This is a genomic window from Enterococcus larvae (genome assembly GCF_017830045.1).
GTDB classification, from domain to species: Bacteria; Bacillota; Bacilli; order Lactobacillales; family Enterococcaceae; genus Enterococcus_L; species Enterococcus_L larvae.
The window spans coordinates 173015-230685 of sequence record NZ_JAEDXU010000007.1 but is presented as its reverse complement, the minus strand read 5'-3'; the positions used below and the strand labels follow the sequence as shown (position 1 = coordinate 230685).

The window sequence follows — 57671 nt, the reverse complement described above, 5'->3', positions numbered from 1 at the left end:
CTCGTCTCTATTTCAGGTTCACTGCTGGATTCTGTAATCGGGTCTTTAAATAATGCATCTTCAATGACAGTCTGTCTTTGACTATACGGAGTTAAATGCTGATTGTCTTCCGGCTGACCATCTGACACTCTGACACTAAACAATTTAGGTGCCTGAATGGACTCTAATAACGTGACTGTAAAAGAAAAAGCTGCTTGTTTGCCGTCGAATAAAAGAGTACCGTCATAATCAATCGATAATGCCGGATCAACATTCTCAAATGAAACAACTGATTGTGAAATCGGATCACTATCACCGGAATAATTGATTGTTGCATAAACCGTGACCGGTTTGCCCACCTGCAGCTTCGCAACTCCGGAATTAAACAATGAATACTCATCAACAAACGTTATTCGATCTGCATTTGCCCATTTCGCTTCCCGGCTTACTAAAGCCGCTTCCTCCGAAATTGAAACATCTCCATCCACCAAACCATCGCTGCTTATCGAAGCAGTAGATAACATAGCAAGCGATACCAGCATCATTCGCATCATACTCACAATTATTCCTTCTTTCATTTTTATTCCCAGTTGGCCAATACCTGATAACAATAAAATAATACAAATAACAGTTGTCCGTTTACTTTTTTTGCTGAAGAAAAAAATAAAATTACAATAATTTAGAGAGAGGCTCCTAAAAATACTCTTTTCTCGTTTCACATTCTTATCTCTTTTTCTTATGGCATGATAAGATGAAGAGGATGGACATCATTTACTTTGTTGAAGCAGGAGGATGATACTATGCAGACACAAGAAGCAATCAAAGACTATCTTTTAACCAAAAAAAGTGTGACGAAGCTGGAAATCACAAAATTCTTATTAAAAAACAATTTCTTTATCACCGTGTCGTATCTGGCAAAAGAATTCAATATGTCCGAGAACAATTTTTTGATTTATATCAATGAGCTGAAAAAGGATGTCGAACGTCTCGAGATCCAGTCTGTAGCAATCATCACACAGCAAAGATTTGTTAAAATAGAAACTACAGATGACAGCAGTATCGACTGTTACTATCGGCTTTTTGGTCTTTACTGCACAGAAGCAACCAATTATTCGATCATGACTGCTCTGTTGAATAACCAAATCACTTCTATCCTTGCCCTCAGTCGCCGGACAAACTACAGTACCTCATATCTGTATACCAGAATGAAAACAGTCAACAGTTTTCTATCGCTCTATGGTATTACTATTCGGTTTTCCCAAGCAGGAAAAAAGCTTGTTACGGGCAGCGAATTTCAAATCCAATACTGCATCCTGGATGTTTACTGGAATATATTCTCAAATACATCACGCCCCTTCCAAAAGGAAAGCGAAGAGTCTGTCGCCTACATGCTCAACCGCTATTTCAAAAAGGGGATGCTGATCAGCCTGAACGGCGGACTAATGGATAAACTCTATCTATTATTAAAAATCTGTACCACTAACTTTCCTTACACCTCTATAAAAGAGATCCAGCAGGTCATTCAAACATATCCGGAAAGCGTCGTCTTTCTCGATAAAAACATTGATTTGCTTCATGAGGACATCCACTTAAGTGATGAGCAGCGCATTATTCTCAATGTGCTGGTCCGCCTTTCTTTGCCTAAAATCGAAAGTGATCAGGGAAATCGGCGCCAATACGATATCCTTTTAGAAAAGAAAATGCCTTCTCTGATTTATTCCAAATTATTGGTTGAAAAATTTTGTGCGTTTTTTGGTCTGAGCATTCCGGAAAATCAAAAAGTCCTGCATATTCTAAATTCACTTAGAAACAAACTCTATAACGAATATTTTTGCGAAACACAGCCAAACACACCTTTGCCCTCTTTCAGCTTATACAAAGAACGTGAAAGTTTTCTGCTTGTCAAAGAAGAAATCAAAGACTTCTATTTAGGCTTCAGAGAAACGTATAGCTACCTTATCCCTGAAGTAGCAAAAAAAGAAAATGTCGATTGGGTGGTCGAGGATCTGTTCCATCTCCTTGATCGGTATAAAGCAGCTCGGCCGATCATCATTGGCATCAACTACACTAGAGATTACTACGTCAGTGAAGATATTATAGGGAAGATCGAGCAGATATACGCCTCTGATCACATTGCACTAAAAAAGAGATTCATGGAAACCTGTGACATCGTCATCAGTGATTGCCCACTCCCTAACCTTCCGGAGCCTATCAAAAGAATCTATCTATTGAATGAAACAGTTGAACTAGATGACTGGGAAATGATCATCAGTAAAATCGGAACATATATTTTCGAGATTCGGGCGCAATCGTTAGGGTAAAATGAAAAAAGAGGCTGAGACAGAAGTGTTTAGCTACAAGCAATAAGCCGGAATTCACGAAAATTGTTTCACAAATTTTTGTTGAATTCCGGCTTATTGTCGTAGGAGCTACTTCTGACTCGCCGTTTATTCGGATTTAGGGTATGGAAAAGAGTGGCAACAGATTATTGTCCCACTCTCTTAAAAATTCTGATAAACAATATAGTCTTCTCTATTTTTCAGTAAAAATTATATATAATAAACAAAAACAAAAGCACGATTGTCAAAAATACCAGCCCGCTGATTCTCATATATTTCAATTCCTTGTTCAGCTTTTCTTCCATGCCTTTGAGACCGTATATCTTTCCTTTAAAATAGATGATCGAAAGCAGATTTGTGATTGCCGCTATGACTATCACACCTAGCATCCAACGATTTTCCATGTTGCCTGAAGGAAGATACAGCAAAATCAACAGCAGTATTTCTGTAATCACCGGTCCCAACCAATAAACCTGAGTCAGCTCTGCAAGCTTTTCACGCTTTTTGATATCTTCAACAATATTCGATCCTTCCAACAATAAGCTATCTAAAGATAACTCAAATAAATGAGCGATTCGAATCAAGCTTTCTATATCTGGTGTCGTTCTGCCATTTTCCCAATTGGAGATGGTTTTTTTAGATACAAATATTTTTTCTGCCAGCTGATCCTGTGTCAGCTTTTGTTCTTTGCGCTTGTCTTTCACTACTTGACTGATTTCCATTTTTCTCACCTACAACTGATTATTTCGTATACTATTTTCCATTTAGTCTACGTATATTCTCGTATGTTGGCAATAGAAAGTTGTTTCCACCCTTGATTTATAGCGGTTTCTCCCATATTTAGCATTCATATAAACTTCACTGCACAAGTAAAAAAATTCCGAAGAATATTCGTATTTTTTTATTCCTCAGTCAATCAGCCAAATTTTCTATCCGCTTTTTTTCAAAGAAAATATAAGCAACTACACCTAAAAGCATAATAATAATTGCGACAATGATTGCTGCCATCCCTGCATAGATCCCGTAATTTGTTGACAAGATACCTGTGACGATCGGCATTGTGATGCCGCCTATACCGCCAATGATCAACAACCAACCCATTGCCATCGGGTATTTCCTAATTGATGGTCCGGCAATTGTCATCGCTGTCGGATAGATTCCGCCCATCGAGGCACCTAAACCAAAGATAGCCAAAACGATTACTGAAAAGCTTTGTGTTGACAACAATAGGAAGTAGAACAAGCTTGCTCCTACACTGATAAACAGTAATAAGTGACTGCGCTTCAAACGATCGCCAAAAAAGGTACAGAGCAATCGTCCTGACAAGATTGCCAGCCAAAGCAATGAAGCCAGTAATTGTGCTTGTTGAACATTCATGATATGCGCATCCACAAAATATTTGACTAGCCATCCTGTAATTGCAGCCTCAGCACAGAGATAAAAGAAGAGAATAACAACCGTGTTCCAGAAAAGTTTATCCTTAAAAAATGTATAGCCGCTCTCTTTTGATGAATGATTGGAATGAGGCTGTTCCTCCTCTATAGACATTTTTGAAAACATCCATTGAGAAATCAAAATCAGCACAATAACCACCATACAGCTGACCTGCCAACCTCGTGAGCCAAATAGTGCAGTAGACACAATTACAAGAAATGGCGCCAGCAGCGCACCAACTGCAAATAAGCTGTGGAGAAAATTCAAGGCCGCAGGACTACTGTTTGAAACATCATTTACTGTTTTGTTATTAAAATTAGAAATACTGCCCCGACTGATTCCTGTAAAAAAGAAAGCTACAAGTAACAGCCACGGCTGCCCTGTAACAATGATCAGTAGAAATCCAATCACAACAAAGCTGCTTAAAAATAAAATAGAATTCTTACGTCCAATATAGGTAGGCAAAATACCAGCAAGCAATCCTGCCAACAGATTACCAGCTTGATGACTGGAAATCAGCATACCACTGACTGTATCATTCAGCTCATACGCATCACTCAGTAAGGGCAACAGTGAGCCGAAAATCATTGCATACAGCCCGTTAACAAAAAAAATAAAGAAACAGCAACGAATGATATATTTGTTCGTCTCACTTAACTCCTCATAAAACGAATTCTTCAACATTTTAATTAAACCCTTTCCATTTTCACTCATTTTTTATAGCTTAACCCAGCCATTGTTTCCTATTAAGAAATTCAGATTTCCAAAAAATAAATACAATACCACTATCATAGGCTGAAACGAAAAGAAATTCAAGCTCTTTTAGGAAAAATATGTAGAAAAGAATCCTTGCTTCCACTAAAAATATGGACGTATTACTACGTTAATAGACAAAAGAAAGTCTTCTCATCTATTGAACAACCCACTTTTGATTTCTCTCATTCAAAAAGACAAAAAAAGCAGGTTCGATACTCTGCCGAATACCCTCCCGCTCTCTTTAGTCTTTGCCCGTTCATTTTACAAATTTACTTTCGCAAATCTTTTTACTGATTTCTTATAGGCTATCAGAATTGCAAGACCATATAGAATTCCACCTAATATTACTATTGGCAATTGTTTGATTTGATCATTCATTTTAACAGAATCCAGCCAAGCAAGCTGCGGAATATGAACGATCCCTTCCGCCAATACAGCGATAACTGCGGCTGCTGCGGCACCGATAAAAAATGGCAGCCCAATTTTATAAGCTGTTTTAAAATAGCCTGTCAGAAACAGATAATTGAATACAGCAAATATCATCAAGCCAAATCCATAATACGCAACATTTGCCTCGATTCCCACCGGATTTCCGTCAGAAAGAAACAGCAGGCGTAAAAAAGCAAATGGGATAGAAATCAAAATCAATGCGAGCTGAGAAATCACTACCACAAGCATTTTTGACTTCACAACATCCTTTTTTTTGATTGGTAAAAGTGCAGTATAGTAAATATCATTTGTTTCTCTAACATACATGAAATTAACAAAGTTCCCGATACAACTGAAAAGAAAGACCATTGTATATGGGTAGGCAGGAACTAATAACAGCGGCCCCATCATCGTAAAAATATATAGATTAGGATGTGCAGCCAAACGAAGCTCCTTATAAAGCAGATTAGAAATCATAATGCTTTCCCTCCATTCGAATCATGATCTCTTCTAAAGACAAATCCTGTATATCCTCCGGTGTCTTCAGGTATTGAAAAGAATCAATAAATGCAATCTTTTCCGCAGATTTTATCAACGCGCCATCTTTGATATAAATGATCCCATCTGCACATTTTTCCAAATCAGAGGTAATATGTGTTGAAAAAAGGATACTTCGCTCCCCACTTTTTACGATTTGAAGAAAAATCGTGATCAGGTCATCACGAGATACTGGATCGAGCCCGCTTGTTGGCTCATCAAAAATCAAGAGCTTTGCATGATGCGACAACGCCAGCGCAATAGAATATTTCACCTGCATCCCTGCAGATAATTCCTTGATCTTCTTCTCCGGATCTAAAGAAAATTCAGACAAATAATTCTGATACGCTGCGTCATCCCAATTTGTATAAAATCGTTTCGTTACTTTCGTGATATCTTTGATTTTTTTCTCTTTATAAAAATCTACACCACCCAAAACAACGCCTAAATTCTGTTTACAGTATATTTCTTCCGTGAAAAAATCTTTGCCGAACATCTCGATTTCCCCATGATCGATCGGGATCAAGTTTAAAATAGATTTCAATGTTGTTGATTTTCCCGCACCATTTTTTCCAATCAAGCCAATGATTTTCCCCTTTGGAATAATAAAACTGATATCCCGAATAGCGAAGGAAGGATATTCTTTCGTTATGTTTTTCACATCCAGCAATGTCATCTCAATGCTCCTCACTTTTTGGAATAAGCTTATCAACTGCTTCGCCTGTTACCCGAGTAAAGGTCGAATTTTTGATCATCGCCAGCCCTTCTGTCGCCGGACTTGTGTCTCCCAGCACTACTAGCGAATCTCCTGCTTTGATCCCAAGGGTATCTCTTGCCTTCTTCGGCAACACAACTTGACCACGCTCACCAACAGTTACAACGCCAAAAATATACTTATTCACAGGTCCGATCGGCATGCCCGCTTCTTCCGGATCATGACGAACGAGATCGTTCAAAGATACCTCATATAAATCTGCCAGAGAAGCACAGTTGATCAAATCGGGCATCGTCTCCCCGTTTTCCCATTTGGCTACAGCCTGACGGGATACACCGATTTTCTCAGCAATATGCTCCTGAGACCATTTCGTTTTATTTCGTAAATAGCGTAAATTCGCTGCGACAAGATTATTTTGATTATTCATACTTTTCACACCTCTCTGCATTAACTATATCCTACTTCTCACATCATGCACACCAACCATCGATAACAATATTTGTTAACGAAAGTTGCCTGTATCGATAGACACCCCTTTCTCCTTAACTGCTTACAGTAGAGTACAAAGAAAAACAGCTGCACAGGAGAGGAGTTCTCTGCATAGCTGTCTTTAAAAATATGATCATTCACGAACCAACGCTTGCGTTGTACAGCGGAAAGAACCGCCGAAGATTCTGGAAATCTGATAATCGATGCTCCGCACCTCGATCCCTTTGGCTTCGATCTTTGCGATAAGCTCTGAAAATGCACAATCTGTGATATAAACATTCTCATTTATAGGAAGACCATTTGTCATCAGTATGGAGGCTTCTTTCAGAGAAACGTAGATTTTCTTCCAGCTCTGCAGTTGCTCTGGGATACCATCTAAAAATGCTTCTTCACACACGATCATCAATCCATCTCGCAATAAGCTCAACGCACAATCTAAATGTAAAATGTGCGGATGCAGTCTTACTGGAATCACTTCAAAATCAAAATACCCCATGATCTGCTGCAGCCAATGGATCCCTTGCAAATTACTCGCTAATCCGGAATAACCAACAAAAACAGTTTTACCTAAAACAAGAACATCGCCACCTTCGATGAATGGTCCTGTCTCACTGGCTGTACCATCTGAAATATCTGGTTGAGGAGCCGCAAAGTAATAGCAATCCACTGCAGAAGTCCACTCAGTAATGATTGGGCGAAGGGGCAGAATTTCATGACGTCGATGCATGAACTTCAAATTTCCCTCTATCAAAACATTGCCAATCGTAAAAAAAGGATCTCGTGAGAAGAAGTTGCTATAGCCTGCTCCGGATGCTCTACCAGACTCCTTTTCATAGGCTGTCAACAGTCTTGGCCTCAATACCTCGACACCATAAGACTCTAGCAATGCTTTCATCGCTTCTTTTTCGCTCTCCCACTGTTCTTGTTTTTCACTATCAGCTTCCGACAAATCCATTCCGGCACTGTCTCTTGCAAGACGTGCATTTTCTTCTGTCAAAAAGGAATCATCAAATTCCGCTTCCCCGGCCTCTGACGGAAAACAGAATTGAGACTGTGCTAATACTACGGAACGCAACGGCGCAAATTCACTGACAACATTTATTTTCTTCATCTCTGTTTCCTCCCTAAGGATTTCTCACGACTCAGGATAACGGTAAAAGAATAGAATGTCGACGATAACGCTTTGATTATTCTAATTAGCTTCACGATAAACCGATCTTTCCCTGTCATAGATTTTATATTTAGATGTCTTTTTTCTATAAAATAACTGGAGTTAACAGAAGATTTCCCAATACTGTTTTTCACCTTAAGAAAATCTTAAGTCATTTCTTTCCTGTTGACTGTTTTCATTATTTCGATATAATCAACAGTATCGTACAGATAGCACATATCTTAAATGTGCCGAAATAGAGGCGAGATTCTTTGGAATCTTGTCTCTATTTTTTTGTCTAGTTTTACAGACCAGCTTCTTCGACAATAAGATAATTTATCCTTAATGGCAAAGGGGCACCATTAGGTCAAGTTATCCTATTGCTTGAAGCTCCCAGTCTGTTCAGCTTTTCTTATTGTCTAGCTTTACAGACCAGCTTCTTCGACAATAAGATAATTTGTCCTTAATGGCAAAGGGGCACCATTAGGTCAAGTTATCCTATTGCTTGAAGCTCCCAGTCTGTTCAGCTTTTCCTACAAAACAAAGAGGTGAAGAAAATGAAACATATGAGAACTTTTAACGTATACCTGGCAATTCTTGCTACTGGTGTACTAACATTCAGCGGTGTCTTGATCGAAACGGCCATGAATGTGACATTCCCAACGTTGATCGCACAATTCAATATCAGCACTGTTCAGGTACAGTGGGTCACAACAATCTATTTATTAATGATTTCCATTATTGTTCCGCTCTCTTCGTACCTAACAAAGAACTACAGCATGAAAAATCTATTTACGAGTGCCATTATCCTGTTTATTCTCGGCGTCTCCATCAACTGTATTCCAATCAATTTTTCCCTTTTGCTGATGGGAAGAGTGTTTCAAGGAATTGCTACAGGGATTGCCCTCCCCTTGATGTTTTCGATCATTCTAACAAAGGTACCGCTCAAAAATAGAGGAATGATGATCGGTGTCGGAACATTGACAACCTCCATCGCTCCCGCCTTAGGGCCAACCTACGGCGGATTGCTGACTTCTACACTTGGCTGGTCGTATATCTACATCTTTTTATTGCCAGTCTTGGCGATAGCTGCCATTATCGGCCTATACGCAATTCCAGAGGAACCCGTTGAGAAAACTGAAAAACTTAACCTGCCAGCAACTCTTGCCTTAGCTGTTATGTTCAGCTCGCTACTTCTGTCCTTCAATTATTTCGAACAACCAATTTTTTGGCTTATCCTAGTCATCGGTATTGGCAGTGTATTGATCTTTTATGAATGTAATAAAAAAAATCCATTATTGGATTTATCCGTTTTCCAAAATCAACCTTTCAGGAGCTGTTTATTCGGCTTCCTAGTATTTCAAGCGATGCTTCTAGGCGTTTCCTTCATCATTCCTAATTTCATGCAGATCGTCTTTAAAACCTCCGCTTCTCAAGCAGGAGGGATGATGTTCCCCGGCGCCTTAGTAGGTGCTGTATTTGCGCCAATTTCCGGAAAAATCCTTGATCGCTTAGGTGCTAAAAAACCAATTTTACTTGGACTGATCCTCTCACTCACTGGTTGGAGTCTCCTTTCTCTTCTATTGGCCAGCGGTACAATCTATTTGATTATCGGCTGCCATGTTCTTTTCATGATTGGTCTTGGGTTAGCATACAGTAATTTAATGACAGTTGGACTTTCCGCTATCTCAGTTGAAAAGCAAAGTGACGGCAATGCTGTTTTCAGCACACTGCAGCAATTCATCGGCGCTGTTTCAACTGCTTTTGCAGCCCTCATCTTAAACCTTTCACAAAAATCAGCAAGTAATCCGGCAGCAGGTACAGTTATCGGTGGAAAGCTGACTTTGCTTTGTCTACTAGCTCTACTGATCCTCAGCTTTGTGATAATTTTTATCAGACTTGTTGTGTTACCAGCAAAAGCTGTTGATTGAGTAGCATTGTGGTACAGGTACAAAACAGACCGATTCTTGATACCAGAATCAGTCTACGCTAAAAAGGAAGAGGCCGAGGCAGAAGTATTTAGCTACAAGCACCAGGTAGGTACTTTTCAGCATCTGCTCTGCTTACTTTGTAAGCAATCACAGTGATTCACAGCAATAAGCCGCTTCTGACTCGCCGTTTATTCCGATTTAAGGCATGGAAAAGAGTGGGAACAGATTATTGTCCCACTCATCTCCTGTTTACTATTTTTATAGGGCTGTTGCATTTGTATCCAAGCCATCAGAATCTTCCGTTTCATCTGTTGATGGAACGAATCCTTCCGGTAATGAATCCAAGATGTCCTCGACCGTTGGGATTTCAAAGCCCTCCGGTTTTTCTTCAGACCAGGTTTTTCCACCATCTGTTGAATACTTCATCTTCCTGTCTTCGCCTTTAGCGATCACACTATTTTCCGGCACCTCAAGTCCTTCTGGTACTTCCTCCGACCAGGTTTTTCCTTCATCTGTTGAATAAACTACTTTTCCATCCTGCAGCTTCATCAAAATCCCTTCGGCTACTGACATTGTAAAGCCATTCTCTATCCAATCCTCGATTTCCTGCAACGGATCGGACCAGGTTTTCCCACCATCATCCGAGTACTTCCATTGCCCATTTGACGGATCATACTCTGATACCTGTTTTCCATCTTCGCTTTTCCAAGTGACCGTACCATCATCGCCAACCTCTACTCCCTCTGGTGCTTCGTCTGTCCAAGTTTCTCCACCATCAGAAGAAAATTGCCATGAATCATTTTCCCGCTTCATGATCACACTATTTCCGGACTCATCTTCAAAAGGGAAATCAGCGATTTCTCCTTTCGACTCATTATTCATCCCTTTTATTTTTTCCGATTCATAGTATAAACGGCCGTCATTTCCTTCGTAAATTCCTTCCGGAGGTGTTTCTGTCCAAGTTTTTCCATCATCAGAAGAGAACTGCCATTTATTATTGCTTCTTCTAATTTTTGTTCCTTCAAGATTAGCCTTCTTTTCAGCAGAAGATGAGACATTGATTGCCGGTGCTGCGGCCTCTTCTGCCAGCGCAGTGCTTTTTCCAGTATAGTAAGCACCAATTGCCAATCCTGCAACTAAAAGAATTGCTCCTGTTCGCACACGGACAGGCAGCTGTTTTAACGAATGATACCATTGTTTATTACTCATCCGTCCATTCGTTTGCTTTTCATCATCATTAAACTTTTTATCATTCATATCGAATTCCTCTTTTCTGTTGGTTTATTTTACACACTCACTATACTGAGCGAACCTTTAGTGAACCTCTAATCGTAAAAATGCTTGCGCAAATCAAAACCAATAAAATATGGTAGGATAAAAACAACTTGGAAATGAAGAAATGATTTAAAAGGGGAATATACTAAATGAAGCTTCTTTTAGTTGAAGACGAACAAATGCTCGCAGAAGCCGTAGCCCAAATGTTGAAGAAAGATGGTTATTCGGTCGATATAGCTGAAGATGGAGAAACGGGCTTGGATTGTCTGCTTTCCGGTATCTATGATATTGCTGTACTGGATATCATGCTGCCAAAAAAAGATGGAATTACCTTATTAAAACAAGCACGTACTGAAGGAATCGATACGCCGATATTGATGCTTACAGCAAAAGGAGAATTGATGGATCGTGTCGAGGGCTTGAATAACGGTGCGGATGATTATCTGTGCAAGCCATTTCAATACGAAGAGCTGCTGGCCCGCTTACGTGCCTTAGGCAGACGAAAAAAGGAATACCAGAACGAAGGACTCCTTACAGCCGGAGATTTTACACTAAATCCTTATACCTGCATGCTTACTACCGAGGAATATTCAATCAAGTTAACAAACAAAGAGGCTGGTATCTTGGAGATGCTGGTTATCAATCATCCGCAGCTTTCTACAAAGGAAAGCTTCATTGAAAAGCTATGGGGCTTTGATTCAGATGCCGAAGATAAACATGTGGAGATACAGATATCTCTTTTACGAAAAAAATTAAAACAGGTACACAGTCACACACAAATAAAAGTCATTCGACGACTGGGCTATCTATTAGAATTCTCAACGAGGTGATTTATGTTAAAAAAGTTTCGAAATCGACTGATCCTCATGATCATGGGATTGATTACAGTCATATTGGCCACAGCTTTGATTGCAGTATATGTGATGACCTCATTAAGGCTTCAATCAGAAAACGAAGAACGGTTGAATCGAACAGAAGAGCTATACATCACTAATGGTGAGCTGCAGTTCGATGATACAGTCAGTGAAGAGACACAAAAAGATGGACAATTGACCTTCAACCGAATCTCACCGGGTTTAGGTGTTTATTTCAATATGCTGGTGGATAAAGATGGACAGCTAGTCATGATCGATTCTACTGTCGAGCTGTCGCAAAAGCAATATGAAAAAGCTGCAGGTCTTGCTTGGAAAGCGCAAGATGGCGGAACGGTTGAACTAGCCGGCAGAGAATGGCAATATTCCGTGGCTCCCGCTGTTGCCTCATTGATCACAGACCAAAAACAGCAAATCAACCAGCAAAATCCAACGTATCAAATTCGCTTTCTGGATATCACTGATTCTAAAAATGTACTGACTTCTCTAAGTCGAACACTATTGATTGTCGGTGTTATCCTCTTGCTGTTCTTTTTCTTTTTGACCGTCTTTTTCTCCAACTATGCGGTGAAGCCGATTGCCAATGCATGGAAAAAGCAGCAGCAATTCATTACCGACGCTTCCCATGAATTGAAGACACCCTTAAGCATCATTCGTACAAATACCGAAGTTCTCTATGCCAATAAAACAGATAAAATAGAGGATCAAATCAAGTGGGTAAACTATATTTCTAAGGGGACGAAACGAATGGAGCAATTAGTGAATAGCCTACTATACCAAGCACGCGTAGATACTGTCGATCCAGAGCTGACATTCATAGACGTTGAAATCGATACGCTGCTGCATGATGTCTTGGCGTCTTATGAATATCGGCTTTCTGTGAAGAATATTTCTCTGGAAACGGCGTTCGTTCCAGCGATCATAAAATCAGAGCCAGTATTACTGAAAAAACTGATTGAGATCCTGCTGGACAATGCAGTTAAATATACTGATAAAAATGGTGAAGTCAGCCTCACGCTCTCATATGAAAAAACGGGAGCCACGATCACCATCAAAAACTCCGGTGAAGGAATCACAGCGGAGCATCTGCCAAAACTGTTTGACCGCTTTTATCGAGTAGATGAATCCAGACATAGCGAAAACAGCTACGGCCTGGGCTTGTCAATTGCCAAAGGGATCATTGAACAGCTGAGAGGGGATATTTTAGTAGAAAGTCAGCCTGGAGCATATACTCTTTTTACAATCAAGCTGCCTAAAAAAATATAATGCTTATTTTGAAGCAAATGGATTTCAAGCAATAAAACAGAGTGAGCATCAAAATCTGTTCCCACTCTTTTCCATACCTTAAATCGGAATAAACGGCGAGTCAGAAGCAGCTCCTACGGCAGTAAGTCGGAATTCAACAAAAATTTGTGGAACAATTTTCGTGAATTCCGGCTTACTGCTTGTAGCTAAACACTTCTGTCTCGACCTCTTTGTTTCATGAATCATCATAACCATACATGTATCAAAAATGCATTTTTTCTGCGTAGTCCTTCAAGCGTTCTTCTCGAATTTTATGGACCATGTCAACAATCGGCGACTCACCTGAATGATAGGCTTTATGGATTTCAGCAGAGACTGTCAATAAGTTCTGCTCATGATCTGTTCCATTCTGCGAGACAAAAACCAGATGATGGATCGCCAGTTCCCCGTTACTTGCAGGTATTCGTATACCATGCCGATTATACTGGGCCAAATCTTCCCCGCTGACCTGACAATAAAAGCGATCCCGACAGGCGATTCGATATGGTAAGCTTGCCATATGTCGCTTTGTAAAGGTTGCCTGCGAATAGTTTCGCGAACAGCTATCCTTGCAAAAGGAACGACGCCCTTTCGGAAGCTCCTTGCCACACCACTTACAGACTGTCGACTCTCGGCGCAGATCACATTGATTGTAACCCAGCGTCTCTCCAAACTGGCGCTCATATTCGGCCAAACTCAACCAGCTTCGTTGAAAGCCCCAGTCGTTTTGGCGAAGCTGACTGCCTTTGCCTTTATACTGATTTTTTTCCGGAAGAGCTGCAACAAGATCTTCCAGCCCTACGGTTTCCGGTTTTATTGCTTGTCTACTTATCGATAATTTATTCAGTTTTTGCCCATCGAATGTATAGACAGAACGGCAGCGAAAGCAAAGACATAATGTATCTTGTCCTACATCATCTAGTAAAATATCTAATTTTCGACGGCAGTCCGGACAATTAGCCCCGACCAGCTTAACTCGTTTATAAGACATAGCTGTTTTGTACTCCTATTTATGTAATTTATCTTGATAGATACCCAGTGATTTCTTGCTTGTTAAATCGTAGGGATCACTCCAGTTATTTTCAAACGATCATATAGCTTCTTTACAATTGAAATTTTTCGCGCTATCCTACAAAGAAAGAGGAGGTATCTTATGGCAATCGATTTGACTCGTGAACAGCGTCTGGAATTGTGGCAGAAGCTGACACCTTTACAGCAGGAAACTCTGCAGCAATTCAAAAAATATCGAATGCAGTCCATTTTTCTAACTGAAAATTTCTTGAAGGATGAGGAATGGCTGTTTGTTGACTTTAAAGAAAATCCTCTTTACCCCCATGGTGAAGAAGGGAAGCTTTTTTGCCGTTGTGGTCGAGAACTTAAATATCAGTTTACTTTGGTTTCTGAAAAAACCGGTGAAACACTACAGCTTGGTTCCACACATTTTGCTCAGCACTTGGGTGTAACGCCTCAGATTGCCCAGCAAGTTCAATCCGGTATTCATCAGCTGGATCGTGGTGTCGATCTGATTTTACTTCGTGTCGAAAAAGAGCTTCGTTTTCCTAAACGGTATTACAATCTATTTATCAATCGCGGGCTGAAAAAGCAATGCAGCACCGCATTTCTGACACGTCTAGCAGCCTTTGCGAAGGCCGACTTACCCTTGTACGAAGAAGATAGTCAAGAGTTGATCGAACGATTGAAAAAGTCAGGCTTCAAAATCGATACAATCGGGCCACCGGCACCATCTACTTCAACAGATAATGCACTCAAAAACTTGATTAGCCTGATCCAACGATATGAAGTAGGCGAAATTGTTCCTAACGACGAGCTGCTGACCTCATTAAACGTATCTCCTAAGGATTTGACTCGCTGGCTGGGACTTCTTGAGTCACCCAAATTCCCCGTCCAGCTAAAAGAGGTCAACACGAATCATTATCGTATTCGTTGATGGAAAAAAACTGTAAACTCTTTCCTATTGTATCAAACAAAATGAAAAACTGCCTGCTTATTATATGATAGTCGTTCCATACGATAAGCAGGCTGTTTTTTTCTATTCAAAATAATCCTTTAAACGATTCTATCCTTAATAAAAAGACGGCTTTCCCCAATTCGTATCTGGTTCGCTTACTCCCAAGCTCGTATTTTTGTACTTTTCTTTATCGGCTAAGATACCCATGATCAAGCGTACAACTGCTTGGCGAGAAATCTGTGCACCGATAAATGGTTCTCCCTTTTGAGAAACTTGATAGCTTTCATTGCCTTCTTGATCATAAAGCCATGTCAATCGCAAATTAACATAGTCAAGTCCGGAGCCTTCCAAAATATCCGCAGCTTTTCGATGACGTTCTGTGCTGGTATTTCCAACCATTCGTTTATTCCATTCACCAAATGCCCCTGCCACTTCATCATAGATGCCCAAAATATTTGCACCAATGATCCAAGAAACACCTGCTTCCTTCATGGTCAATATGATTTCTTCTGTCACTTCAGGTGAGTTCATATCATTTAAATAAACAACATCGACACCTGTCATGGCTAAGATCAGTTTATTTTTTTCACTAAAATCACCATCAAAAATTGTTTCTCTTTGCGGTTCACTGATTTTGATTCTTCGACTGATATTCCGACCATAAAGAACCAGTGAATGGCTCGTTTCTGCTAAAAGTCTATCAATCAGCATTTGGCTGATTTGACCGGCAGCTCCTAAAATAAGAATGTTCATTCGTTTCCCTTCTTCCCTATTATTTCCAAACTAAATAGCACCAACTACTCGATGGGGAATATACGGTTCCTCCAAATAAATAATCTCATCAGCACTCAGTCTTAACTCAATGGCAGGAAGTGCATCCAATAAATGACTTTCCTTTGTTGCACCAATGATTGGTGCAGCGACCGTTTCTTTTTGCAGCAGCCATGCCAGTGCGACTTGCGCCCGTAAAACGCCATGATTTGCAGCAACTTCAGCGACTCTCTGAACAATCGCTTTATCTTGCTTCTCCGTGGTATCATACTTCGATTTCGCAGTAGTATCTGTTAAGAACCGCTTGGTTGCCGCCTCCCAATCACGCGTCAGACGACCAGCAGCTAATGGGCTGTAAGGCGTTACCGCAATCCTCTGATCCTCACACAATGGCAGCATCTCCCGCTCTTCTTCTCTATACAATAGGTTCAAGTGATTTTGCATGGAAACAAATTTGGTCCAACCATTTTTTTCTGCAACAGCCTGAGCCTTCGCAAACTGCCAAGCATACATAGCAGAGGCCCCAATGTATCGAACTTTACCGGATTTCACGATATCATGAAGAGCTTCCATGGTCTCTTCGATTGGCGTGTGATAATCCCAACGATGAATGATATACAGATCAATATAATCCATATTCAAACGTTTCAAACTCTGATCGATTTGATGAAAAAGGGCTTTACGAGAAAGTCCGCCACTGTTTGGCGCTTTCTTCATTTTCATGTAGGCTTTGGTTGCTACAACGATTTCATCACGATTCGCATAGTCATTCAATGCTTTCCCAAGAATTTTTTCGCTGGCTCCATATGAATAGATATTGGCTGTATCAAAGAAATTAATGCCCAGCTCCAAAGCTTTTTTGATGACTGGCAAACTTTCTTTTTCCCCCAATGCCCACTCATTGAAGCCGCTATTAGGATCGCCAAAGCCCATTGTCCCCAGACAAATCTTTGATACGTCCATTCCAGTATGACCCAATTTTACATACTCCATTACTTATTCCCCCTATTTCTTTTTCAGTTACTCAACAAAATCTGTTGATGCAGCTGATTCTCTTTGTTTGTCAAAATCAGCAATTCGCGTTTGCAGCACACTGATTGTACTTTCCAACGCTTGCGAGCCTAATACAAGCCGCAAAGGCGCTGGTTCAATTTCCGCACTTTCAATGATTTGAGCAGCCATTTTCTTTGGATCGCCCGGTGCTGCTCCATTTGCCTCGTCCAGCATCGGTAAAAATGCATGGGCAGGATTGCCGTTATATTCAGGCATCAGCTTCGCTACCTTGGCACTTCCGTAACGAAATTCTGTTCTTGCTCCACCTGGCTCTATGATCGTCATCCCTATATTAAAAGGAGCCAGCTCCTGTGCTGCAGATTCACAAAAGCCTTCGATCCCCCATTTCGTCGCATGATACATCGAATTTCCCGGAAATGCCACTTGCCCTCCATAAGAGGAAATCTGAATGAAGCGTCCATGCTTTTGTTTTCGAAAATATGGAATCACTGCCCTGATCAGTTGGATCGATCCAACTAAATTAGTCTCAATGATCTGTATGACTTCTTGATCACTCACTTCTTCGGCTGCACCAAACAATCCATAGCCGGCATTACTAATGACCACATCAATTGTGCCAAGAGAAGCAAAAACGTTTTCTACTAAAGCCTTGATTGCTGCTGTATCTGTCATATCCAGAAAATATCGGAAAAAGGTTTCCGGGTATTGCTGCATCAACGCCAGTACATGTTCATCATTACGAACGGTTCCAATAACTCTATCGCCCTTTGCCAACAACTGCTTTGTCAGTTCTAAGCCAAAACCACTACTTACACCAGTAATCAACCATGTCTTTTGCATCATTCATTTCTCCCCTCTGTTGTTCATTGACTCTGCGGCTTCATTCAGGCAACGTAGTGCATTCAAGCTTCTCGGATAGCCAATAAAAGGAAGACACTGGGAGATAATCTTTATTAGAAATCTCTTGTCATTGCCGATCTTCATATTTGCTGCTGCATGTGCGGTCAACTGAGGTTCACATCCCCCTTGCGCCGCCAGATAGCAAAATGTAAGCATCTCTCTTTGCTGAATCCCTAAACCGGTTCTTGTATAAAAATCGCCGAAGCAATTATCTGTCAGCCAATAATTGATATGACGGCTCTCTTTCGGACCGGAATGAGCAAACCCTCTCATACTTTCTCCAAAAATTTCTATCTGAACTGCTTCCCCTTTTTCCAGTCGATTCTCTCGTATGGTTGTTCCTTGATTTGTCAGCGGCAGAGAAACACCTTGCTCCTGCAACACCTCATTTGTCACTTTCAGAAACGGAAATACACGACCAATCCCTAAATACGGAACTGCCTGATAAACGATTTCCTTTACCTCTACAGGTGTCACATCAAAGTTCAATGCTGCTCCCAGCATCGCTCGGTATTCATCGATCCCCTGGCAACCGATCAAAACAGCTAAAATTGCCTGCATTCGTGTCTTGTCTTCTAAATCATCACTATTTACCACTTCATCAAAAGTAAAATTATCAAATAACTCAATAAACTCAGGATCTGTAGCAAGAAAAGTTGATTGGTAATCAGGAAACATTCGGTCGTGATACTCTTTCGCTTTATCTGTCATACTCATTGATTTGTCCTCGCTTCTCACTTGTTTTATGATTACCTTCATTTTACTCCTTTGACAACTGACAGCAATTTCCATTAATAATGGTTTGCATAAGTTTTACTTATGTGAAGAAACGAATGATGTTACAGCTGAACACTAGGAACACACCCGTTCAGTTTCTCTTTATCAGCGACTATTTCCTTCACAAAAAGAGCTGTGACAGCCATCATGAGACTACTTGCTCTCATTCATGCTTATCACAGCCCGTTACGCTATTCTTTTATCAGCAATTCCTTTAGAAGCTCCGCAAATTCTTCGATATAGTAATTACTGCGCTTCTTCTGCCAAAAGGCACAGTATTTTCTTGTGATCGCTGCCTGATCCTTTACCAGAGGGATTCGTCGGATCGTTCCCACAGGCTGAGGCAAGGTCCCTACACTCTCGATTGGTAAGAATCCTCTATTCCCAGCTACTAACAGCCTGCCTTCATCCAGACTTTCAGCAAACAAGAAGTTCCCTCTGAAGCCCAAGGTATGTTTATAGTAATCTTCCTCAATTGCCTGTTGTTCCTTTGTCGCAATCAAAATACAGGGTATATCTTTCAGCTCTGTCAATGTAAGCTCTGTTTGACGACTCAAAGGATTTCTTATTGATAACTCTGCGTACATCTCAGATCGCACCAGCTCCACGTTCATGTAGTCCTCTGAAAACGCTCGACGTTGGTCACTTAATACGATATCTACACTCTTCTGACGCAGTTCATGATACAGTTCCTCATGAGTGCCGTTGATGATACTCAAGGAGATCTCCGGATAGCGCTCGGAAAACACTGCAACCGCTTCATGCAGCTCCAATCCGCCATACACACGTAAATAACCAATTTTCAACTGTGACTCTTTACTTTCACCGATTTGGATCGTCTCTCTTTTTAACTTTGTGATATCAGCTAAAAGAAGCTTACTTTGCCGATAGAAATGCTCCCCCGCCGGTGTCATCTGAAAACTTCGATGCTTGCGGTGAAGCAGCTCGACCCCCAGTTCCTCTTCCAATGATTGGATTTGCTGAGAAATGGCCGATTGAGAAATAAACGAAGCTGCCGCCGCTTCTGTAAAACTATTATGCTCAACAACAGCTACAAAATACTTCATTTGATTCAACAGCACGCCGTTCACCTCATCTTTTTATTTCATTCTTCTCCTCATAGTTTATCATTTAATCACCCATAAGTGTTCATTTCTTCTACTCATTGATGGTATCGAGAATCGTTTAAACTTCTTTTTAGATTTGCGGTATACAGCAAAAAGGCACACCCGAATTTTCCGAGGTACCTTTCTTGCTATTTTAGCTATTGTTTCAGTTTATTGAATCTCTAATTTATTTCAACTGCTCAGTCATTCACTGCTCATTTTGTAATTGTCCTTTAAGAAACGCTCCAGTATAGCTATGGTCGCAAGCCATGACTGTTTGTGGAGTTCCCTGAACAACGAGATTACCGCCAGCATTGCCGCCTTCCGGTCCCAGATCGATGATCCAGTCTACATTACGAATGACATGCTTATTGTGTTCAATGATAAGTACAGTATGACCGGCATCTGCCAATGCAGAAAACAGCTCCAATAAATTTTGAATATCAGAAAAATGTAGTCCGGAGGTCGGTTCATCCAGCACATAAAGCATCTTTTCTGACGGCTTTTTACAAAGAACCCTCGCTAGCTTCATCCGTTGCGACTCTCCGCCTGACAGAGTACGAATCCCTTGACCGAGCTTGAGGTACCCAAGCCCAACCCTACAAAGTGTTTGTAGGATTGCCGTTATTTTTTTATTTCCCTCAAAAAAGAGCAGGGCTTCTTCTACTTGCAATTCTAATACCTCAAAAATATTCTTGCCCTCATAATGAACAGCCAATACATGGTTTTTGTAACGTTTGCCATGACAAAGCGGGCACACCGCCGCTATATCCGCCGAAAATGGGACAACAATCGTCTGAATCCCCTCACCTTTACACGCATCACATTGCCCTTCTTTACTGTTGAAGCTGAATGCCGAAGCACTCAATTGCGCTTCTTTTGCCTGTTGAAGTGCTGCAAATAATGGACGAAGCTCGTCAAGCAAACCGATAAATGTTGCAAGAATCGAGCGCTTGTTCCCAACAATAGATGCTTGAGAAGCATAAACGATTTGCTGAATATTTTCTGCTCCGATGATTTGCTGACAATAACGTTGTGTAGGCTCCTTATTCAGCTGTGCTTCTATAGCCGGAATAAGTACCTTTTCAGCCAATGTGCTCTTCCCTGAGCCGCTGACGCCAGTAATGCAGGTCATGTACCCTTTAGGAAACTGAACATTGATTTCCTTCAAATTATTTCCCTGTGCCTTCTCCACCTGTATCCATTTGGTTCCGTCACTCAGCTTCGGTCGATCAATCAGGATGCTCTTTCTCCCAGTCAAGTACTGTGCTGTTTGAGTTTCCCCAGCCTGAAGCAGTTTCGGATCGCCTTGCCAGATAAGCTCTCCACCATGTTGTCCTGCACCTGGACCAAATTCAAGCAGCCAGTCTGCCGTCTGTAGAACGGTCTCCTCATGCTCTACAACCAGTATCGTATTGCCTTCCTCTTTCAGTCTGTGCAATGAATGCAGGATGTTTGAATAATTCCTTGGATGCAGTCCTGCCGTCGGTTCGTCCATCACATACAGCAAACCGGATAGCCCTATCCCCATTTGAGCAACTAACTTCAGCCGTTGCAGCTCTCCCCCTGAAAGTGTCGGGATCGTCCGGTCTAATGTAAGATAGGCAAGCCCCACCTCTTTCAAGTAGACTGTCTTTTGATGGATATCTTTTAGCAAGGCACTACTAAGCTCTTGCTCATGAAACGTCAAAGCCTCAGGCAATGACTCCACCCAATGAAGTACGTCTGTTACGGTCATTGCGGTAATTTTCGGGTAGCGAAGCCCTGCCACAGTGACCATTCGTCCCTCTCGTGCAAGCCGTTCCCCCTGACAAACAGGACATGCCACCGCCTGCATATAGGAAGCTGTGATTTGCTCCGCTGTACTGCCGCCTTTTTTCAGCAGTCTGTTCAGCACAGGAATTGCTCCTTCAACCACTCGAGTGATTGTACCGCTGCGCCCATTTTTCGGATGCACATAACTCCAGGAAACCTCCATTTCACCACTTCCATATAGAGCAATTTGGCGAAATTCTTCTGGAAGCTGAGTCCAAGGCTGTTCAAGGTCTATCTCCATTTTATCCGCGAGAGCGAGAAGCTCGCCGCGCATCCAGTTCGCCGTTGGTTTTTTCCTGAAAGAGCGAACATCTCCCCAGTAATCAGACGCACCATCCAATAGGGATACTTCCGGATGTGCCACAACTAATGCCGGATCGATATCGACCGTTTTCCCTAAACCATTACATGCGCCGCACATGCTCTCCGGATTGTTGAAGCTGAAAACGGCTGGTGACATCTCAAATAGAATCGTTTCACAATGGTAGCACATCTCCCGCGTTTGCAACAAGATCGGTTCGTTGTCATCTATCACTAGATAGAATGCACCTTTTCCAGCATCCAAAGCCTGATCCACATATGTTTCCCACACTATTTTCTGTGCTTGCTCCGCCAGCGAAATGATCTTCATATCTTTATAAGAAAGGAACTTCAACTTGTGCTCTAAAGCTAAATGATTCACGATTTCAACCAGCTCATCTCGGCTTTTAGGACGCACCGCTTTGCCGCATTTCGGACAATGCCGATGTCCAATTGCAGCATACAACAACCGTAAGCGATCCTGAATACCAGTAAATGTCCCCACTGTCGATCGTGGATTGCGTCCAATAGATCGTTGAGCAATCGCTACAGCTGGCGGCAATCCTGTAATCGTATCAACCTCCGGCTTTTCCAGACTGTCCATCGTTTCAGAAAGACGCAGACGACTTTCTGCATATAATGTATCAAAAGCGAAGCTGGATTTCCCACTACCGCTGACCCCGGCTACAGCAACTATCTTTTCTTTCGGTAGCACAGCATGCACATTCTTCAGATTATTTTGTCTTGCACCATAAACCGCAATCGCCTTCTTATCTCTTTTTTTGATTTCCTGCTCATCAAAGTCCAGCAAAGGTGTTTCCAGGCTCTCCAACTGTAAATAAGCATCCAGCAACTCGGTCTCACGATCATCTAAAATGATTTCACCGTCCGTTATCGGCAATGCCATATCCTTGTGATTCGGCCAATGAGCCAACCAAGAGGGAACAGAAGAATCGTTTACCTTATCGATTGACGGTATGTAGGGTCTGATACCAACCAACGGTGTTTTATCAAAACAATCCAGTCCCGCCACTTCAATCGATTGCTCCTCCTGATTGATAGAAATGATTTGTACAACTGTTAAGGCAATTGGATTGGGACGCACAGGGGAACGCGTAGCAAATATACCACTGCGTGGCGCCTGTTCATAAGGAGGCTCACCTTGTACAATTCGTCGATACTCCTTCTTGTCAAAACGGGAAAACCACCATAAAACCTTGAGATACTTACTCTCTTTACTCACAGATACAAAGCCTTCAAAATCTTCAGGATAAAGAAAATAGCGATTTTGTTTTTTTCTGATCGTTCCTGCACTGGAAAGATCAAGCTGATCAAAGCCGCCAGCTTCCTTAGCCTTATCTGAATATTCATCTTCCCTGTCATCACTATCAGCTACAGCAATCCGGTCTTCACAGGGCATATAAGGTTTGATGTCATAGAGCACGTTGCCTTCCAACAAACCGCAGTCAACAGCTAGACTGATCTGACCTTTTTTTTCGTCAACTTCTTCCAGTTTGGCCACACGTACCAGTAAATTTCCAGTTCCATCACTAAAAATCAGCGTGCCATGACTGAATAAGGAGAGATGCTTCAGCGCAGCAATCAATCGTTCCTCCTTTAGTTCAATAACCAGACGATTTCCTCGCCTGTGCACAGTACCAATAGCAATCAATTTATGTGTACTCATTGAAAACCTCCTTGAATTTACTGATTCTCCATGAGAAATCCAGCGGTGTTCCTCCATGATAAAGCCTCACATCATGTGAGGGTCAACCCTGATTTTCATTTCCAAACACTAAAGCAAGTCAATTTTGATAAACAAAAAAAGTGCGGGACAATAATCAAAACGAAAATCATCCTACACTCTAAATACGAATAGACGGCGAAACAAAAGCTACTCTGCACTTCGCTCCGATTTCATCGAACGCTCCCATCTAAAGAGTCCAGTCTTTGAAATCCTACTTAATTCTCAGAACCTCCTGCTTTTGGTCCAACCTCTTCTCTTTATATATTTTTGATATATGTCAGATGAATTTCCTTTAACCACAACACTCTATTTCAATTGCTTGGTCAAGGTCTGACACTCAACGCCGTCCTCCAGATAAATTTCTGAAGACAGCACATAACCACACTTCTTATAAAATTCAACAGCCGTTAACTCCGAGTGAATATCCAGCGTCGTCACGCCCATAGAATCAGCATGCTCCTCCATTAGTTGAATCAGCTTCGAGCCAAGATGAAACCCTCTGTATTCTTTCATCGTTGCAACCCGAGTGATTTTCGCAGCAGTCTCATTGACCTGTGTAAATCTAGCAGTTGCCACAGGAAGATTGTCTTTATAGGCGACAGCATATGTCGTACCATCTGTATCATTCTCATCAAACTCATCTTCGATTGCTATATTTCTTTCCAGCACAAACACATTCATACGAACAAAAAGAGCGGCCGCACGCTGCCACGATGTATTATTTATAACGAAAGTAAATGATTTCATTAGATTCAGATACCACCTTTCCGGCTTAGCAACAACAATCATATGCTTTAACTTGGTAGGCATTCAAAACAGCATAGCTCTAAAACTACGTGTGATATAATAGAAATATAAAGCAGGTTTTGGAAGCATTCAAAACAGCATAGCTCTAAAACAACAACAGCAAGGAGCGCACTCAGGTCAGCGTTTTGGAAGCATTCAAAACAGCATAGCTCTAAAACTGCATAAATCCAGCAACACACAATACTTCAGTTTTGGAAGCATTCAAAACAGCATAGCTCTAAAACGTATCAAAAACCATAGACCCGTTTGCATTGGTTTTGGAAGCATTCAAAACAGCATAGCTCTAAAACAGCAGGTGATAAAAAAACTATTAATTTTGCGTTTTGGAAGCATTCAAAACAGCATAGCTCTAAAACTTAAGCGGTCGATTAATTGCGCTACCTAATGTTTTGGAAGCATTCAAAACAGCATAGCTCTAAAACAATTGAAGATGTCTTTCTCGCAAACGGAGTGTTTTGGAAGCATTCAAAACAGCATAGCTCTAAAACACTTATCTAGAAGACTATCAAGACTACAAGGTTTTGGAAGCATTCAAAACAGCATAGCTCTAAAACCTCGCAGAAAATTTTACTTCCCCAAGATTTCGTAATCGCGCTACTCGTCCATAGCAAGACTTCAGTCTTGAACGCCTCTTTATTAAGAGTTTTTATTTATTCAATTGTCAATTTACTACCTCTATTATACCATTTAATTTACATGTAAAAAATAGTCCTCGTCCAAAACATACTGCGGCAATGTATCGACTCTCCTTGGTTCTACAAACAACACGTCTACAGTAGACAACGAGATATAATCACTCAATTCTGCAAGCTCCTCATTCGTAAGATATGCACAGACATTAACAAATACAAGCAATCTCTTCTTCGACAGATACTTATACACCTGAATAATTTCAATGAGCTTTTCAAAAATCGTATCACTTCGTGTTTCTATCTTGATTCCCAAAGCCTTGAACAATTCCAGAACAGTAATCTCATCCTCTTCCAAATCAAGTTCATGCTCCAATAACTCATAGCCAATCAATTCACTAATTGTGGCAGTCAACTTATCAATCATCGATTTCACTTCTGGTTTTTCATTCAACTGCTCTTCTAAATCCGCATAAATCAACTTCAAGACAGCAGATGAATTGACATCATATCCCAATATATCTGTGACAATCATTAATTCAGAGGCTTTGGCTGTTTTATATTTCTCATCGAATACTTTTAATTCACTTTGTTCATCATATTGATACAACCATTTAATCACATTTGCAAAAACCTGAACATCTTCAATAGCAAGCATTGTAGTTGTCATTATTTCTATTGGTTCATCCAGTAATCCAAAATTAAGCTTCATCATAGTTTTCTCCTAAAAAAACAACTCTAGCATCTGAATTCCCTGCGCTTTGATCCCGCTCTCCATTCAAATAGAGCATACGTGCAAACTGTTTTTCTGTTACTGTTAACAGCGTAATCAATCCTTTTTTCGGATTGTTCTGCTTCAACCGCGCAATCATTGCTTGATTTGCTGTTCCATTTAGTAGTAATTTACTGTATACAGAAAACTGGTGCATAATGAAACCCTCACTTAACAAAAACTTGCGAAAACGCCGATATGCTTTTCTGTCATCAGCAGTTTCTGTCGGCATATCAAACATCAACATCATTCTCATATAACGATAACTCATATCCTAAACTCAGGAACTCCTTCCATCTCTTCATTCAATACCTTCACAATTTTTTTCGTATAATCGCCAGCAATATTCGTTAAAAACATTTTCTTTTTGTTATACATGTAGTTATTGGTAAACAACTCGAACAGTGCACGTTTCATCAAAGGAAATGGTTCTTGACGCTTTGCATAAATAATCTGGTCAACGAGTGGTCGAAACGGCTCCATCAGATCACTTGCCAGATTGAAATCATTAAATTGATTGGCATGCTTCAGACCAAATTGGGTCATACATCCGGTTTTAACTAATTCTCTAGAAAATATACTTAGTAACAAAGTATACCCGTAGTTCAGCCCTGCATTAATATCGTTATCCTCTTCCCTAGTGAAGCCATTTCCAAAAAGTCTATTGAAATAAATCCTTGCTGCATGCCCTTCCCGATTGGTTGGATCAAATGACTCTAATCCATCATGTAAATGGAGCAACGCCTCAGCCTTCTCATTGTGTCCTTGCGTCTTCAACTGTTCACTTTGATTCAAAATTTTCTGTGAAATAATCTCTGTCCACACAACAGCTTTTCTGTCAGAGGACCAGGAAAGCTGTTTAGATAATTGCAGGCTGCTGTCATGACGTCCATAAAAAGGCAATAATTTCCCAATCGGCAGCCGCTTATCATCACAAAAAAGAACTAAAATGTTTTCATCGACCAAGCGCTTGATTAACATTGTCGTAAGTGTGATATCCGTCGTCTCTAGTAAAAGAACATCTATTTCTGATAAATGAATCATCTCATGCTGATTGATCGATTTGAAAATCAAATGATTATTTTTATAGGATAGTTTTGAATGTGTGTTAACAATAACTGTACGCCACCCCATTTACTCACCCATCTTTCTATGAGTTTCGTAAAGTCCGGTAATGGACTGATCAATCACAGTACTATCCAATATTTCTGAAATGCTTGTGTATCGTTTTCTTGGAATTGTTTTACCAAAAAACTTGAAGTCTGCCGGTGCTCCCATTGCATTAAATACCATAAGATTTATAAAAGATTCTGCCAGCTCTTTACTGTCAGCCTCGCTGTTTTTTTCATATAAGGCAATGATTGTCTGCAAGTTCTTATCCGCTAAAGTATACTTTTCTGCAAAGGTTTTTACATGTTCTAACAGTTCAGAGAATTCCGTTCGATGTGCTGCTATATAATCTGAACTGACACCCTCTATTTCATCATATCGTTTTGCATGGTATAACAATGTTCCCAAATGATCAGGTAAGACCATCTGATTGCCTTTTTGTGCCTCTCTTGCACTGGCAAGTAGTCGACGACGTCCATCTTCAAGCTCATAGAGCGTATATTTAGGTAACTTTAGATAGACTTGCGGATTTAGATATCCTTTATTTTTTAGATATTCTATTGGATCTTTCTCAAAGGTTCTCTGTTCCATGATAGTGATACCTACAATGCTCTCCGTTCGTTTCTTTTTCTTACCTTTTTCATGAAAAATGACAACTGAATAGGCAATGATCGGACTGTCAAAGCCACCATATTTCGCTGTATCCCATCCATTTTTTCGAGCAATGAGCTTCGCTGATTCTCCTTTAGGTAAGATGGATTCCTTTGAAAAACTGCCTTTCTGTATCTCAGTTTTCTTCACTATATTCATTTGCTGATAGCCCATTACTTTTTTAATCATAGCAATCGCTTTTTTATCCCAAAGAATTTCTCCATTTTCATCAATGATTGGTTCGTCTCTCGTAAAAAATTTCATGAGATTGGTATAGAATTGCTTTTTAGCTGTCGCTTTGTTTTCTTTATACGAATTAAACTTACGATAATCACCATAAACAAATTCTGGTGCAAGCTTTGGATATACTTTCAGTAAAGCATTGGCAACAACACCATTTAGATACGCATCATGGGCGTGATGATAATCATTGATTTCACGCACCTTATAAATGCCGAAATCTTTACGAAATTGGCTAGTCAAGGCAGATTTCAAAGTAACGATCTGCACATGTCTTATTGTCTTCCCTGTTTCATCTTTTTCAGGATTATAACGCTGGTCCAAAATTCTTGCGACATTTTTTGTTATTTGGCGAGTTTCTACGAGTTGACGTTGAATGAAGCCTGCCTTATCTTCTTCAGTCAGACCGCCCTTCTCTGCTTTGATTAAACGATTTAATTTACGCTCGCTGATCAAGTTCGAACGATGAAGTCTCTCCCAAAAACCTTTCATACTTTTTACAACTTCAAGACTTGGAACATCATCAGATTTTCCACGATTTTTAGACGAGCTTACCAGTACACGATTATCAAGTGAATTATCTGTTGTAAAACTTTGTGGAATAATGTGATCGATATCATAGCTTGATAGATTATGGATATTCAATTCTTCTCCTGTATACATATCTTTACCGTTTTGAAGATAGTATAAATACAATCGATCATTTTGCAATTCTTTATTATCTGTCGGGTGATCCTTTAAAGCATTCCCTCCAAAATCCTTAATAGCTTCTTCCAATGCCTTGTATCGTGGTTTAGAGTTCCCTTTCCCTTTGGCAGTCGTTTGATTTTCTCGTGCCATTTCCACCACAATGGTTTGAGGAGCGTAGCCCATAATTTCTACCAATTCATCAACGATTTTCAAACTTTGTAAAATTCCCTTTTTGATTGCAGGACTTCCAGCAAGTGTATCAACGATTTCATGTAGACCTTTTGTATCATTGACTGATTGTGCTTTTCGAATTTCTTCTTTAAAGGATAAATTATTATCATTGATCAACTGCATAAAATTCCTATTGATATTTTTAGAAGCACCATCATCATCCATTAAATAATCTAGAATTGTTTTTTGAGATTGTTTCTCACGAATACCATGAAGTAATTTTCCCGATAATCGTCCCCAGCCAGTGTAATGACGACGTTCAAGCTTTTTCAAAGCCTCTTTACTCAATCTATCGGCATAATTGTTTAGTTGCTCACGAATCATTTGGCGATCTTCAAAAACAGTTAATATCTTAATGATTTCTTCAAACATCTCTTCGTTTTCCGTTGCATCAAGCAGCCCATGCTCCACCCCCAATTTGACAAAGTCATGATAGGTCCCATAGCTGGCATTAAACGCTTTCTCAATACCTTGAATGGTCGGATTTTCAACATTGTATTCATTTCTTAGAAATAGTTCAAGCAACTTTCGATTGACCTTTCGATTTTTCTTGAACAATTCCTTAACAATTTTTTCTTTTTCATGACTTGAAAAGTTCTGTACTATCCCTCTATCATCCGTATAGCTGACTTTGGTCAGCTCATTATAAACCGCATATTTCTCATAAAGCATGCTATGTTTCGGCAATACCTTCTCTGTCGGTAAATACTGGTCAGTATTCGTCATTTTTTCAATAAAATCAGTTGCTGACTGACTTAAATCCACAACCTCCTCCAAATTCCACGGTGTAATCGACTCTTCTTTTTTTCGAGTCAACCAGGCAAAATTGCTATTTCCTTTTGCCAAAGGTCCTACATAGTAAGGAATTCTAAAGGTCAATATCCTTTTGATTTTCAAAAAGCTTTCTTTCAAAAAGGGATAGTAGACTGATTGACGATGAAGAATCGCCTCCAACTCATCTAAATGAATTTGATGCGGTATCACACCATTATCAAATGTTCGTTGCTTTCGCAAAAAGTTTTCTTGATCAATTTTAGTAATGAAATACTCTGCACCTTCAACCTTTTCAATATGCTTTTTAATATATTTATAGAAATCTTCTTGCTTCAAACCTCTACCTGCTAAATAGCCGGCATATCCGTCTACCTTTTCATTATTAAACATGTCCTGATATAGTTCCGGAAGTTCATTACGAATAAATTTTTTAAACTGTTTCAAATCCTTCTTATGATCTTCAAAACGCTCAATCATGCTGGCAGAAAGCTTAGCTTTCGTTTTTTTATCATTAACAGTCAATATGCCCGATAACTCTACTGCTTCATAGACATTTTTTGCTGCTCCAAATACATCTGCATACTCATCTCCTACTTGTGCCAACAAACTTTCTACCAGTTCATCATAGTCCTCTTTGGGAAATTGTAATTTTGCTTCCTCGTCTAAACTAAATACTTTTTTGAAATTCCCTTGATTTCCAGCAATCATTTTTAGAAATTGCATAAAGGTTCCAGTTGATTTTTCGCCAGGGAACATTTTTAAAACTGATTCAGCTTTTCTGGCTCGTGACATTTTTTCAGTAAAAGTCGTACCAATATTGGTCTTCTCATCAATAGGATTTACTAGTTCACCACTTGCCTGTAAAGAAAACGTTTGATTATACTGTTGTAAAAATTGTTTGAATGTTTCTTCAACTGAAGAATTTTCGGTACTTAAATTCCCTTCAATCAAAAAATGTCCACGATATTTGATGATATGAGCGATTGCCAAATAGACCAGTCGCAAATCTGCTTTTTGATTAGAGTCTGCTAATTCCTTTCGCAAATGATAGATTGTCGGAAATTGTTGATGATAAGCTACTTCCTCTTCCAACGTAGCAAAAATTGGATGCCGGTCATTGCATTTATCATTTGCTACTAAAAAACTATCTGCCAACCGATGAAAAAAGTTTGAATCAACCTGCTCCATTTCCTCAGTAAATATTTCTTGGAGATAAGCAAGACGGTTACGTCGTCTAGTAAGTCTCCGTCTGGTCGTTCGTTTTCCTCGTCTATCCGCTGCCGTTTGTCCCTCATCAAAAAGGCGAACACCCCAGAAGTTTTTCTTCACATTCTTCTTTTCAGTATTTCCGTTGATTTTCATTCTTCGGCGAACCAAATTGTAATCCTCTGTCAACACAGCATAGCCAACAGAATTTGTTCCTATGTCTAATCCAATCGTATAATTTTTCATGTTCTCCTCCTTTTGTCAACGCTTTCTTTTTAAGAAACATAAATGAACTGATCAACCAATTTTTCAATCAGTAATTGTATATTTTTTATAGTTTGATATAATAATATTGTTGGTAGCATTCACAACAACATAGCAAGTTAAAATAGGGCTTTGTCCGTAATCAACTTTTTAAGTAGCGCTGTCTCGGCGCTTTTTTTGTTGCTTCTTTCAACTACTTTATGCAAAATACTACCTAATTATTGTATCATATTCCACTCTCAATACGAATGCTATTTCTTCATCATGTAAACAGTACAGAACATTAAATAACATAACTTTACTTCCGTCACCAATAAAGATAAATCATTATTTACTTCCAACATGCAATTATTCATTTCCTATCCTCTTACCATTTAAAAACAAAAAAAATCATCAGACTTGTACGTCTAACAATTGTAAGGTATAACATATTCTGTTATTGAACTCCACAACTCTTCTTTTGTAGGAAAATCAATACGATTCCAAATTATCGCTTAGTAAATTGATATAAAAATATCTCAATTTTTTTCGTTTCTTTCCCTCAATATACAATCTTGTATTCCTTGAAAATAAGAGTATATTCACAACAATAAAACTCTAAAACCCCTGTTAGATAACGGGGGCATTGTAACATTTCGGAAGCATTCAAAACAGCATAGCTCTAAAACTGTTGCTGTTGTGGTCTGGTTCCCTGCCATGTTTTGGAAGCATTCAAAACAGCATAGCTCTAAAACAACGGATTAGGTGGGGAAACTATGTATATTGTTTTGGAAGCATTCAAAACAGCATAGCTCTAAAACTGTCAAACTCGTCATATACTCGGTTGATACGTTTTGGAAGCATTCAAAACAGCATAGCTCTAAAACGTGCGATCGCTTGGCGATTTGCGTTGTACGGTTTTGGAAGCATTCAAAACAGCATAGCTCTAAAACCTCGCAGAAAATTTTACTTCCCCAAAATTTCGTAATCGCGCTACTCGTCCATAGCAAGACTTCAGTCTTGAATACTTGTTTACTATTCACTTTTTTAAAGCTCTCTTACTTATTATACCATGTCCCTTGTTAGAAAAGGGAGGCCTCAGTTTTTTTCTCTTCCCTCTTCTGTCTCACAGTTTGATAGCCTCTTCCCTTTTGTTTAGACAGGTACCGAATCTTTTTTAATAAGGTACTTGACTTTTTCAGAAGGTACCTGTATATTATCGTGAGTAAGGTACCTTATCAAATGAAAAAGAAACGGATGTAGAAGATTCACTACTGCATCAGAAGATGGAGGAAAGACAATGGGAAAAATCATCAAACGAATGTCTATCAGTAAAGCACTTATAGCAATCGTCTTCTTATTAATCCAAGCAGGCTGTGATCTGTATATCCCGACACTTACAGCGAAAATGATCAATCAAGGGGTGGTAGCTGCCGATATGGGCGCAATTTTACAGATTGGCGGAATCATGTTAAGCTTCTCCCTCGCAAGCTTTGCTGCTGCACTTTTAAACACTTATATTTCAGCAAAAGTGTCTTATCGGCTAGGGAATGACTTGCGTGAGGCAATCTATAAAAAGATCACCGCATTTTCCAATGTGGAGTTTGATCGCTTTAGTGCTTCTTCACTGATCACCAGAAATACAAATGATGTGACGCAGGTACAGTCACTTGTTGAAATGGGACTGAAATTCCTGATATTGACACCAATCTATCTGATTGGCGGCATGTACTTATCCTTCCGCCTAAGTCCGGCACTAACGAGCTCTTACCTGATTGTCGTCCCTCTGCTTCTGGGAATCGCCTTTGTGATTTTTCATTTTACAAATCCGCTTTTCGAAAAAATGCAGACAAGTATTGATAACCTGAATAGGATTTTCAAAGAGGGGCTTACCGGTATCAAGGTCATCCATGCCTTCAACAAAGAAGAAACAGAATACCAACGATATAAAACAGAAAACGATGCGTATACGAAAGTCTCAATTCGTTCAAACACTATGTTGAATTTTCTTATGCCCTTCATGTCCTTGGCAATGAGTTTGGTAACCATTGCAATCACATGGTTCGGTGCAGGCTTCATTGATAGCGGATCGATGGAAATCGGTACACTGATTGGTGTGATTGCCTATACTTCCCAAATCCTGATGGGTGTTGCCCTTTTGACCAATATTGTCTCCTCGATCCCAAGAGGACAGGTTTCAGCAAGACGAATCAACGAAATTCTTGATTTACCATTGGCATTGACTGACGGCTCACAAGAAATACCACAAAATCCAGATACTCCTCTGCTGGCTTTTGATCATGTTTCCTTCCGCTACGAAGGGGCAGAAAAAAATGTGTTCGAAGATATTTCATTCACAGTCAATCAAGGAGAATCATTGGCAATCATTGGTAGTACAGGTTCTGGAAAAACGACATTAGTCAATTTATTGTCCCGATTTTATGATGTAACAGCTGGAAAAATCAAGCTGTTCGGGCAAAGTACCAATGACCTAAAGGAAGAAGCGCTTCGAAACGCAATCAGTTTAGTACCGCAGAAAAACACCTTATTCTTTGGTACGGTGCGTGATAATCTTTTGATTGCACAACCAGAAGCAACGGATGAACAAGTCTGGCAAGCGTTAGAGCTGGCGAAAGCAACTGACTTTGTTCAGGCTGCCAACGGGCTGGAGACAGCTGTTGAAAAAAACGGCGACAACTTTTCCGGCGGACAAAAACAACGCCTCTGCTTAGCACGTGCCTTTTTAAAGGAAGCGGCCATTTATGTATTCGATGATTCTTTTTCAGCATTGGACTTCAAGACAGATGCATTGATCCAGCAGAATTTAAAATTGAATTTTCATCAAGCAGCAAAAATCATTGTCGCACAGCGAATTGCTACAGTTAGACACGCCAGTCGGATTCTGGTATTGAACGAAGGAAAAATTGTCGGCTATGGAATACATGAGGAGCTGGCAGCAGAAAATGCTGTTTATCAGGAAATCATGCAGTCCCAGACAGAAGAGAAAGGAGCGGCTGCATAATGGCTAAAGCAATGAACAGTAAAGGAATGAATAGAGGCGGTATGCGTCATGGCGGATTGGTTGAAAAACCCAAGAAGCCTTGGAAAACGATCGTACGTCTCATGGGGTATGTCAAAGGCAGCACATGGCTTTTGATCTCTGCACTGCTTTTAGCGGTCGGCGGTACAATCATGCAGGTGCTGAGTCCACAAATGCTAGGGCAAGCAACAACCCTGATATTTCAAAATGTCAGCAGCGGTACTCAAATCCAATTTGCACGATTATCTCAAACCCTGTTAACGGTGGGTCTCCTTTACTTTGGAAAATTTATTACCGATGCCCTGCAATCCACTGCAATGACTGTCGCCTCTCAAAAAACAACACAGCGACTTCGAAATGACTTGAAAAAGAAGATCAATCAGTTGTCCAGCTCTTATTTTGATAAGCATTCCAACGGAAATTTGATGTCGATTGCCATCAATGATATGGACAACATTGCGACTACGCTGCAGCAAAGTATCGTTCAATTGATTTCAAGTGTGATTCTACTTGTCGGAACAATTTGGATGATGCTGACAATCAGCTGGCAGTTGACATTACTTGCCTGTCTGATTTTACCAGCCAGTGTACTGGTCACTAAGCTATTGACTCCTAGGACTCAACAGAACTTTCGTGCCTACCTAAAAACACAGGGCGCCCTTAATGGACAAATCGAAGAATCCTTCAACGGTCATGAGATAATCAAAAGCTTCAGTAATCAAAAAGAAGCTATCACTGATTTTCAAAAGCTGAATGAAGAGATGTATGAAACAGGCTGGAAATCCAAATTTTTTGGCGGTTCAATGATGCCTGCAATGATTTTCTTGAAGAATTTTCTCTATGTGATCATCGCTTCCGCCGGCGCTTGGCAAGTCGCTGCCAGTCGAATTTTGATTGGGAATCTACAGGCATTTTTACAGTATTCTTCACAGTTCTCACAACCAATCAGCCAGTTTTCCATGATCTGGAACGGCCTTTTGTCTACTGTTGCTTCTGCAGAGCGGGTATTTGATGTCATCGATGCTGAAGAACGAGCAATCTACGACCAAGAAGCCTTTCCTGATCGCCCAACAGATACTGCCGAAGTTCGCTTTGATCATGTGCAGTTTGGCTATGCTGCCGACCAGTTAGTGATGAAGGATTTTTCTTTAGCAGTCAATAAAGGAGATATGACGGCTATTGTCGGACATACCGGTGCCGGGAAAACAACACTGGTTCATTTACTTCAGCGGTTCTATGAAATATCCGGCGGCAGTATTCGAATCAAAGGTACAGATATCCGTAACCTAAGCCATGAAGAGCTCCATAATAAAATCGGTATGGTTTTACAGGAAACTTGGCTATTCTCTGGAACAATCTATGATAATATCCGCTACGGTAATCCTAACGCAACAGATGAGCAAATATTCACGGCAGCGAAGGCTGCTTTTGTAGATGACTTTGTGCGAAAACTACCTGATGGCTATCAAACGATGCTGAATGAAGAAATCAGCAATATCTCCCAAGGACAAAAACAACTGATCACCATTGCCCGTGCCTTTCTCTCTGATCCGGAAATCTTGATTCTTGATGAAGCTACTTCTAATGTCGATACTCGTACAGAATTGTTGATCCAAAAAGCAATGCGAAAATTATTAAAAGGCAGAACCAGCTTTGTGATTGCCCATCGCCTGTCAACGATTTATGATGCAGACGAAATCATTGTGATGGACCAAGGTGATGTAGTAGAAACAGGAACACATCGTGAGCTATTGGAAATGTCCGGCGTTTATGAAGACATCTATAACAGTCAATATCAAGGTGCAGCCTAAGAAAAATAATTTTAGTAAGGTACTTGACTTATTAGACAGGTGCCTGTATAATATAAAATTGTAAGGTACCTGAACGGTATCTCAACACAATCAATAGGAGGAATTCTCGATGACTGAATACGAATCTACTTTTTTAGAAAAATATTTGTACTTAGAAGGATTATTGCACCGTTACTTTGCATGGAAGAGAAGAGAACAAGGTCCTCACGCTAACCCGCATAAAGGGCAAGGAAGAATTTTGAGTATTTTGAAGCTGCAGCCGGAAATCACACAAAAGGAAATGACCTTTTTATTAGATATGCGTCCTCAATCTCTTGGAGAGCTTTTGACAAAGCTGGAGAAAGCCGGTTTTATCACTCGTGAACCATCAGCAGAAGATCGACGTGTGATGGTCATAAAACTTACAGATACCGGAGCTGAGGAAGCGGACAAGATGAATGCGACAGAAGAAGAAACTATTTTCGATGTACTGACCGAGGAAGAACAAGATCAGTTCAGCGCAATTATCGACAAGCTGACAAAAGCAGTTGAAGCAGAAATGCCGGAAGATATCGGACGCTCTGGTCGTCCTGATGGTCGAGGCTTCGGATTTGGCGGCTATCGTGGTGGTGGGCGAGGCGGATTTGGCCCGAACGGAATGGCCGATTTTGACCCACGAACTAGTGGAAAAGGCTTCCCCGGCTTTGGTCCGGGACGTAGACCCTTCCATCCGCATGAAGGTCATCACCATCCGTTTGAAGGCTTTTCAGATGAGCCTGTCGAAGACAACGAATAAAGCACATTGAATTTTTTACTGAAAGGGATGAAGGCGATGTTAAGTATTATAATCTGGGCACTGTTCGGTGAACGCATTAACAGCTACATCGACTCTTTATAGCCTAAAAAAACGGCTGAGCCAAAAGCGGGACACTTCAAAAATCAAGAAGGAGCTGCTTTTGGCTCGCCGTTTATTCGGTTTTAAATGGGCTAGGCATACTAATGTCACAGCCCTTTTTTTATTTCGATCCCGGCAATTGCTTCACTTGATACACAGCCCCGATCATGCCCGCATCATTTCTTAATTTCGCCGGTTGGATTTTACCAATCGTTTTGTCTTTTAGAAAGCGAATGCTTTCGTGACGATCCTCCAGCAAATCGATTTTACTAATCAGCTGCTGCATGAATTCTTCATTCGCACTGATTCCTCCACCTATCAGGATTGCTTCCGGATCAAAGGAACCAATCAGGTTGATCAAGCCTACTGCAAGATCCTGATAATAGCGATCAAGGACAGCTATCGCTGTTGCCTCGCCAATCTTTGCTCGTTCCATGATGACTTTTGCGTCTTTTATGACTAACGCATTTGGATCTTCTTTCCGCAAAGCCTTATTATACTGAGGATACAGCCCTCCAACTACAGCTCCCCGCCAGTTTAGAGACACCGCTTCGATATTTCCGGAAGGCGGTAAATCATCGATCATCATATAGCCGAATTCTCCCGCCATACCATGAGCGCCGCGGTAGACCTGACCGTTGATTACGATCCCTCCGCCAACACCTGTCCCAAGGACGATACAAAGATAATTATCCAGCTCTTGTGCATTACCGATCCATTTTTCTGCGATCGCTGCTGCATTGGCATCATTTTCAACTGCAGTCGGCAAGCCTGTTCGACTTTCTATCTCTTCTTTTAAATTGATCTCATACAAGGAATGGATCGCTCCTGCCGTAGTCATGAAGCCATTTTTCTGAATAACTCCCGGCGCACTGATGCCGATTCCTTCAATGGCATACTCCTTTTTATAATGCTGAACGATTTCTGTCAGCTCACTGAGTATTTCTTCCTTCTTTTGCTTCGTTTCGATCATTGCCTTTTCAATGATCTCTCCTGCTTCATCCAACACACCATATTTAATATTGGTTCCGCCAATATCAAAGCCTACATACATAACATCAGCCACTTTCACTTTTATTCGATTGTATCATACACTTGAAAAACTTTCGAAAAAATCAGGGAACTGCCGTAAATCACTGTTCCGCCGCCAAGAAATAGCCAAAGAATAAACAGCTTAGGCAGGTAAAAAGGAAAAACAAAGCCCCCTCCGACACACAGCAGGAAGATAAGAATACTGTAGGGAATATGTCGGATAGACAGCAGCAGTGCATTAACCGCCGCGATTGAAAGCTTGTTGTCAAAACGAGCCAGCAAAGGGAACAGGTACAACAGTATCAATAAACCAATCGTGAGCAGCAGCATCCCTGCATAAAAACTGATTTGACTGCTGAAAAGCAGCGTACGAATGACCGGATAGCCCAGCCATGTAAAAATAAGCAAACCTAGCAAGCTCAGCCAAACAATCGTGCTTTTTTTCCACTCTTCTTTAAACTTTTGGATAAAGGTATGCAGAATATTTCCTTCAGAATGCTGCTGCATTCTGAAGGCTGTTCCATAGGCTGCTGTGATAGCCGCTCCAATCGTAACAATGGGCAAACAGCTGATAATAAACATCAGATTCAACAGCATGATCTGATAGAGCCGCATCATATAGCGATACACGAGTCCTTCTGTGCTGAATAATTGAGGCATGATCGTCATCCTTTCTACTTTAAAGAAGTAAAGCTGCCTTGTCTGTTCGATTCTTAGTCCATTCCCAGTTTTTCTTTGTTTTCGACTATTTTTTCATTTCTTACTTTATTGATATCATCAATATTGTTTTGCTTCTGGAAATCTTTGTATGATTCAAGAAGAGTATCAATCTCAGCATCATTTTTCGCACGCAGCATCCCTACTAAAGTGGTACTCCAATTCGTCTGGATCGCACTCAATGCACGTGCCTCCTGAGAACCGGCATCAGGACCAATATTTTCAGTAGCAAATTGCGGCTGTAATTTCCCATCGCCCCATTCCTGCAGCTGTCTTACTGCTTCTACATAGGAATCATCACTCAATGCTTTGAAACGGTCATGCCCAAACTGGATGAATTCGCCTACACGATACTCTTTTTGCCATTTCTCCGGATCATTCTTTTGAATATCACGGGCTTCTTCGGTGTAGGCAACTTTACCATCAGCCAGCTTTTCATACGTTTCACCTTCAACACCATAGTTCGTCAACATTTCTCCATGGTCACTCAAAAGATACGTAAATACTTGCATTGCTTTTGCAGGATCTTTTGCCTGATTCGTGATGTAATTGACCATCCAGCCGGAAATCCCTGCCTGAGACAATGTTGCTTCATTTCCATTCGTACTTTGGATACCGTCAACTGCGATATATTGTGCATTCGGTTCTTTTGCTGCAAATTCCTGTAGAGAAATCCCCTGATTGACAAAGCTGCCGATCATCACCGTCGCATATTTACCGGTTTTCAATTTTTCTTTGAAGCGGTCGCCATCATCTGTAAAGGAATCATCACTGACATTCCCGTCTTCATGTGCTTGTCTGAATGCTTTGATCCACTGGATATACTCTTCATCGAGATTACGATCATAGTAATTTCCATCTTTATCTGTATACGGCACACCAAGCATGTCTTGAACGACTTGATCCATCGAACCATTAGAAGAGCCGTCTTTTGCAAAGTCATTGAAGCCAAATGGAATCAACTCAGGATATTTCTCCTTGATCAGATTCATTGCCTTAACAAAGTTCTCAGGAGTAGTCATGTCTGGTTTGCCGATCCCCTCGTAAACATCTTTTCGGATAATGAAGGCATCACGAGCAAATACTTCGCCGCTCTCAAAGTCTTCCTTCGTATTGGAGTAGTCCGGATAGCCGTATGTTTTCCCGTCGCTTAGCTTATACCAGTTCAATGTATCTTCTCTGGCAACTTCATAGAAATAAGGATCATACGTATCTGCCAAATCCTGTAATGGCAGTGCCCAGCTTTCCGCCTTACGTGCAACGGATGAATTAGAATCAAACACAGTGATGATATCCGGCATGTCTCCACCAGCAAAATACGTATTCAGTTTTGTATCGTCACCGGTGATAAATTCGATATCGATATCCAGGTCTTCTTTTATTTGTTTGGTTACTACATCTGAACCAAATTCTGTGTTCCACCAATCTGCATTGATATACCAAACCAGCTTATTATCCTTTTGAGTATCCAGCTCCCAAGCAGGCTTCGTCTTGTCTAATTCATATCTGCCTTCGATCGACGGGAGTTCTGTTTTCCCTTTGTCTCCTCCTGCACTGTTTTCAGAGCCGCCGCAAGCAGCCAACGAGAACAATGCCGCACCTGCCGCCAATGAGATACCCAACTTCTTTTCAAACGATCTTTTTAACATGATATACGCTCCTTCTCTTCTTTCATATACATTTATAGTTTCATTAAGATACATGAATCACTTTATTTTGTTGCTCCATCGGTTAAAATCGCCAGACTCAGGCTAAGCGATTGTAAATGATCGAACGACGTCTATTCTTTTACCGCACCCAGCATCATGCCGGAAATAAAATGTCTTTGCAGCAATGGATAAATCATGATGATTGGAACTGTCGTGATGACGATTGTCGCCAGTTGTACACCTTTTGAGGTGGTATTGATCGTTAATGCCGCATTTAGTCCCTGGCTCGATGCTGCCTGTGACTGTGTAATGATTTCATAGAGCTTCATCTGTAATGGATACAAAGCTTTATCTGTTACATACAGCTTCGCTGTCATAAAGTCGTTCCATTGCCAGACACCATGAAAGAGAGCGATCGTTGCCAAAGCAGGCTTGGACAAGGGTGCGTAGATACTGGTAAACACTTTCCAATCACTAGCACCATCGATTTTCGCTGACTCTTCAAGCGAAACAGGTACATCCCTGAAAAAGTTCATCAAAATAATGACATCATAATAGCTCAGTAAAGCCGGGATGATATAAACCCAAAACGTATTCAGCAATCCCAAGGACTTGATCAGTAAATAGGTTGGGATCATACCCCCAGTGAAAAACATGGTGATGATCCCCATCGTCGAATAGAGCGTACGCCCTTTTAGATCACGTTTACTCAACGCATAAGCCATGATTGCGCAGAATAAGGTGTGCGCCAGTACCCCAATCACCGTTTTCCCAACTGAGACAAGCAGTGAACGCCAGATACTTGGGTCTTTGAGAACTCGATTGTAGTTTTCAAAAGAAATTTCTGACGGCCAGAAAATAAAGTTCCCTTCAGCTAATGCTGTGCTTGAAGCAAAGGAGGAGGCAACGATATTCCAGATAGGCACAACGATCACAACAGTAAAAACTAGAAGCAGTATGACATTGACCAAATTGAATATTTTGCTGTCTTTATCCTGTACAACATTGCTCTTTGATTTTGAAAAAGACAGTTGTTTTTTCTTTCCCAGTTCCATAATTTCCCTCCTATAATACCGATTGATTGTCGTTTAGCTTTTTCGTCACAATATTTGTGATTGCCAGAAGCACAACTGAAATAACAGCAACTCCCAGACCCACAGCTGTTGCATAAGAAAAGTCTCCCTGCATCAGACCAATTCGATACACATAGGAATTGATCACTTCTGCTTTCGGCTGATTCTGCGAGTTCATCAGAACCAGTGTCTGATCTAAATTCGAGTTGAATAAACCGCTTACAGTCAAAATCAAGTTCAAGGAAATGATATTTCTCATCATCGGGATCGTGATACTCCATGTTTGCCTCAAGCGGCTGGCACCATCCATCTTCGCCGCTTCATAATAAGTCGGATCGATTTTCGACATGGTTGCCAAATAAAGGATCGTCCCCCAACCAGCTTCCTTCCAAACATCAGAGAGTGCCGCGATCCACCAATATTTACCTACATCCAGCATGTGGTTCTGCTCTGTCGCAATCCCGACCATATTCAACAGCTGATTGATCATACCGGTAGAAGAAAACCAAGTGATCAGCATGCCGCCCAAAATGATCCATGAGAGAAAATGCGGTAGATAAGAAATAGTCTGAATCACTCGTTTAAAGACACTATCCCGAAGCTCAAAAATCATGATGGAAATAATGATCGGTAAGACAAAGCCGAAAGCCAGCTTTAGAAAGCTGATGCCTAACGTGTTGACAACAGACTGCCAGAAATAACGATCCTTCATGATGATCTCAAAGTTATCCCAACCAACCCATTGCGCCCCGCCGATCGTATCGATCACCGTGTAATTCTTGAAGGCGATCGTCAATCCATAAATCGGAATAAAGCTGAAAATAATCATATAAACAATGCCGGGTATTGCCATCATCTGTAACTGCCACTGTTTGGCAAAGCCTCTCCAAAAGCCCATGAACCGTTCGGACAAAGAGCTCTTTTTTACCACTTTTGCTTCCACTAAAAATCCCCCTCCTGAAAATAAAAACGTTTTTATTTTATGCTGAATCGCGTATCCTATAAATCCTGTTGATGAAACGAGAGTCGCATTCAACACCTTTACAGACGCAGCATCTGCAACAAGATTTATATACTATTCAATCGTTTTGTTGATTTACGAATAAGCAGTTCACCCTCCAGCTTGAATGATTGACCGACAGCACGTTTATTGATTAGATCCAATAAATGCTCGACCGCTAATGTCCCTTGCTTGGCAATCGGATTATGTACCGTCGTCAATGCCGGTGTAAAATATTCCAGCAAATCGATATCATCAAATCCCATTACACTAAAATCATCAGGTACGGTATAACCGGAATCGATCAGAGCCTTGACTGTTCCAATCCCGCTCAAATCATTCCCTGCCAATATAGCAGTCGGCAGCTCCTCATGGTAGCTTCGAACAAATGAGCGAACACTTGAATATGCCGCTGCTTCTTCAAAAAAACCTTGCAATATCAATGTATCATCAACTGGAATCCCAGCTTCTGTCAAAGCTGCCTTATAGCCAGCAAGACGTTCATCACTGTCATAGCTTTTCTCAAAACCAGCAATAAAGCTGATGCGCCGATGCCCCAACTCAATCAAGTATTCTGTTGCTTCTTTTGCTTTTGCAAAGGAATCAAAAACGACACTGCCGATCGTCTCATCCGAAATATCTCGATCGATGAAAACAGCCTTGATTTTTTCTCGTTTGATTGCCAGCAGATCTTCTTCCGTGATCAGATCCTCAAATCCAATGATCCCATCCACTACACTGCCCATGATCGAATTCAGTACAACCTTTTTATCCGTTGAAATAAACACGTTCACACCATAACCGTTCCTTTCCGCTTCACGAGCAATCGATTCGACTACTGTACTGAAATACGGTCCGGTGATGCTATTTGTATAGAAACCCAGCATCTTTGTCTGGCGTGCCTTCAATTGTTTTCCCATCAAGTTAGGGACGTAATGCAGCCGCTCCGCCACTTCCACAATCCGTTCCTTCGTCTCCGGCTTCACAACATCCACACCGTTCAATGCTTTAGAAACTGTTGCTATGGAAACACCGGCTTCTCTTGCCACATCTCTTATCGTTAGTCTGTTCATAATTATCTCCTATTGGTAATAACCCTTTTATAAAGAGAATGCCGCACCGACCTTCAGCATTTCCAAGGGGGCTATGACATTGGTCTGCCCTATTTCCTTTCCTAGAGAAGAGCCTAGTTCTTCTGTTCCTGCGGTCCCTCGCCACATGGGGAAGCTTTGTCACACCCTCAGCTTTCACAAAATTCGAACTGTCCAGCCAGCGTCGTTCGGCTATCCAATCCAATGAAAAATCGAAACTGACCAAAATCAGGATATCGCTTTAAGTCTCTATGGACATAAGCCAAATCATCTGCTGTCAATGTAAATGTACACCTCTCTGTTGTTTCTCCTGTGACGTTCAGCTTCTGCCACGATTTCAACTCTCTTACCGGGCGAACAAGTTCTGTTACCATGTCTTCGATATACAACTGAACTGTGGCAACCCCTTCTCTCGTTGAGGGATTCTTGACGCTTGCCTGAATCGTCAACGGCTTCTCTCTTGTTAGTACTTCAGCTGATTGACTAATTGCTTCAATACAAACATTACTGTAGCTTAGTCCATAGCCAAACGGATAAAGCGGATCATTACCTACATCCATGTATTTGGATACGTATTTTTCTGTTTGATTTTTCTCGGTCAGCGGACGGCCTGTAGAATATGCCTGATAAGAAAACGGCAGCTGCCCAACTGCTCTTGGAAAGCTCATTGGCAGTTTTCCTTGCGGATCATAATAGCCAGTGAGCGTCTCAGCAATTGCATGACCTCCCTCGCTTCCAGGGAACCAAGCTTCCAATATCCCCTTTACGTAAGGTTCGATAGCTGTCAGCTCCAACGGGCGACCATTGAAAAGTACAACTACTAAATTTGGATTGACTGCTGAGATTCTTTTTACCAGCTCAATTTGACTCTCCGGCAAACTAAGGATTGCCTTACTGGCAGCTTCACCGGTTTCCTCCGAGGATTCGCCCAAAGCCAGAACAACCACCTCACTATTTCTTGCCTCTTCGCATAGTGAAAGATACTCTTCGGCAGAAAGCTCCGCCCATGATGCAGCTTTCCCTATGGTTAAATCAGGCACTCGATGACTAAGACCTTCGGCAAGACTGATTGCATTCGCTGTTTTTCCAATCCATGACCATGCGCCCAAGATATCTTTAGAATCTGCTTTAGGTCCAAGTAGGAATAGCCTCTGCTTCTGTGAAACAGGTAAAATACTATCTTCATTTTTCAGCAAAACAAAGCTCTTCATGGCTGCTTCCTTCGTCGCCTTACGTAGGCTGTGCTCTATCGATGCAGCATTCGCTGTGATCCCTCGAAACGGATTTTCAAACAAGCCCAGTTCGTTTTTCAAGGTCAATAGTCGATATACGGCTTCATCAAGCGCTTGGCTGTCCAATCCTGAAAAATCAGCGAGATGATTGATATAACAGTCGCTCATCATATCAATATCTGTTCCTGCCTCAAAAGCCTCTGCCGCTGCCTGATACTTGTCTCTCACCACTCGATGTGCCAGCAATTCCTCCAACGCATTCCAGTCAGAAATGACTACCCCATCAAATCCCATCTCCTGGCGTAATGTTTCTTTGATCAAGGAGCGATTGAGGGACATGAGTTGTCCATTGATTGGATTGAACGAGGTCATGACTAATTTCACACCCTCATCAAGCGCCGCTTGAAAGGCCGGCAAATAATTCTGATGCAGCTCGATTGGTGACAGGTCAACATGGTTATAGTCACGTCCCCCCTGCACTGCACCATAGCCGACAAAATGCTTAACACACGCTGCCAAACGTTCTGTGTCTTGTGCCAAGTCCGTTCCTTGATAGCCTCTGACATAGCCTTTCGTCAACTCAGCAGATAGGGTCGGATCTTCTCCATTGCTTTCCAGTACTCGCCCCCATCGAGAATCCATCACATGATCCGCCATTGGTGAAAACGTCACATGAACGCCTGCCCTTGTTGCTTCCAACGCCGACAATCTTGCAACTTCTTCAGTCAATTCAGCAGAGAAGCTGCTGGCCAATGCCAGCGGTATCGGGAAAATTGTTTCATAGCCATGAATGACATCTGCCATAAACAGCAGCGGAATACTTAACCGGCTTTTTTCCAGATAGGTCTTCTGGATCATATAAACTTGTTCTGCTGTATGGGTGCCTAAAACCGATCCGATCTGAAACAACTTTTCTTCCGACAGCCGCCATTCAGCCGCCGGACCTGTGATTTCTCCCTCCTGATCGAAGAAATCCGGTGTCACCTGAACGAGCTGACCAATTTTTTCTTCCAAAGTCATTTCATTTATGAGTTCTTTCAGTTCATTTTTTTTCATAATGTCTCCCTTAAATAGTCTCACCATTACTACGAATCACCTGTTGATACCAGTTGAAGGAATCCTTTTTCAATCGTTTGAGACTCCCATTCCCTTGATTGTCTTTATCTACATAAATCATTCCGTAGCGCTTCTCCATCTCCCCAGACCCAAAGCTGACAATATCAATGATTCCCCAAGGAGTGTAACCTAAAAGTTCGATCCCATCCTCAAGTACCGCCGCCTTCATTTCCTGAATATGCTTGCGCAGATAATCAATACGATAGCCGTCTTCAATCTTCCCGTCTTTCGTCAGCTGATCGTAGGCGCCAAACCCGTTTTCAACAATGAACAGCGGTAAATTATAGCGCTCATAAATCAAGTTCAAGGTATAACGCAAGCCAACAGGGTCGATTTGCCAGCCCCAATCACTTGCTGAAACATACGGATTATTGAGCATTTTCGCCTGTGGGAAATCAGCGATTGGATAGCCTTGAAGCTCTTCCACTGTAGTAACAGTTCCCGACATATAATAGCTGAAACCAATATAATCAACGGTTCCCTCCTTCAACGCCTGCAGCTCGTCTTCTGAATAATCGATCTGATACTCCATTTTTTCCCAATATTTCAAGACGTAGCCCGGCAGGATACCTCTGGCATGGATATCACTGTAAAAGAAACGCCGCTGCATAACCTTCAATGATGCCATCAGGTCTTCCGGTCTTGAGGTATAGGGATAAACAGGTACGTAGGCCATCATACAGCCAATTTGAAAATCCGAATTGATTTCATGCCCTAGCTTGACCGCTTTGGCACTGGCGATCAATTCATTCAATCCTGCCTGAAAAGTGATTTCTTCTTTATTTTCACCCTCTTCAAACCTCAGCGCCGAATTCGTCCAGGTATGCAGCTCATGCTGACCATCTGCCTGATTATTGATTTCGTTGAAGGTCATCCAGTACTTCACTTTGTCCTTATAGCGTGTCATGACTGTTTCTGCATAATGAACAAAGAAATCGATCAGCTTCTTATTCCTAAATCCGCCATAGGCTTCGGCCAGATGATATGGAATTTCAAAATGAGATAAGGTAATGATTGGCTCGATCCCGTTCGCACGAAGCTCGTCAAAGAGTGCATCATAATACGCTAAGCCTGCCTCATTCGGCTGCTCCTCATCACCCTTCGGAAAAATCCGCGACCAGGCAATCGATGTTCGAAAAACCTTGATGCCCAACTCCTTCAATAACTGAATATCTTCTTTATATCGATGATAGAAATCAATGGCTTCATGATTCGGGTAATAACGATCCGGCAACACACCTTCTGTGATTTCACGGGCAATTCCATTACCTCCAGCAGTCACTACATCTGCAATACTTAAGCCCTTACCATCTTCAAGGTAGGCCCCTTCAATCTGGTGAGCTGCGACAGCCCCACCCCATAAAAATTTTTTTGGAAAACTATTCTGCTGCATCCTCTTCACTCCATCTGGTTGATGAGCAAAGTATATAATAAAAACGTTTTCAAAAACATTGCTTTTCCCTCTTTTGGTTTCTGTACCGCAAAACAGAAAAAAGAATCACGATGGCACAAGGTGTGCCATCGTGATTCTATTCATTCATTTCTCCACATAAATCTATCAGCTTTTCAATAAGGTATACACAGGGGATTTGACTGGTCATGTCTTGATGCTGCTCTAGCCGTTCCACATCAATCTGATACGAAAGAACATAATCCGTCATCTTTGCCAGCGGACTGTTTTCATCACTCGTGATTGCGACTGTCGTATAGTCCAGTGCATTTCGAAACCCATTGACGATTTCCACGATTTCCGTTGTTCTTCCTGTCACAGAGAGCGTGATCATCATGTTATCTGTCGTATTCCGTAATTTTGAAAAAAGAGGATAGGTGTGATCCACCAAAGCAAAGCTGTTAAGCCCTGTTATCGCTGCTCTTCGTGCCGCATACTCGCACATGGCTGCAGAAGAACCCATCCCGAAAAAGACAACATTTTCACAGTTGACCATTTTTTCAGCAACTTTCCGCAACCGTCCCTCGACATCTTTGGGAAACCGATCCTTCGACAGTAATTTTTCACCATAATCAAAACTTTTACTTTCAGAGGCTTCTTCTATCTTGAATTGACTGCGAAATTCAGTAAAGCTGGTATAGCCGATTTTTCGAATAAAACGCATCACGGAGGATGTTGATGTATGAGATTCTTTGGCAATATCTCGAACCCTCATATAAGGAATTTTACTGCTGTTGCTGGCCATAAAATGATAAATCGCACGATCTGTTTCTGATAGCTCGTTGAAATTGATTTTACCGAAAAAAGACATCTTAGAAACCCCTTTTTTTATTATTTGATCAAAAAAACTTCGTACCAATTGCTCCTTAACAGAACATGTACTCAGATAGAATCCTATCACGCTTCTACCCAATCGTCTATTAAATGATTAGCGCCCTCTTCTTTTTCTGTCTCTTGATTCATGGAGAATTTTTTCATAAAAGCATGGGTTTGGATGAGGAGATTTACTGTTATTCATTCGGATTTAAAACAAAAAAAAGGCTGTGACAGAAATGTTCAGCTCCGAAAGCCAAGAGTGGATATGTTCATCACTTGTAAGATCTAAACTGTGACGAGTTGCCAGTTCCACTCGTATACAAGGTTCTAGTGGAATGGTATTGGTATGTGTGACGACACTCTTATAAATTTGTAAAAAATTCATTCCTTAATAGGAGTTAACGAGTTGCACGAGAAAACACCAAATCATTTCATTCTTCGTGATTCAACGCAATAAGAAGGGCAATCCGAAACTTGTCAGGATATCTTACAGGAACATAAGATATGCGACGAACTTTGTGCAGAAGCAAATAGCAGGTATTCATTTCATGAATAGATGTTGATTGATACACTTCGTTACGATCTCATCATCCTCAAAATAGTAACGCTATTAAGAATTGAAGGAATATGCTCCGATCCTCGAAGCATGGTGGAGCGAGCTTTACGTCTACGAGTCTTACTTCGTTACGGTTCTCAACACACACAGAGATTGGAAACACCGTTTATTCGAGTTTTAGGGGTTGTGACAGCCTTATGTCACAACCCCTTCTATATGTTATTTTATTATTGATCCTACAGATACATCCAATGCTATTCTTCCTGTGCCGTCATAATGACCGGACCATCTTTTGTGATCGCAATCGAATGCTCGTATTGAGCACAATAACCGCCGTCGATCGTCCGTGCTGTCCAACCATTTGGGTCCATCTTCATTCGCCAGGTCCCTGTTGTGATCATCGGTTCGATAGTAATGGTCATGCCTTCTTTTAGACGCAGTCCTTTTCCTGCAATCCCATAATGAGGGAAAAATGGTTCTTCATGGATCGTCGGTCCAATTCCGTGAGCAATAAAGTCTCTGACAACACCAAAGCCTTTTGATTCTGCATAGCTCTGGATCGCATGGCCAATATCCCCAACTCGGTTGCCAACCTGTGCCTGGTCAATCCCCAGCATCAACGCTTCCAGTGTGACCGCCATCAATTCCTGATGTTCCGACGTGATTTCTCCCACTGCATATGTCCAACAGCTATCTGAAATCGCTCCATGCAAATCGACACAGAAATCAACCTTTACCACATCACCTGATTTCAAGCGGTAATTGGACGGAAAGCCATGGCAGATTTCTTCATTCACACTGATACAGGTCGCAAATTCATACCCCTCAAAACCGATTTGTGCAGCTACAGCCCCTGCATCTTCAATTTTTTTATGGACAAACTGATTGATCTCATTCGTAGTGATCCCCGGCTTGATTACCTCTCTCAACTGCTTATGTATGCCGGCAAGAATCGCTCCTGATTCCTTCATTTGCTCAATTTCTCTAGTTGATTTTAATGTAATCATTGGACTTCCTCTTTTCGTTAGATGAGACTCTCTTGATAGTATAAGACAAAATACTCTATTTTCAAAATAAATAAAAGACCTTAACAAATAAGGTCTGGAAATCAAAATATGAATATCATTATCTATGCTGTGCATTGATAAAAACTTACCATTACTACAGCAAATGATTTGGGTTCTACATATCTAATCTTTCTTCTTACCCATTACATACTACTTCACAGAAAATCTGTATATCACTTTCTCCATTCAATACTAAATAAAATAGTCTTGCCAATTGTCAGGGAATCCATACAATTTCCAATCAACACCAATTCGATTTTCCTCAATAATTTTTAGAAGACTATCATAAAATTTCTGCCAGCTTTCTTCTTGTAAAGAGACTTTCTTACAAATTACTATAACAGAAAATAATGATGAATTGCTTATCTTTGTGAGTTCTTTTGCTGTCAGTTTTGGTTTTATATTTAGTCTTCTATCATACAATCTGCTATTGTGGCCACACATGTTTCTTACAACAGAAAGAACATATAACCAATTCTCTAAATATACATTACTGAAGCTTATTGTTTGCTTAGCAATCTTCTTCCTCAAATCTGTTTTCAAATTATTATAAAATTTTGATAAGTCTCCAAAACTAGACATTTCTAAAGCGGTCCATATTGGAAATATATTTTTATACTTCCGGCTATAGTGCTTTACAAACAATTCATTCCTTTTCGTTGCCCTAGAGACAGATTCCTCAAAAGTATCGAACCACTTTATATACCACTCTTCTTTATCAAAATTAAGTTTATTGTAATGATCGATTGGACTATAATAAAATGAAAATTCATGAGAAATAGCTGTTCTATAATTAATTTCAATATCTTCCAACAGACCAAATAAAAGTTTTTTTAACTCAGCATCTGTATCATAAATATTTATAATATGATTAAATGTTGCGCCATTCTTAAATACATCCTTACCTTGACAAAGAGTAAGCCAATACCCAGATAATCTGAAATAGCCAACACTTTTCAAAAATCCCTTTGCATTCTCTTCGTCTTCAATAATTAAATTTCGACTTTTAAGCAGTTCTATTTGTTCATCATAAGTAGTAGCTGGTTTACTATAATCAACCATAAGTTAATCTCCTATAAAAAAACGTCCCCGCTTGGGACACATCGTTGAGAGGTGTGCGGGGTTCTATTAATAATAGAATATCGTATAATATATCACGCGTCAACCGTTTGAAAATAAGTATTTGACTTAAATACTGTATCACTGATTTTTCCAAACACTATCACGTAGATATCACATAATGAAAAAGATTTCATGTTGTTTTAGAAAGCAATCCAACTCTTCCCTGATTTAACTATACCATTCCTTTTCAGTATAAAAATTCGTGAATCGTTCGATAGATCATCCCACGTTAAAGATTACTTTAATTATTTTTTTATCTCTATCTCAATAACAATTTATGTTCCCACATCATTCCGTTTAATCTGCTCCACAGCAAACAGTACGATGGGCAGATAATTGAATAGAAAACTGATTCGTTGCCATAACCCTATTTGACTGAGCAATGGCAAATCGTTTATCTGTGGAATTCGCGTCAAACCATAGATTCCGGCAAAAAATAAGCTGATGAACCATAGCCATAGATACTTGCGGCTTTGGGAAGGATTCCCTTGTTTTCTATACAGCAAAAATAGAAACAGCGGGAAAGTCAGAAAACCGGTATAACCAATACCTGATCCGATGTTATGCACCCAGGTTGAAAAGGTCCACTGCGCCTGTTCAGTATCAACACTGAATACGCCCGTAAAGATGCAGTCACCTATCCCATACGCACCGATTGCAAAAGCAGTTGAACATGCTAACGGTTGGGAAATATCTTTAAATGTCTGATAGATAGCCGGCAGTGATAGAACATAAAGCATTCCTGCTACTACTGACCAAATCAAAAAAGCCTGACGGACCGGACTGCCAACATCACCAAACAAGCTCATTACAGCTGTCATCTGATTCAGCTTTGGATAAAAAATACCTAGTACATAAGGTGTCAAAAAATCACTAAATACCCCCATCAGCAAAAAGTAAAAGCCATACTTTTTCCATTTATTCAATCTCATCATCTCCAACTAATCGATTTACACATGCTCAAAAATGAATCCTCATAAAAAGGATAGCACCATTTCTCACTAAAAGAAAAAAGGACGGTCAGAGACTTCTAATAAGTCTCTTCCATCCTTATCTTTCATTCTTACAATAGCTCTTTTCTCAACGTTGCATCATCTATCGGTGATAGATATTTCGGTGCGATATCCAGTACAGTGAATGCACCAAACTGTTTTTCTTTCGCTAGACGAACGCACGCCCTAGCATAAGCAACTAACACACTAGCAGTGAATTCCGGATTGCTGTCTAAATGCAGATTGTACTCAATTACTTGTTTTGTCGCTTCATGGGTTGTACCGGTATGAAGAACGGTTCCCCCATGGGGCATCGCTTTATGGTCTCGGTTCAATTCATCCATTGAAATAAAGTGAACCTCTGTATCGTAATCGGCAAAATAATTCGGCATAGATACGATTTCTGCTCGTATCGCTTCTTCATCAGCACCAGCTTCCAAAACAACATAGCATTCTCTAAAATGCTTATCTCTGGTACTTAACTCAAGCTTCTCGCCGCCTTTTAGTTTTTCAATAACTTCATTATTTGGAATAGTATATTGGGTCGCATCAACTACACCGGCAATTCGTCTAATTGCATCTGAATGTCCTTGGCTGACCCCTTTGCCCCAAAAGGTATAGGTCCCTCCCTGAGGTAAAATGCTTTGTGCATATAAACGATTTAAGCTAAACAACCCTGGGTCCCAGCCTGTAGAAATAACAGAGACCGACTGATGTTCCCTCGCAATCTGGTCCACTTTCGAAAAATGCTCAGGGATCTTTGCATGGGTGTCAAAGCTGTCGACTGTATTAAAGTACTTTGTCACTTCCGGTGTTTGAACAGGCAAATCCGTTGCCGACCCACCACATAAAATGCAAACATCGATTTCTCCTCTTTTGTTGTTCAGCTCATCCATGTGAAAAGCCTGTGCTCCTTCGGTTGCAACATTTTCAGGTGCCCTTCTTGTAAACACCCCGACTAATTCCATATCCTGATTTTGTTTCAATGAACGCTCAACCCCGCGCCCCAGATTCCCGTACCCGACTATTGCAACTTTGATCATACTTTTTCACTCCTAAAAATCATTTACTAAAATTATACTATATCGCACACAGAAAAAGAGAGAAAAGTTGATGATTTATACGAAAAGCTGAGCAGACTGGGTAGCTTCTAAGCAATATAGGAACTTGACTCAATGATGCCTCCTAATCATTGAAGACAAATTATCTTATTGCCGAAGAAGTTGGTCTGCGAAGCTGGACAGAAAGAAAAGCTGAGCACGTCGTTTAGCTCATGAGCGATATAGAAAAACGGTATAATTGTAATGTTTTGTATCGAGGATCACAGCAACAGCGAGAACCGTAGATACACCTGTCTAAAATCTCTTGAATTGTTTACTAACAGCAGTTTGTCTTATCGTCGATTGAGCTGACTTGCGAAGCTAGACAACAAGAAAAGCTGAGCGAACTTGGACAGTTCCTGAGCAATAAGGTAAAACTGCCCATGATGCTCTTCATCATGAGGTAGGCTTTACCTTATTGTCAAAAGGAACTAGTTCGTGAAGCCAGACAACAAGAAAAGCTGCGTAAGTCGTTTAGCTCATAAGGAATATGGAGGCACAGCTTTTAGACATTCAAAAATAATACACTGATGACTCTACCTTAGCGTTAAGCAATCGTACAAAAAATCAGTAAATCGTCGGCACCAAGCCTCCATCTAAACGTAGCGCCGCACCGGAAAAGGAAGAAGCATAGGGACTCGCAACGAACGCAGCAAAACGACCGATTTCCTCTGGCCGAATCAGCCGTTGAATTTGCGACAGTGGGCGATGATGCTTCATGAAATCCTGCTCCCATTCACTTTCAGCCAAAGAGCTGTCCTTGTACATCTCCTCTAACATATGCTGAACGCCTTCTGTTAAAGTCGAACCCGGCATAATTGTATTAACCGTAACATTTGTCGCCTTTGTCAACTTAGACAAACTTTTAGCCAACGACAGATTCATCGTTTTGGTCATGCTGTATTGAGGCATTTCACCTGAAGGCATGATTGCTTCTTCACTGGCAATAAAAATGATTCGACCAAAATCATCGGTCAGCATCTTAGGCAGGTAAAATTTTGCCAATGCATTACCAGCTAGTACATTGACTGAAAAGAAATGTTCCCAGACCTCATCGGTAATGTCAAAATAGTCCATCGGTTGAAAAATCCCCATATTATTAACTAAGATATCGACTTCCGGAAACTCTCTAAACAGCTTTTCTCTTTCATTCACCTCTGAGATATCATACGCAGCAGCTTGAGGCTCCGTTGTCGGAAACTCCTTTTTCAGTGCTGCAACTACTTCTGCCACAGATTCCAGCTGTCTCCCGTTAATGATCACATTCGCTCCTTCACGAGCCAGCTCTGTAGCGATGGCCTTACCAATCCCCTTTGTCGATCCTGTGACTAATGCTGTTTTCCCCTTCAATGCTAAGTCCATATTCTTCCCTCCCAAGTCTAAAAATCAAAGCTATCCGGATTCGGACCAACTCGTAATGATTCATTTAATGCATTCAAGCGATCCATATCCTCTCGTTCCAATTTAAAATCAAATACATCAGAATTGCTGATCATACGATCCGCATGAACCGATTTCACTACTAATAGGATATCCTGTTGAATAGCCCAACGCAGAATAATTTGAGCCGCTGATTTATTGTATTTGTCTGCAATAGTCAAAATCTCCGGATGTGTCAGCAGCTGTCCTTGCATCAATGGTGACCATGCTTGAATCTTGATTCCATGCTCCTTACCAAACGCACGCAATTCAACCTGTGATAGCTTCGGATGCAGTTCGATTTGATTGATCACTGGCACAACTGTCGCATAAGAAAGTAGTGCCTCCAGATGATGAATTTGGAAGTTACTAACGCCAATCGCTTTGATTTTCCCTGCTTTATATAGAGCCTCCAACGCTTGCCACGATTCCTTGAAAGCATCTGCTCCCGGCCAGTGAATCAAGTATAAATCCAAATATTCCAAACCTAGACGAGTCAGGCTTTCTTCAAAGGCAGCGACTGTTTCATCATACGTCAAATGGGCATTCCAGACTTTGGATGTAACAAAAATATCCTCACGTTTTAAGCCCGTCGCTGCCAGACCTTGTCTGATCCCGTCGCCAGTTCCTGCTTCATTGCCGTAAATCTGAGCCGTGTCGATCAAACGATAGCCATTGATGATCCCTTCTTTAACGACATTTGCGGTTTCAGCATCAGGAATTTGAAACACACCTAATCCTAGTCCGGGAATCTTTGTACCATTATTCAGTGTATATGTATCTGTCAGTGATTGAATCATCAAAACATCTCCTTGCAATTTTGTAGGATTATCATATAATGAAGATGCATTTATGTATAGTACCCACTTTTTTGTTCTATACAGACAAAAAAGTAAGTTTTGTATAAATAAAAGATTTGAGGCGGAAAAATAATGGAAGAAAAAACCTATAATATCGGAGTAGAGGCAACAATGGATGTTATCGGCGGGAAATGGAAGCCGATCATTCTTTGTAATTTGAGGCACGGTGCGCTGCGTCCCAGCGACCTGCAAAGAAAAATTCCCGGAATCAGTCAAAAAATGCTTACGCAACAATTACGTGAGCTGGAAGAATCAACCATCATCGATCGAAAATCTTATAACCAAGTACCGCCAAAGGTTGAATATTCTTTGAGCAGCTATGGAGAAACCTTAAGCAAGGTTTTAGACAACCTCTGTGAATGGGGAACGATGCATGTCTCAACCCTGCAAAAGCAAGGAGAAAAGGTCGTTTTATTAGCTGAATCTTGAGTATTGATTCGCACAGACAGGAGATACGGAGTCAATAAAAGGACTCCTGTATCTCCTGTCTTTTTCTTTGGGGAAGAATACCCTTATTATGTTTCCAAGCTAAGAACACATTCAACTAGAGATTGAAATCGGCTGTTGGTTCTCCACAGTGGAAGCAAACAAGGAGTGTGTGGCGTTGTAGATACTTCTGGCAATTTCCGCCTGATTCATCGTGTATAGATGGATACCGGAGACACCTTGGGTCACTAAATCGACAATTTGATCGATCGCATAGGCCAAGCCGGCATCTCTTAACGCAATGGGGTTATCCGCATATTTGTCCAGAATAGCTAAAAATTTCTTTGGCAGCTGTACATTCGCTGTCCGAATGATCCGCTCTGCCTGACGTTTATTGACAACTGGCATGATTCCGGCAATTATCGGGACATCAATCCCTGCCAGCCAGCATTTTTCCTGAAACTGGTAAAACAAGTCATTATCGAAAAAGAGTTGAGTGATCAGCTGATCTGCACCAGCCTGCACCTTCTCCCTCAAGTGATAGATGTCCGCAATCGTGTTGGCAGACTCTGGATGTCCTTCTGGGTAACAGGCGGCAGAGATGGAAAAGCTCTGATCCCACTCTTTAATGTAAGCAATCAAATCACCAGCATAGAGAAAGTCCGTCCCTCTGGGGATTTCCGGATAAAGATCTCCCCGCAAAGCCAAAATATTGTGAATCTTTTTTTGATGCAGCGATTCAAGGACTTGATCGACATCGCCTTTATTTAAATACGCCGCACTTAAATGGACAATACTAGGTACTTGATGATGTGTCTGAATATGCGTGGCTATTTTCACTGTGCTGTCTTCCAGAGACAGTTGTCGGTTGCTGCAGGTCACGCTGATGAAATCAGGGCGTAAATCCTCCATCTGCTGCAAAGAACTATACAATCCATCGATCGTTGCCTTTGAGGATGGCGGAAACACCTCAAAAGACAGACTGGCCTTTTTATTCTCTAACAGGTTCATAAACAAGAGCCTCCCTCACTTGAGACGCCGCCTGCGTCATGTTTTCCAAGCTGGCAAAGGTTTCTTTTTCTCCTCTGGTTTTCAAGCCGCAGTCAGGATTGATCCATAGCTTTTCTACAGGTATTTTTTCCAGTAGTGTTTTGATTGTTGTCGTCAATTCAACAACTGAGGGAACTCTTGGTGAATGGATATCGTATACACCAGGACCAACCGCTGTTTGAAAATGGTGGGCATTCAACGCCTCCAGTAAGGATAGATTCGAGCGTGATGCCTCAAAGGAAATCACATCAGCATCCATCTGGTCAATTGCCGGTAGGATATCTGCAAATTCGCTATAGCACATATGTGTATGAATCTGCGTCTGTACCGCAACCTTGCTGTGAACGAGACGAAAAGCAGGAATTGCCCAGTCCAAATATTCCTGATACCAGTCACTTCTTCTAAGGGGAAGTTTTTCTCTTAGAGCAGCTTCATCGATCTGAATGATCTTGATTCCATTGGCCTCTAAGTCCAGTACTTCTTCTTGAATCGCTAAAGCAATTTGTAAGGTTGATTCTTTGATTGAAATATCTTCCCTCGGGAAAGACCAATTCAAAATTGTTACCGGCCCCGTCAGCATCCCTTTGACTGGTTTGTTTGTCAACTGTTGGGCAAAGGCCGACCATGCAACCGTGATTGGACGTTTACGAGAAACATCTCCCCAAATGATTGGCGGCTTCACACAACGTGTACCATAGGATTGAACCCAAGCGTTTTTAGAAAAGAGGAATCCCTCTAGATTTTCACCAAAATACTCCACCATATCATTGCGTTCAAATTCCCCATGAACTAAAACATCCAGCCCAATTTCTTCTTGAAAAGCTACACAATCAGCAATCTTTCCTTCCAGAAATTCCTGATATGTCTCTTTACTGATTGCCGCTTTCTTGAATTTCGCACGCGTGGCTTTCACTTCTCTTGTCTGAGGAAAAGAGCCAATAGTCGTTGTCGGTAAAATCGGCAAATCTAAGGTATACTTCTGAACGATGCTGCGCTCTTCAAAGGCAGGCTGTCGTTGAAAATCGGCTTCAGTCAAGCCAGCAACCTTACGTGCCAGCTTCTTGTTTTCCAGCACTCGTTCCGATCGGAAAAGCTGTTGATTTGCAGCAAGGGGTTCGTTGATCAACGCACCTGCTGTTTGATCGACGATTGCAGCCAATTCTGTCAGCTCACTCAGCTTCTCTTTGGCAAAGGCAAAATGCTGTGCCGTTTCTTCCGGAAATACCTCCTGTTCAA

At 41.0% G+C, this 57671-nt stretch carries 46 protein-coding genes and 2 CRISPR repeat arrays (2 of these 48 running past the window's edge); of the genes, 9 read left to right on the top strand and 37 right to left on the bottom strand.

What is annotated here, in order from left to right; genetic code table 11:
• Window positions 1–539, bottom strand: the 5' portion of a protein-coding gene (locus I6N96_RS14065) for a peptidase (RefSeq protein ID WP_209558182.1). Its footprint begins 508 nt before the window's first position; 539 of the gene's 1047 nt are visible here — the first part of the coding sequence; its start codon is at window positions 537–539; its stop codon lies beyond the left edge, outside the window.
• Window positions 540–779: 240 nt separating this feature from the next.
• On the opposite strand from I6N96_RS14065, the gene I6N96_RS14060 reads away from it, so the two are divergent.
• On the top strand, window positions 780–2300 hold the full coding sequence (locus I6N96_RS14060) for a helix-turn-helix domain-containing protein (RefSeq protein WP_209558181.1): 1521 nt from the start codon (window positions 780–782) through the stop codon (window positions 2298–2300).
• Between the two features lie 218 nt (window positions 2301–2518).
• On the opposite strand, the gene I6N96_RS14055 is transcribed toward I6N96_RS14060, so the two are convergent.
• The 6 genes from I6N96_RS14055 to I6N96_RS14030 form a co-directional block, all read right to left on the bottom strand.
• Window positions 2519–3040: a helix-turn-helix domain-containing protein gene (locus I6N96_RS14055; RefSeq protein WP_209558180.1), complete on the bottom strand. Its 522-nt coding sequence runs from the start codon at window positions 3038–3040 to the stop codon at window positions 2519–2521.
• Between the two features lie 190 nt (window positions 3041–3230).
• Window positions 3231–4436 carry an MFS transporter gene (locus I6N96_RS14050; protein WP_209558179.1) on the bottom strand — a complete coding sequence of 402 codons (1206 nt, stop codon included), beginning with the start codon at window positions 4434–4436 and terminating at the stop codon, window positions 3231–3233.
• Between the two features lie 333 nt (window positions 4437–4769).
• Window positions 4770–5414, bottom strand: a complete 645-nt coding sequence (locus I6N96_RS14045; RefSeq protein WP_209558178.1) for an ABC-2 transporter permease — start codon at window positions 5412–5414, stop codon at window positions 4770–4772.
• The gene (locus tag I6N96_RS14040) at window positions 5404–6150 is read right to left on the bottom strand and encodes an ABC transporter ATP-binding protein (RefSeq protein WP_209558177.1); all 747 of its coding nucleotides are present in this window, start codon (window positions 6148–6150) and stop codon (window positions 5404–5406) included. The genes I6N96_RS14045 and I6N96_RS14040 overlap by 11 nt, the downstream gene beginning before the upstream one ends.
• A gap of 1 nt (window position 6151) precedes the next feature.
• Window positions 6152–6616, bottom strand: a complete 465-nt coding sequence (locus I6N96_RS14035) for a helix-turn-helix domain-containing protein (protein WP_209558176.1) — start codon at window positions 6614–6616, stop codon at window positions 6152–6154.
• A 195-nt stretch (window positions 6617–6811) separates the two neighbouring features.
• On the bottom strand, window positions 6812–7789 hold the full coding sequence (locus tag I6N96_RS14030) for a dimethylarginine dimethylaminohydrolase family protein (RefSeq protein ID WP_209558175.1): 978 nt from the start codon (window positions 7787–7789) through the stop codon (window positions 6812–6814).
• 596 nt (window positions 7790–8385) lie between these two features.
• Here I6N96_RS14030 and I6N96_RS14025 point away from each other — a divergent pair.
• Window positions 8386–9759: an MFS transporter gene (locus tag I6N96_RS14025; protein WP_245186980.1), complete on the top strand. Its 1374-nt coding sequence runs from the start codon at window positions 8386–8388 to the stop codon at window positions 9757–9759.
• 258 nt (window positions 9760–10017) lie between these two features.
• On the opposite strand, the gene I6N96_RS14020 is transcribed toward I6N96_RS14025, so the two are convergent.
• Window positions 10018–11016, bottom strand: a complete 999-nt coding sequence (locus I6N96_RS14020) for a sialidase family protein (protein WP_245186979.1) — start codon at window positions 11014–11016, stop codon at window positions 10018–10020.
• Window positions 11017–11183: 167 nt separating this feature from the next.
• On the opposite strand from I6N96_RS14020, the gene I6N96_RS14015 reads away from it, so the two are divergent.
• Both I6N96_RS14015 and I6N96_RS14010 read left to right on the top strand, forming a co-directional pair.
• Window positions 11184–11864, top strand: a complete 681-nt coding sequence (locus I6N96_RS14015) for a response regulator transcription factor (RefSeq protein ID WP_209558174.1) — start codon at window positions 11184–11186, stop codon at window positions 11862–11864.
• A gap of 3 nt (window positions 11865–11867) precedes the next feature.
• On the top strand, window positions 11868–13172 hold the full coding sequence (locus tag I6N96_RS14010) for a sensor histidine kinase (protein ID WP_245186978.1): 1305 nt from the start codon (window positions 11868–11870) through the stop codon (window positions 13170–13172).
• A gap of 241 nt (window positions 13173–13413) precedes the next feature.
• Here I6N96_RS14010 and I6N96_RS14005 read toward each other — a convergent pair whose 3' ends face one another.
• Window positions 13414–14181 (bottom strand): hypothetical protein, encoded by a 768-nt coding sequence (locus I6N96_RS14005; RefSeq protein ID WP_209558173.1) that lies wholly within the window; start codon window positions 14179–14181, stop codon window positions 13414–13416.
• Between the two features lie 162 nt (window positions 14182–14343).
• On the opposite strand from I6N96_RS14005, the gene I6N96_RS14000 reads away from it, so the two are divergent.
• Window positions 14344–15138, top strand: a complete 795-nt coding sequence (locus I6N96_RS14000) for a hypothetical protein (RefSeq protein WP_209558172.1) — start codon at window positions 14344–14346, stop codon at window positions 15136–15138.
• 135 nt (window positions 15139–15273) lie between these two features.
• Here I6N96_RS14000 and I6N96_RS13995 read toward each other — a convergent pair whose 3' ends face one another.
• From I6N96_RS13995 to cas9, 11 genes are all read right to left on the bottom strand, one after another.
• Window positions 15274–15912 carry an NAD(P)H-binding protein gene (locus I6N96_RS13995; RefSeq protein WP_209558171.1) on the bottom strand — a complete coding sequence of 213 codons (639 nt, stop codon included), beginning with the start codon at window positions 15910–15912 and terminating at the stop codon, window positions 15274–15276.
• Window positions 15913–15942: 30 nt separating this feature from the next.
• Window positions 15943–16923, bottom strand: a complete 981-nt coding sequence (locus I6N96_RS13990) for an aldo/keto reductase (RefSeq protein WP_209558170.1) — start codon at window positions 16921–16923, stop codon at window positions 15943–15945.
• 27 nt (window positions 16924–16950) lie between these two features.
• Window positions 16951–17787: an SDR family oxidoreductase gene (locus I6N96_RS13985; protein ID WP_209558169.1), complete on the bottom strand. Its 837-nt coding sequence runs from the start codon at window positions 17785–17787 to the stop codon at window positions 16951–16953.
• Window positions 17788–18561 (bottom strand): carboxymuconolactone decarboxylase family protein, encoded by a 774-nt coding sequence (locus tag I6N96_RS13980; protein WP_209558168.1) that lies wholly within the window; start codon window positions 18559–18561, stop codon window positions 17788–17790. It lies immediately after the preceding gene.
• A gap of 251 nt (window positions 18562–18812) precedes the next feature.
• Complete coding sequence (locus tag I6N96_RS13975) at window positions 18813–19703, bottom strand: LysR family transcriptional regulator (RefSeq protein WP_209558167.1); 891 nt, start codon at window positions 19701–19703, stop codon at window positions 18813–18815.
• A gap of 232 nt (window positions 19704–19935) precedes the next feature.
• Complete coding sequence (locus I6N96_RS13970) at window positions 19936–23529, bottom strand: TrmO family methyltransferase domain-containing protein (protein ID WP_209558166.1); 3594 nt, start codon at window positions 23527–23529, stop codon at window positions 19936–19938.
• A gap of 366 nt (window positions 23530–23895) precedes the next feature.
• The gene (locus tag I6N96_RS13965) at window positions 23896–24336 is read right to left on the bottom strand and encodes a GNAT family N-acetyltransferase (protein WP_209558165.1); all 441 of its coding nucleotides are present in this window, start codon (window positions 24334–24336) and stop codon (window positions 23896–23898) included.
• 50 nt (window positions 24337–24386) lie between these two features.
• Window positions 24387–24950: direct repeats of the CRISPR family, unit length 36 nt; unit sequence GTTTTGGAAGCATTCAAAACAGCATAGCTCTAAAAC.
• 133 nt (window positions 24951–25083) lie between these two features.
• The gene (gene csn2 / locus I6N96_RS13960) at window positions 25084–25737 is read right to left on the bottom strand and encodes a type II-A CRISPR-associated protein Csn2 (protein ID WP_209558217.1); all 654 of its coding nucleotides are present in this window, start codon (window positions 25735–25737) and stop codon (window positions 25084–25086) included.
• A complete protein-coding gene (gene cas2, locus I6N96_RS13955; protein WP_209558164.1) occupies window positions 25727–26068 on the bottom strand; it encodes a CRISPR-associated endonuclease Cas2 in 342 nt (113 codons plus the stop codon). The genes csn2 and cas2 overlap by 11 nt, the downstream gene beginning before the upstream one ends.
• Window positions 26065–26931 (bottom strand): type II CRISPR-associated endonuclease Cas1, encoded by an 867-nt coding sequence (gene cas1, locus I6N96_RS13950; protein ID WP_209558163.1) that lies wholly within the window; start codon window positions 26929–26931, stop codon window positions 26065–26067. The genes cas2 and cas1 overlap by 4 nt, the downstream gene beginning before the upstream one ends.
• Window positions 26932–30945 (bottom strand): type II CRISPR RNA-guided endonuclease Cas9, encoded by a 4014-nt coding sequence (gene cas9 / locus I6N96_RS13945; RefSeq protein WP_209558162.1) that lies wholly within the window; start codon window positions 30943–30945, stop codon window positions 26932–26934.
• Between the two features lie 650 nt (window positions 30946–31595).
• Window positions 31596–31895: direct repeats of the CRISPR family, unit length 36 nt; unit sequence GTTTTGGAAGCATTCAAAACAGCATAGCTCTAAAAC.
• A gap of 347 nt (window positions 31896–32242) precedes the next feature.
• Between cas9 and I6N96_RS13940 the strand changes: the two genes are divergently transcribed.
• The 3 genes from I6N96_RS13940 to I6N96_RS13930 all read left to right on the top strand — a co-directional run bounded on the left by I6N96_RS13940 (window position 32243) and on the right by I6N96_RS13930 (window position 36568).
• Window positions 32243–33964, top strand: coding sequence for an ABC transporter ATP-binding protein (locus tag I6N96_RS13940; protein ID WP_209558161.1), 1722 nt, complete (start codon window positions 32243–32245; stop codon window positions 33962–33964).
• Window positions 33964–35793 carry an ABC transporter ATP-binding protein gene (locus I6N96_RS13935; protein ID WP_209558160.1) on the top strand — a complete coding sequence of 610 codons (1830 nt, stop codon included), beginning with the start codon at window positions 33964–33966 and terminating at the stop codon, window positions 35791–35793. Before I6N96_RS13940 ends, I6N96_RS13935 begins: the two co-directional genes overlap by 1 nt.
• A gap of 109 nt (window positions 35794–35902) precedes the next feature.
• The gene (locus I6N96_RS13930; protein ID WP_209558159.1) at window positions 35903–36568 is read left to right on the top strand and encodes a MarR family winged helix-turn-helix transcriptional regulator; all 666 of its coding nucleotides are present in this window, start codon (window positions 35903–35905) and stop codon (window positions 36566–36568) included.
• Window positions 36569–36788: 220 nt separating this feature from the next.
• On the opposite strand, the gene I6N96_RS13925 is transcribed toward I6N96_RS13930, so the two are convergent.
• From I6N96_RS13925 to I6N96_RS13855, 15 genes are all read right to left on the bottom strand, one after another.
• Window positions 36789–37721 carry an ROK family protein gene (locus I6N96_RS13925; protein ID WP_209558158.1) on the bottom strand — a complete coding sequence of 311 codons (933 nt, stop codon included), beginning with the start codon at window positions 37719–37721 and terminating at the stop codon, window positions 36789–36791.
• A 20-nt stretch (window positions 37722–37741) separates the two neighbouring features.
• Window positions 37742–38359 carry a DUF624 domain-containing protein gene (locus tag I6N96_RS13920; protein WP_209558157.1) on the bottom strand — a complete coding sequence of 206 codons (618 nt, stop codon included), beginning with the start codon at window positions 38357–38359 and terminating at the stop codon, window positions 37742–37744.
• Between the two features lie 53 nt (window positions 38360–38412).
• Window positions 38413–40065 carry a type 2 periplasmic-binding domain-containing protein gene (locus I6N96_RS13915; protein ID WP_209558156.1) on the bottom strand — a complete coding sequence of 551 codons (1653 nt, stop codon included), beginning with the start codon at window positions 40063–40065 and terminating at the stop codon, window positions 38413–38415.
• A 131-nt stretch (window positions 40066–40196) separates the two neighbouring features.
• Complete coding sequence (locus I6N96_RS13910; RefSeq protein WP_209558155.1) at window positions 40197–41120, bottom strand: carbohydrate ABC transporter permease; 924 nt, start codon at window positions 41118–41120, stop codon at window positions 40197–40199.
• A 10-nt stretch (window positions 41121–41130) separates the two neighbouring features.
• Window positions 41131–42036 (bottom strand): ABC transporter permease, encoded by a 906-nt coding sequence (locus I6N96_RS13905; protein ID WP_209558216.1) that lies wholly within the window; start codon window positions 42034–42036, stop codon window positions 41131–41133.
• A gap of 170 nt (window positions 42037–42206) precedes the next feature.
• Window positions 42207–43214 carry a LacI family DNA-binding transcriptional regulator gene (locus tag I6N96_RS13900; protein WP_430650165.1) on the bottom strand — a complete coding sequence of 336 codons (1008 nt, stop codon included), beginning with the start codon at window positions 43212–43214 and terminating at the stop codon, window positions 42207–42209.
• Between the two features lie 164 nt (window positions 43215–43378).
• Complete coding sequence (locus I6N96_RS13895) at window positions 43379–45517, bottom strand: glycoside hydrolase family 3 N-terminal domain-containing protein (protein ID WP_209558153.1); 2139 nt, start codon at window positions 45515–45517, stop codon at window positions 43379–43381.
• A gap of 10 nt (window positions 45518–45527) precedes the next feature.
• Window positions 45528–46970, bottom strand: coding sequence for a 6-phospho-beta-glucosidase (locus I6N96_RS13890; protein WP_209558152.1), 1443 nt, complete (start codon window positions 46968–46970; stop codon window positions 45528–45530).
• A 136-nt stretch (window positions 46971–47106) separates the two neighbouring features.
• On the bottom strand, window positions 47107–47838 hold the full coding sequence (locus I6N96_RS13885) for a MurR/RpiR family transcriptional regulator (protein ID WP_209558151.1): 732 nt from the start codon (window positions 47836–47838) through the stop codon (window positions 47107–47109).
• Between the two features lie 815 nt (window positions 47839–48653).
• Complete coding sequence (gene map / locus I6N96_RS13880) at window positions 48654–49406, bottom strand: type I methionyl aminopeptidase (protein ID WP_209558150.1); 753 nt, start codon at window positions 49404–49406, stop codon at window positions 48654–48656.
• Window positions 49407–49658: 252 nt separating this feature from the next.
• Window positions 49659–50528: an Abi family protein gene (locus tag I6N96_RS13875; RefSeq protein ID WP_209558149.1), complete on the bottom strand. Its 870-nt coding sequence runs from the start codon at window positions 50526–50528 to the stop codon at window positions 49659–49661.
• Between the two features lie 335 nt (window positions 50529–50863).
• Window positions 50864–51514 (bottom strand): DUF998 domain-containing protein, encoded by a 651-nt coding sequence (locus I6N96_RS13870; protein WP_209558148.1) that lies wholly within the window; start codon window positions 51512–51514, stop codon window positions 50864–50866.
• Window positions 51515–51651: 137 nt separating this feature from the next.
• A complete protein-coding gene (locus I6N96_RS13865; RefSeq protein ID WP_209558147.1) occupies window positions 51652–52623 on the bottom strand; it encodes a diaminopimelate dehydrogenase in 972 nt (323 codons plus the stop codon).
• Window positions 52624–53247: 624 nt separating this feature from the next.
• Window positions 53248–54042 carry an SDR family NAD(P)-dependent oxidoreductase gene (locus I6N96_RS13860; protein WP_209558146.1) on the bottom strand — a complete coding sequence of 265 codons (795 nt, stop codon included), beginning with the start codon at window positions 54040–54042 and terminating at the stop codon, window positions 53248–53250.
• A 17-nt stretch (window positions 54043–54059) separates the two neighbouring features.
• On the bottom strand, window positions 54060–54899 hold the full coding sequence (locus I6N96_RS13855) for an aldo/keto reductase (protein ID WP_209558145.1): 840 nt from the start codon (window positions 54897–54899) through the stop codon (window positions 54060–54062).
• 132 nt (window positions 54900–55031) lie between these two features.
• On the opposite strand from I6N96_RS13855, the gene I6N96_RS13850 reads away from it, so the two are divergent.
• Window positions 55032–55388: a winged helix-turn-helix transcriptional regulator gene (locus I6N96_RS13850; RefSeq protein WP_209558144.1), complete on the top strand. Its 357-nt coding sequence runs from the start codon at window positions 55032–55034 to the stop codon at window positions 55386–55388.
• A gap of 111 nt (window positions 55389–55499) precedes the next feature.
• Here the strand turns inward: I6N96_RS13850 and metF are convergent, their stop codons facing one another.
• Together metF and metE are read right to left on the bottom strand one after the other, a co-directional pair.
• Window positions 55500–56396, bottom strand: a complete 897-nt coding sequence (gene metF, locus I6N96_RS13845; RefSeq protein WP_209558143.1) for a methylenetetrahydrofolate reductase [NAD(P)H] — start codon at window positions 56394–56396, stop codon at window positions 55500–55502.
• On the bottom strand, window positions 56377–57671 hold the 3' portion of the coding sequence (metE, locus tag I6N96_RS13840; protein ID WP_209558142.1) for a 5-methyltetrahydropteroyltriglutamate--homocysteine S-methyltransferase. 988 nt of this gene lie beyond the right edge of the window; the window shows 1295 of its 2283 coding nt (coding positions 989–2283); the start codon falls outside the window, past its right edge — the gene reads right to left on this strand; the stop codon is at window positions 56377–56379. The genes metF and metE overlap by 20 nt, the downstream gene beginning before the upstream one ends.

Excerpts from the sequence above, each read along its gene's own strand:
- I6N96_RS14060 (WP_209558181.1), top strand. The coding sequence starts at position 780 with ATGCAGACACAAGAAGCAATCAAAGACTATCTTTTAACCAAAAAAAGT.
- I6N96_RS14055 (WP_209558180.1), bottom strand. The coding sequence starts at position 3,040 with ATGGAAATCAGTCAAGTAGTGAAAGACAAGCGCAAAGAACAAAAGCTG.
- I6N96_RS14050 (WP_209558179.1), bottom strand. The coding sequence starts at position 4,436 with ATGTTGAAGAATTCGTTTTATGAGGAGTTAAGTGAGACGAACAAATAT.
- I6N96_RS14045 (WP_209558178.1), bottom strand. The coding sequence starts at position 5,414 with ATGATTTCTAATCTGCTTTATAAGGAGCTTCGTTTGGCTGCACATCCT.
- I6N96_RS14040 (WP_209558177.1), bottom strand. The coding sequence starts at position 6,150 with ATGACATTGCTGGATGTGAAAAACATAACGAAAGAATATCCTTCCTTC.
- I6N96_RS14035 (WP_209558176.1), bottom strand. The coding sequence starts at position 6,616 with ATGAATAATCAAAATAATCTTGTCGCAGCGAATTTACGCTATTTACGA.
- I6N96_RS14030 (WP_209558175.1), bottom strand. The coding sequence starts at position 7,789 with ATGAAGAAAATAAATGTTGTCAGTGAATTTGCGCCGTTGCGTTCCGTA.
- I6N96_RS14025 (WP_245186980.1), top strand. The coding sequence starts at position 8,386 with ATGAAACATATGAGAACTTTTAACGTATACCTGGCAATTCTTGCTACT.
- I6N96_RS14020 (WP_245186979.1), bottom strand. The coding sequence starts at position 11,016 with ATGAATGATAAAAAGTTTAATGATGATGAAAAGCAAACGAATGGACGG.
- I6N96_RS14015 (WP_209558174.1), top strand. The coding sequence starts at position 11,184 with ATGAAGCTTCTTTTAGTTGAAGACGAACAAATGCTCGCAGAAGCCGTA.
- I6N96_RS14010 (WP_245186978.1), top strand. The coding sequence starts at position 11,868 with ATGTTAAAAAAGTTTCGAAATCGACTGATCCTCATGATCATGGGATTG.
- I6N96_RS14005 (WP_209558173.1), bottom strand. The coding sequence starts at position 14,181 with ATGTCTTATAAACGAGTTAAGCTGGTCGGGGCTAATTGTCCGGACTGC.
- I6N96_RS14000 (WP_209558172.1), top strand. The coding sequence starts at position 14,344 with ATGGCAATCGATTTGACTCGTGAACAGCGTCTGGAATTGTGGCAGAAG.
- I6N96_RS13995 (WP_209558171.1), bottom strand. The coding sequence starts at position 15,912 with ATGAACATTCTTATTTTAGGAGCTGCCGGTCAAATCAGCCAAATGCTG.
- I6N96_RS13990 (WP_209558170.1), bottom strand. The coding sequence starts at position 16,923 with ATGGAGTATGTAAAATTGGGTCATACTGGAATGGACGTATCAAAGATT.
- I6N96_RS13985 (WP_209558169.1), bottom strand. The coding sequence starts at position 17,787 with ATGATGCAAAAGACATGGTTGATTACTGGTGTAAGTAGTGGTTTTGGC.
- I6N96_RS13980 (WP_209558168.1), bottom strand. The coding sequence starts at position 18,561 with ATGAGTATGACAGATAAAGCGAAAGAGTATCACGACCGAATGTTTCCT.
- I6N96_RS13970 (WP_209558166.1), bottom strand. The coding sequence starts at position 23,529 with ATGAGTACACATAAATTGATTGCTATTGGTACTGTGCACAGGCGAGGA.
- I6N96_RS13965 (WP_209558165.1), bottom strand. The coding sequence starts at position 24,336 with ATGAAATCATTTACTTTCGTTATAAATAATACATCGTGGCAGCGTGCG.
- csn2 (WP_209558217.1), bottom strand. The coding sequence starts at position 25,737 with ATGAAGCTTAATTTTGGATTACTGGATGAACCAATAGAAATAATGACA.
- cas2 (WP_209558164.1), bottom strand. The coding sequence starts at position 26,068 with ATGAGTTATCGTTATATGAGAATGATGTTGATGTTTGATATGCCGACA.
- cas1 (WP_209558163.1), bottom strand. The coding sequence starts at position 26,931 with ATGGGGTGGCGTACAGTTATTGTTAACACACATTCAAAACTATCCTAT.
- cas9 (WP_209558162.1), bottom strand. The coding sequence starts at position 30,945 with ATGAAAAATTATACGATTGGATTAGACATAGGAACAAATTCTGTTGGC.
- I6N96_RS13940 (WP_209558161.1), top strand. The coding sequence starts at position 32,243 with ATGGGAAAAATCATCAAACGAATGTCTATCAGTAAAGCACTTATAGCA.
- I6N96_RS13935 (WP_209558160.1), top strand. The coding sequence starts at position 33,964 with ATGGCTAAAGCAATGAACAGTAAAGGAATGAATAGAGGCGGTATGCGT.
- I6N96_RS13930 (WP_209558159.1), top strand. The coding sequence starts at position 35,903 with ATGACTGAATACGAATCTACTTTTTTAGAAAAATATTTGTACTTAGAA.
- I6N96_RS13925 (WP_209558158.1), bottom strand. The coding sequence starts at position 37,721 with ATGTATGTAGGCTTTGATATTGGCGGAACCAATATTAAATATGGTGTG.
- I6N96_RS13920 (WP_209558157.1), bottom strand. The coding sequence starts at position 38,359 with ATGCCTCAATTATTCAGCACAGAAGGACTCGTGTATCGCTATATGATG.
- I6N96_RS13915 (WP_209558156.1), bottom strand. The coding sequence starts at position 40,065 with ATGTTAAAAAGATCGTTTGAAAAGAAGTTGGGTATCTCATTGGCGGCA.
- I6N96_RS13910 (WP_209558155.1), bottom strand. The coding sequence starts at position 41,120 with ATGGAACTGGGAAAGAAAAAACAACTGTCTTTTTCAAAATCAAAGAGC.
- I6N96_RS13905 (WP_209558216.1), bottom strand. The coding sequence starts at position 42,036 with ATGGGCTTTTGGAGAGGCTTTGCCAAACAGTGGCAGTTACAGATGATG.
- I6N96_RS13895 (WP_209558153.1), bottom strand. The coding sequence starts at position 45,517 with ATGAAAAAAAATGAACTGAAAGAACTCATAAATGAAATGACTTTGGAA.
- I6N96_RS13890 (WP_209558152.1), bottom strand. The coding sequence starts at position 46,970 with ATGCAGCAGAATAGTTTTCCAAAAAAATTTTTATGGGGTGGGGCTGTC.
- I6N96_RS13885 (WP_209558151.1), bottom strand. The coding sequence starts at position 47,838 with ATGTCTTTTTTCGGTAAAATCAATTTCAACGAGCTATCAGAAACAGAT.
- map (WP_209558150.1), bottom strand. The coding sequence starts at position 49,406 with ATGATTACATTAAAATCAACTAGAGAAATTGAGCAAATGAAGGAATCA.
- I6N96_RS13875 (WP_209558149.1), bottom strand. The coding sequence starts at position 50,528 with ATGGTTGATTATAGTAAACCAGCTACTACTTATGATGAACAAATAGAA.
- I6N96_RS13865 (WP_209558147.1), bottom strand. The coding sequence starts at position 52,623 with ATGATCAAAGTTGCAATAGTCGGGTACGGGAATCTGGGGCGCGGGGTT.
- I6N96_RS13860 (WP_209558146.1), bottom strand. The coding sequence starts at position 54,042 with ATGGACTTAGCATTGAAGGGGAAAACAGCATTAGTCACAGGATCGACA.
- I6N96_RS13855 (WP_209558145.1), bottom strand. The coding sequence starts at position 54,899 with ATGATTCAATCACTGACAGATACATATACACTGAATAATGGTACAAAG.
- I6N96_RS13850 (WP_209558144.1), top strand. The coding sequence starts at position 55,032 with ATGGAAGAAAAAACCTATAATATCGGAGTAGAGGCAACAATGGATGTT.
- metF (WP_209558143.1), bottom strand. The coding sequence starts at position 56,396 with ATGAACCTGTTAGAGAATAAAAAGGCCAGTCTGTCTTTTGAGGTGTTT.